Origin of the sequence: Pseudomonas sp. 32_A (assembly GCF_017490905.1) — a bacterium.
In the GTDB taxonomy this organism is placed as follows: Bacteria; Pseudomonadota; Gammaproteobacteria; order Pseudomonadales; family Pseudomonadaceae; genus Aquipseudomonas; species Aquipseudomonas inefficax.
Genome location: NZ_JAFGYI010000036.1, coordinates 1 through 56,896, shown reverse-complemented (window position 1 = coordinate 56,896; position 56,896 = coordinate 1). Strand labels below are relative to the sequence as shown.

Here is a 56,896-nt window from a genome sequence, read left to right as displayed (position 1 = left end):
CCATTCGCCTGACCAAGACCGACAAGGGCTACACCTTCAATCGCGAAATCAGCAAGCCGGTAGTGCGTACCGCCTACGCCCACGGCGTGATCAAAAGCTCGCTGTCAGCTTCGGCCCAGCGCGCCGGCCTGTCCCACAGCATGACCATGGACATGGCACGCGTGCTGGGTTACGACATCGATTTCGCCCAGGACATTCGTCCGGGCGATGAATTCGATGTGGTCTACGAGCAGAAGGTGATGGACGGCAAGGTCGTCGGCACAGGCAACATCCTGTCCGCGCGCTTCACCAACCGCGGCAAGACCTACACCGCCGTGCGCTATACCAACAAGCAGGGCAACACCAGCTACTACACCGCCGATGGCAACAGCCTGCGCAAGGCCTTCATCCGCACCCCGGTCGACTTCGCCCGCATCAGCTCGCGCTTTTCCGCCGGCCGCAAGCACCCGATCCTGAACAAGATCCGCGCCCACAAAGGCGTCGACTATGCCGCCCCACGCGGCACTCCGATCAAGGCAGCCGGTGACGGCCGCATCGAGCTGGCCGGGCGTCGCGGTGGTTACGGCAACACCGTGATCATCCAGCATGGCAACCGCTACAAGACGCTGTACGGCCACATGCAGGGCTTTGCCAAGGGCATCAAGACCGGCAGCTCGGTCAAGCAGGGCCAGATCATCGGCTACATCGGCACCACCGGCCTGTCCACCGGCCCGCACCTGCACTACGAGTTCCAGGTCAACGGTGTGCACGTCGACCCGCTAAGCCAGAAAGTGCCGATGGCCGACCCGATAGCCAGGAACGAGCGCCAGCGTTTCCTGCAGCAGAGCCAGCCCCTGATCGCCCGCATGGATCAGGAAAAGGCCACCCTGCTCGCAGCGAACAAGCGTTAATCCAATGGCGCTCTACCTGGGAGTGATGTCCGGCACCAGCCTCGATGGCGTGGACATTGCCTTGATCAAGCAAGGCGAGCAGCTAGAACTGCTCGCCACCCACTACCTGCCGATGCCCGGCGACCTGCGCCAGGAGCTGCTGAGCCTTTGCAGCAGCGGCCCTGACGAGATCGCCCGCGCCGCACTGGCAGAAAACCGCTGGGCCAGCCTGGCAGGCGAAGGTATCCGCCAACTGCTGGTCAGGCAGGGGCTGCAGGCCGAAGCCATCCGCGCCATCGGCAGCCACGGCCAGACCATCCGCCACGAGCCTGCACGCGGTTTTACCGTGCAGATCGGCAACCCGGCGCTGCTGGCCGAGCTTACCGGTATCAGCGTGGTCGCCGACTTCCGCCGTCGCGATGTGGCCGCCGGTGGGCAAGGTGCACCCCTGGTGCCGGCCTTCCATGAAACCCTGTTCAGCCACTTGGGCCAACGCCTGGCCATTCTCAATGTGGGTGGTTTCAGCAACCTCAGCCTGATCGAACACGACAAGCCGGTCCATGGCTTCGACTGCGGTCCGGGCAACGTGCTGCTGGATGCCTGGGTCGAACGCAAGCGCGGCCAGGCCTACGATGCGGATGGGGCTTGGGCTGCCTCGGGCGTGGTGCAGGCCGACTTGCTCGACGCATTGCTGGCCGACCCGTTCTTCGCCGGCAGCGGCCCGAAGAGCACCGGCCGCGAAGTGTTCAACCTCCCCTGGCTGGATGGTCACCTGGCCCGCCTGCCCGCTTACCGCGACGAGGACGTACAGGCTACCTTGCTGGAACTGACCGCACGCAGCATCATCGACTCGTTGAGCAACGCCCAGCAAGGCACCGAAGCGCTGCTGGTTTGCGGTGGCGGTGCGCGCAACGGCGCCCTGATGACGCGCCTCAGCCAGTTGCTGCCCGACACCCGTGTCGCCAGCACCGGCGCCCATGGCGTGGACCCGGACTGGGTCGAAGCCATGGCTTTCGCCTGGCTGGCCCACTGCTGCCTGGAGGGCATAGCCGCCAACCGCCCAAGCGTGACAGCGGCCAAGGGCCTGCGCGTACTCGGCGCAATCTACCCGGCCTGAACTAAGCCAGAAAGCAAAACGCCGCGCAATTGCACGGCGTTTTCGTATGGCCAGGCCTCAGATCGAGAACGAGGAACCGCAGCCACAGGTAGTAGCAGCGTTCGGGTTCTTGATCACGAAGCGCGAGCCTTCCAGGCCTTCCTGGTAATCCACTTCGGCACCGGCCAGGTACTGGAAGCTCATCGGGTCGACCACAAGGGAAACACCCTCGCGCTCGACGATGGTGTCGTCTTCAGCCACGTCTTCATCGAAGGTGAAGCCATACTGGAAGCCCGAGCAACCGCCACCGGTGACGAACACGCGCAGTTTCAGACGATCGTTGCCTTCTTCGGAAACCAGGTTCTTCACCTTTTGCGCAGCGCCGTGGGTGAATTCCAAAGCGGTAGGGGTGAAGGTTTCGACGCTCATGTTGATTCTCCCGGCGTGGTAGCCGCCATAAAACTCGATGACGCGCATTATCCGCTTTCCCGAGAAAATCGGTCAAGAATTGTGCGGCTTTAGTCGCGACATACAAAAAGGCCCGCACGACGCGGGCCTTTTCGAACGCTGGCTGCTTACGGCAGCAGGCCCGCGTGGGAGAGGCCCATGCGCTCGTCCAGGCCAAACAGGATGTTGAGGTTCTGCACCGCCTGGCCAGACGCGCCCTTGACCAGGTTGTCGATCACCGACAGCACCACCACCAAGTCGCCACCCTGCGGGCGATGAACGGCAATACGGCAGACGTTGGCACCGCGCACGCTGCGGGTTTCCGGATGGCTGCCAGCTGGCATCACATCGACGAACGGTTCAGCGGCATAGCGTTTCTCGAACAGCGCCTGCAGGTCGATCGAAGTGTCGGCAACGGTAGCGTACAGGGTGGCGTGGATGCCACGGATCATTGGCGTCAGGTGCGGCACGAAAGTCAGGCCGATATCCTTGCCAGCGGCCAGGCGCAAGCCCTGGCTGATTTCCGGCAGGTGGCGATGGCCCTTCACTGCGTACGCTTTCATGCTTTCGCCGGCTTCGCAGAACAGCGAGCCCACCGCCGCACCACGGCCAGCACCGCTGACACCCGACTTGCAGTCGGCGATCAGGCGCGACGGGTCGGCCAGGCCAGCTTCCAGCAGCGGCAGGAAGCCCAGTTGGGTGGCGGTCGGGTAGCAACCTGGAACAGCAATCAGGCGCGCCTGGCGAATCTTCTCGCGGTTGACTTCAGGCAGGCCGTATACCGCGTCCTTGAGCAGCTCTGGCGCACCGTGCGGCTGGCCGTACCACTTGCCCCACTCGGCGGCGTCCTGCAAGCGGAAGTCGGCAGACAGGTCGATCACCTTGGTACCCGCCGCCAGCAGCTCGCCGGCCAGGGCGTGGGCAACACCGTGCGGGGTGGCGAAGAACACCACATCGCAGGCGGCCAAGGTCTTGCTATCTGGCACGCTGAACGCCAGCCCGTCATAGTGGCCGCGCAGGTTCGGGTACATGTCCGCCACCGCAACGCCCGCCTCGGAGCGCGAAGTGATGACCGCCACTTCGGCCTGTGGATGCTGTGCCAGCAGACGCAACAGTTCGACGCCGGTGTAACCCGTGCCGCCGACGATACCGACCTTGATCATAACGCTTGCCCCTTATCAACGAGCCGTCTGGAAAGCGCACGATAATAGGGGCGCAAGGCGCCTGTAACAACTCTTCGGGTGACCCTTCGGGCGCTTGACCACTACTATCTGACGACCGTGAATCCCTGAAGGAACTCCCCCCATGCTTTACCTATGGATCAAAGCGCTGCATATCGTCAGCGTGGTCTGCTGGTTCGCCGGCCTGTTCTACCTGCCGCGGTTGTTCGTCTACCACGCCCAGAGCCAGGACAGCATCAGCCAGGACCGCTTCGTGACCATGGAACGCAAGCTGTACCGCGGCATCATGAACCCGGCAATGATCGCCACCTACGTGTTCGGCGCCTGGATGCTCTATCTCAACCCGGGCTGGCTGAGTCAGGGCTGGCTGCATGCCAAGCTGACCCTGGTCATCCTGCTGACCGGCTACCATCACGTGTGCGGCGCCCAGCGCAAGCGCTTCGCCAGCGGTAGCAACACCCGCAGCCACGTCTACTATCGCTGGTTCAACGAAGTGCCCGTGCTGTTCCTGCTGGGTATCGTAATTCTGGTGGTGGTCAAACCGTTCTGACATAGCCACCCGCTCAAGGAGCCTTGCCATGTCGTTACCTGCCTCCCTCGAACAACGCCTGCGCCTGCCCGTGGTTGCCGCACCGATGTTCCTGATCTCCAACCCCAGGCTGGTTCTGGCTTGCTGCTCCAGCGGCGTGGTCGGCAGCTTCCCGGCCCTCAACCAGCGCGACAGCGCCGGCTTCAAGGCCTGGTTAGAGGAAATCGAGGCGGGCCTGGCGCAACTGCAGGCGCCAGCGCCCTATGCCGTCAACCTGATCGTCCACCCGACCAACCCGCGCCTGCAGGCCGACCTGGCGTTGTGCGTGGAGCACCGCGTACCAATCGTCATCACCAGCCTCGGCGCGGTGAAGGAAGTGGTCGATGCCGTGCATGGCTACGGCGGCCTGGTGTTCCATGATGTCACCACCCGCCGCCATGCCGAGAAAGCCGCCGAAGCCGGTGTCGACGGCCTGATCGCCGTCGCCGCAGGAGCAGGCGGCCATGCCGGCACCTGGAGCCCGTTCGCCCTGGCCGCGGAAATTCGTCAGTTCTTCGACAAGACCTTGCTGCTGGCCGGCTGCCTCAACCACGGCCACGAGATCCTCGCCGCGCAAATGCTGGGGGCGGATCTTGCGTACATGGGCACCCGCTTCATCGCCACCGCAGAAAGCCAGGCTACGGGCGCCTACAAGCAGATGCTGCTCGATTCCCATGCCGCCGACATCATTCACACCCCGGCGGTGTCCGGCGTCCCTGCCAGCTTCCTGCGCCCGAGCCTGGAGCAGGCTGGCTACGACATGGAAGCCCTGAAGGGAGGCCACGAGCAAGGCAAACTCAAGCCGATCGACGACGAAGCCAAGGCCTGGAAGACCGTGTGGTCGGCGGGCCAGGGCGTCGGCGGTATCGACGACCTGCCCAGCGCCAGCGCGCTGATCGAGCGGCTGCATCACGAGTACCGGGACGCCCTGGAACGCTGTCAGGCCCTGCGCACCCGTACCCCGTAGCAAAAGGCAACACCTTGCCTGGCCAAGCTGTACACTAGGCGCCCTCTTCAGCCCCCAGGAGCCTTGCATGACCCGTTACGCCATGATCACTGGTGCTTCCAGCGGCCTGGGCCTGGCCCTGGCGGAAGCCCTGGCGCGGCGCGGGCGCAACCTGATCCTGGTGGCACGCCAGCGTGAAACGCTGGAGCCGGTGGCCATCGAATTGACCCAACGTTTCGGGGTGGAGGTGCTGTTCCGTGCCTGCGACCTCAGCCAACCGTTGCGCCTGTCGGGCTTCGTGCTGGAACTGGAAGAAGGCGAGCGGCGCATCGACCTGCTGGTCAATTGTGCCGGCCTGCGCACCTACGGGCCATTCCTGGCCCATGAGTGGGCCGACGAGCAGGACCTGCTGGAAGTCAACGTGCTGGCCCTGAGCCGCCTGTGCCACGCCATCGGCAACCTGATGGCCGTGCAGGGCGGCGGGCAAATCCTCAATGTCGCCGGCCTGGCCGGGGTGGCGCCTGGCCCGTGGATGGCCGCCTATTCCGCCAGCAAGGCCTATGTGCTGAGCTTCTCCCAGGCCTTGCGCGAAGAACTCAAACGCACCGGCATCAAGGTCTCGGTACTGTGCCCCGGCCCGGTGCGTTCCTCGCGCCGGCGCATTCCACGGCTGGATGGCAAGCCGCGCTGCCTCAGCCCTGAGGAGGTGGCCCTGTATACCGTGCGCGCGCTGGACAAGAACCGCGCACTTATCCTGCCCGGCCGGCGCAACCGTTGGCTGGCGTTCGCCCCACGCCTGCTGCCGCGTTGGCTGGTGCGCAAGCTGGCCGGGGCCATCCACCGCCGCTATTGCCCGGTCGGCATGGAATAGCTACTGGGCGAGCGGCGCCCGGCTGAGTACACTCGGCCCGACCCTCACCATGGAGCAAGTGCTGTGGACGATTTATTCATCAAGATCATCAACCGGGAAATCCCGGCGAAGATCATCTACGAAGACGACCAGGTCCTGGCGTTCCACGATATCGCCCCCCAGGCGCCCGTGCATTTTCTGGTCATCCCGAAAAAGCACATCCGCACCCTCAATGACTTGACCGAAGAAGACAAAGGCCTGGCTGGCCACATCTTGTTCACCGCCCAGCGCCTGGCCAAGGAACTTGGCTGCGAGGACGGCTTCCGCGTGGTCATGAACTGTAACGAGCAAGGCGGCCAGACCGTCTACCACATCCACATGCACGTGCTTGGCCAGCGCCAGATGCACTGGCCGCCGGGCTGATCCACGGCAAGCGACCCTGCCACTATTGCGGTAAACTGTCGGGCACATTCTTGCGGAGGTGCCCGATGGCTACCGAACGTCACTACTCGCCGCTTGACCGCTTGTTGCTGCAGGCCGATACGGCCATGCGTACCTTGCTGCCCTTCAGCGGCCAACCCGCCCGCCCATCGCCGGCCATCGTCCAGCCGGACGTCGACCTGGACGAACAACAGGCCCGCCATGTTGCCGGGCTGATGCGTATCAACCACACCGGTGAAGTCTGCGCCCAGGCGCTGTACCAAGGCCAGGCCCTGACCGCCAAGCTGCCCGAAGTGCGCAAGGCCATGGAGCACGCCGCCGAGGAAGAAGTGGACCACCTGGCCTGGTGCGAACAGCGTATTCGCCAGCTGAACAGCCACCCCAGCGTGCTCAACCCATTGTTCTACGGCATGTCGTTCGGCATCGGCGCACTCGCCGGGCTGGTCAGCGACAAGGTCAGCCTGGGCTTCGTCGCCGCTACCGAGCACCAGGTGTGCAAGCACCTCGACGAACACCTGGAGCAGATCCCGCAGGAAGACGAAAAGTCCCGGGCCATCCTCGAACAGATGCGCGTCGATGAGGAGCAACACGCCGAGTCCGCACTGGAAGCCGGCGGCTATCGTTTCCCTGCCCCTGTCCGCTTTGGCATGAGCCTGTTGGCCAAGGTCATGACCAAGAGCACCTACCGTATCTGAAGGCATCGCCATGACGGACCGTTTCGACGCCAAGGACCTGGCGCGCGCCGTGCAAGCCGGCATTCTCCAGCCGGGCCAGGACCAGGCCCTGCTGGCCTTCCTGCGCCAGCAACCAGCACAACGTGGTAGCTTCCAGCTGGCCCATGTCGCCTTTTACTTTGGCGCCATGCTGATCATGGCTGCAATGGGCTGGTTGCTCACCGAAGCCTGGATGCGCATCGGCGACTGGGCGCTGCTGGTCATCGCCAGCCTCTATTTCCTTTTGCTCACGCTGTTCGCCGTTAACCTGCAACGGCGCGCACAACCCGTCGCGGCCGGGGTACTGGCGGCGGTCGCGGTCAGCATCGTGCCGCTGGTGGTATTCGCCATCGAACGGCTGGCCGGCTGGTGGCCGATGGATGATGCGCAGGCCGACTACCACCAGTACTACACCTACGTGCAGGGCGGCTGGCTGGCAATGGAAGCGGCCACGGTGCTCGCCGGGTTGCTGATGCTGAGGTTGATTCCCTACCCGTTCATCGTCATGCCGATTGCCGTGGCTTTGTGGTTCATGTCGATGGACCTGAGCGAATGGTTCTTCGGTTCGCCATTCAGCTGGGAGCAACGCCGCGAGGTTTCGTTGTGGTTCGGGCTGGGGTTGCTTGTAGTATTCCTGGTGGTGGACGGGCGCACTCGCGACGATTACGCCCGCTGGGGTTACCTGGCCGGGTTGGCGGCATTCTGGGGTGGGCTGACGCTGATGGACAGCGGCAGTGAGCTGGGCAAGGCCCTGTACTGCCTGATCAACATTGCCCTGATGGGCATGGCGGTGCTGCTGCGCCGGCCGGTGTTCATGGTGTTCGGGGCGTTGGGCGTGGCGGCTTACCTGGGGTACCTGTCGTACGAGGTATTTGCCGAGTCGCTGCTGTTCCCAGTGGTGGTAACCCTGATCGGACTGGGGGTTATCGGGTTAGGGCTGGTTTACCAGAAGCGGCGAGAGCGGTTGAGCCGGGTGATGCGTGGATACTTGCCAGGATGGGTGAGGGCCGCACTGCCGGCGCTTCGCAGCTGAAATTGCCAGGGCCGTATGTGGGAGCGGGTTTACCCGCGAACACCGGCGCAGCCGGTGCCACCCACCGCGTCGCCTGCTTCGCGGGTAAACCCGCTCCCACATGGGCTGCGCAGCAGCCCAACAATCATGGCTTTAACCCAGTTCTACGATTTCATGGCCGTGGGTAATCTCAACCCCGGCACGCTCGAGCATGATCGAAGCCGAGCAATATTTCTCCGCCGACAGCTCTACCGCACGCTTGACTTGGGCCTCCTTCAGCCCACGCCCCTTCACCACGAAGTTCATGTGGATCTTGGTAAACACCTTCGGGTCTTCGCTGGCACGCTCGGCCTCCAGGAACGCCTCGCAGCTTTCCACCGCCTGGCGGGACTTCTTCAGAATGCTGACCACATCAAAGCTGCTGCAGCCCCCCAGGCCCAGCAACAGCATTTCCATCGGGCGCACGCCCAGGTTGCGGCCGCCGGCCTCGGGCGGGCCGTCCATCACGACGACATGGCCGCTCCCCGATTCGCCGAGGAACATCGCCTCACCGGCCCACTGGATACGTGCCTTCATCTACCCGGACTCCTGATTTATGGAAAAGGGTGTCAGCTTAGACCTTGTGCGGCTGTGGGAAAAGTACGAGTCGTGTCGGTTTAGTACCGAAACATCCTGTAGTGTCTGATAAGCTGGCGCCAAATGACTGGCGCGCACCGCCAGCCAACCTTTATAAAAAAGCCTATGCGTCATATCGAACAGGATTTCGTGATGGTTGCTTCTGCCCTACCCGCCAAGATCAAGAACATCGACAAGCTGCTGGTGCACTGCCAGCGCCGTCGCTATACCGCCAAAAGCAATATCATCTGCGCCGGCGACCGGGCCGAGACACTGTCGTTCATCATCAAGGGCTCGGTCACCATTCTCATCGAGGACGACAACGGCCATGAAATGATCATCGCCTACCTGAACAGTGGCGACTTCTTCGGCGAGCTGGGCCTGTTCGAACCGGCCGAAGGCGATCAGCAACGCAGTGCCTGGGTGCGCGCCAAGACCGAATGCGAAGTAGCCGAAATCAGTTATGAGAAGTTTCGCGAACTGGCGCGCCAGGACCCGGAAATCCTCTACGCCCTGGGCAGCCAGATGGCCCAGCGCCTGCGCAACACCACGCGCAAGGTCGGCGACCTGGCGTTCTTCGACGTTACCGGGCGTGTCGCCCGTTGCCTGCTGGAGCTGTGCAAGCAACCCGACGCCATGACCCACCCCGATGGCATGCAGATCAAGATCACTCGTCAGGAAATCGGCCGCATCGTCGGTTGCTCGCGGGAAATGGTCGGCCGCGTCCTCAAGGACCTTGAAGAACGCAGCCTGGTGCAGGTCAAAGGCAAGACCATGGTGGTCTACGGTACCCGCTAGTCCTTGGGCAGGTCAGCCAGCACCGTGGCATAGGCCTGCGACAGCCGCTCGAACCATGGGGCCGCGGGCGCTACCTCATGCAGGGCGATGTGCGCATCGGCGCGGCAGCGCTGTTCCAGGTCGCAGCACTCGTTGAAACGGTTGACCGCCGCCACCATCGATTCACGCTCGTTGTCCAGCAGCAGCGCACCGTGCACCAGCACCACCGGGCGCTTGCCGCCCAGCCCTTGGCGCCAGCGTTGGGCAGTGCCCACCAGCTTGCGGCCATTAAGGTTGACGTTATAGCGACCATCGCAGAAAGCGCCGTCGATTTCGCCCACCGACGCCACCCCACCCCACTCGCGCAGCACATCGCACAGCGGCAGGCACAAGCGCTCGTAGGCATTTTCGATACGGCCGTGATCGCCTTCGCTGCGGGGGGCTACATAGACCAGGGCGACGTTCACCGTGGCGTGTGACTGCGGCACCGGTTCGCCGCCGGTTTCACGCAGCAGCACCGGCCAGCCGGCAATTGCCAGCTCCGCGCAGGCGGCTTCGAAATTGTCCAGGCGGCTCATGCGCCGGGGCATGACCAGTGCGTGGTCGGTCGGGCGCCAGAACAGCACGCCACTGTCGCGTTCGCCGCGGCAGACAGCGGCCAGCAGTTCCTGTTCTGCGTGCAGGCCTTGTTCGACGGTCAGGGCCAGGGGGTGATCGGTCATTGATCCACCTTTGATATTGTTTTCGAGGGCCTCTTCGCGGGTGAACCCGCTCCCACAGGATAACCACGGTGTTCAAGACCTGTGGAGTACCCGCGAATGGGACCATGGCAGGAGTACAAAAAAGCCGGCAATAACGCCGGCTTCATTTGATCAGTCCAGTTGCTGAACAGTCTTCTTCACCTGTTCCGGGAAGAACAACCGCTGCAGTTCCAGCCCTGGCTGCTCGGCGCGCATGAACGCCTCACCCACCAGGAACGAATAGACTTCGTTGATCGTCATGAGCTCCACATCGGCCCGGTTCAAGATGCCGCTCTCGGTAATCGCCAGGCGATCACGCGGAATACGTGGCAGCAGGTCGAGGGTGGTTTCCAGGCTGACCTCGAAGGTGTGCAGGTTGCGGTTGTTCACCCCCACCAGCGGGGTATCCAGGGTTTTCAACGCGCGCTCCAGTTCATCGCCGTCGTGCACTTCCACCAGCACGTCGAGGCCGACATCCTTGGCCGTAGCCGCCAGTTCGGCCATTTTCACATCATCCAGCGCCGACACGATCAGCAACACACAGTCCGCGCCCAGGGCCCGGGCCTCGACGATCTGGTACGGGTCAACCATGAAGTCCTTGCGGATCACCGGCAGCGACACCGCCGCACGGGCCTGCTGCAGGTACTCGTCGGCGCCCTGGAAGTAATCCACATCGGTCAGCACCGACAGGCAAGTTGCCCCGCCCTTCTCGTAGCTGACGGCGATTTCCGCCGGCACGAAATGGTCGCGAATCACGCCCTTGCTCGGCGACGCCTTCTTGATTTCGGCAATTACCGCCGGCTGCTTGCGCGCAGCTTGCTCGATCAGGGCCTTGGCAAAGCCACGCGGAGCGTCGGCAGCCTTGGCCAGGCCCTCCAGTTCGGCGAGGCTGACGCGCGCGCTGCGCTCGGCCACTTCCTGAAACTTGCGGGCAATGATCCTTTCCAGCACCGTCGGCACACTCATGCTTCGTTCTCCACCTTGAATACTGCAGTAAAGGCACCCAGCTCCTGCAGCTTCTCCCAGGCCAGCCCGGTGTGCAGTACGTCGTGGGCCAGTTCCACACCGGCTTTCAGGCTCATGGCATGGTCAGCGGCATACAGCGCCGCGCTCGCATTGAGCACGATCATCTCGGCAGCCTTCTGGCCGTTTTCGGTCTTGCGCCGGCCCAACGCATCGCGGATCAGCTCCAGCGACGCCTGCGGGTTCTCGACGGCCAGGCCGTGCAAGCTCTGGCTCTTCATGCCGAGGTCTTCCGGCTCTACCCAGTATTCGGTGATCTCGCCATTCTTCAATTCGGCGACAAAGGTAGGCGCAGCCAGGCTGAACTCGTCCAGGCCGTCCTTCGAGTGCACCACCAATACATGCTTGCTGCCCAGGCGCTGCAGCACCTCGGCCAGCGGGCGGCACAGGGCCTGGGCGAACACGCCGACCACCTGGTGCTTCACCCCGGCCGGATTCGTAAGCGGGCCGAGCATGTTGAACAGGGTACGCAGCCCCAGGTCGCGACGCGGGCCGGCAGCGTGCTTCATGGCCGAATGATGGCTTTGCGCGAACATGAAGCCGATGCCCAGGCTATCGATGCAGCGGGCCACCTGGGTTGGCGTCAGGTTAAGGTAAATGCCGGCGGCTTCCAGCAGGTCGGCACTGCCGCTCTTGCCCGACACCGCGCGGTTGCCATGCTTGGCAACGGTGCAACCCGCCGCCGCCAGGACGAACGACGAGGCGGTGGACACGTTGAAGATGTTGGCGCCATCACCGCCGGTACCGACGATATCGACCACGCCATCGAGGCTTTGCAGTTCGACCTTTTCGGCCAGCTCGCGCATTACCGACACCGCACCAACGATCTCGTCGATGCTTTCGCTCTTCATGCGCATGCCCATCAGGAAGGCGCCGATCTGCGCTTCGCTGCACTGGCCGGTCATGATCTGGCGCATGACGTCGCGCATTTCTTCGGTTGAAAGGTCCAGTTGGCCGACGATACGGCTCAACGCGCTCTTGATATCCATGTTCGATCCTTAGCGGCGGCCGCCGGTCTGCTTGAGGAAGTTGGCGAACAGTTCGTGGCCCTGTTCGGTCAGGATCGACTCGGGATGGAATTGCACCCCTTCGATATTCAGCGTCTTGTGGCGCAGGCCCATGATCTCGTCGACCGAACCGTCAGCATGGGCGGTCCAGGCGGTCACTTCCAGGCACTCTGGCAAGGTTTCGCGCTTTACCACCAAGGAGTGGTAACGGGTCACGGTCAAAGGGTTGTTGAGGCCAGCGAACACGCCCAGGTCACGATGATGTACCGGGCTGGTCTTGCCGTGCATCACCTGGCGGGCACGAACCACATCACCGCCAAAGGCCTGGCCGATGGACTGATGGCCCAGGCATACACCGAGAATCGGCAGCTTGCCGGCAAAGTGCAGGATGGCCTCGATGGATACGCCCGCCTCGCTCGGCGTGCATGGGCCAGGGGACACGACGATGCGCTCGGGGGCGAGGGCTTCGATCTGGGCGATGGTCATTTCGTCATTGCGAATGACCTTTACCTCGGCACCCAGCTCGCCAAGGTACTGAACGACGTTGTAAGTGAATGAGTCGTAATTGTCGATCATCAGTAACATCGGGTTAAACCTCTTGAATCTACTGACTTCAGAATTCGAACCTTTCTGCACCAGCCAACAGGCGCGGCTTTGCCACAAGGGGCGGTAGACAGGAAGGCAAACGGGGGCGGGCCGGACGGGCCGGCAGGGGATAAAGTCAGGCGCGCCAACGCCAACGGGCGTGGGCCTTGATTACGCGCATCAAGAGTTTGCTGACGATCAACACAGGATAGGTCTCGCTCATACGTCCCGGCACAGTAGCCTACCGGCGCGGCGGGCGCAATATGCCCGTAAACACGGGGAAACGAATGGACTTGGGAGGGATGCACCGCGATTTGCTAAGGTCGATCGGGCAATCCTTCATAAATACAAGGAAAAGGATGTTCACCGATGCGAAAAGCACCATTCCTGCGCTTTACCCTCGCCTCACTGGCGCTGGCCTGCAGCCAGGCGTTCGCGGCACCGTCGCCCTACTCCAGCATGATCGTGTTCGGCGACAGCCTCAGCGACTCGGGGCAGTTTGGCGGCATACGTTTCACCAACCGCGATGCCAATGGCAATTATGCGCCCGTGTCACCCATGATCCTGGGCGGACGACTGGGCGTGAACCCGGCTGAACTTGGCCCCTCCACCTCGCCGATCAACCCCATCCTTGGGGTGCCTGATGGCAACAACTGGGCAGTTGGCGGTTACACCACCCAGCAGATTCTGGATTCGATCACCACCACCTCCGAAACCATCATCCCACCAGGGCGCCCCGGGGCCGGGCTGGTACTGCGTGACAGACCGGGCTACCTGGCCAACGGCCTGCGTGCCGACCCCAACGCACTGTACTACCTGACCGGCGGCGGCAACGACTTCCTGCAAGGCCTGGTCAACAGCCCGGCCGACGCCGTGGCCGCCGGTTCCCGCCTGGCCGCCAGCGCGCAGGCCCTGCAGCAAGGCGGCGCCCGCTACATCATGGTCTGGCTGCTGCCCGACCTCGGGCAAACACCGAACTTCAGCGGTACACCGCAACAAGACCCGCTATCGCTGCTATCCGGCGCGTTCAACCAGTCGCTGCTCAGCCAGCTGGGGCAGATCGATGCCGAAATCATTCCGCTTAATATCCCCGTGCTGCTGAGCGAGGCATTGGCCAGCCCCGAGCAGTTCGGCCTGGCCAGCGGCCAGAACCTGGTCGGCACCTGCTACAGCGGTGAGGGATGCGTGGAAAACCCGGAGTATGGTGCCAACGGCGCCACGCCGGACCCGACCAAGCTGCTGTTCAACGACTCGGTGCACCCGACCATCGCCGGCCAGCAATTGATCGCCGATTACGCCTACTCGATCCTTTCCGCCCCATGGGAACTGACGCTGCTGCCCGAAATGGCCCACGCCAGCGTACGCGCCCACCAGGACGAACTGCGCAACCAGTGGCAGACACCCTGGCAGGCGGTGGGCCAGTGGCAAGCCTTTGTCGCCAGCGGCGCCCAAGACCTGGATTACGACGGCCAACGCAGCGCGGCCAGCGGTGACGGCCGGGGCTACAACCTGACCCTGGGCGGCAGCTACCGCCTGAATGACGCCTGGCGCCTGGGCCTGGCCGGCGGCGTGTACCGGCAGAAGCTGGAAGCCGGCGAGCAGGACTCGGACTACAAGCTGGACAGCTACCTTGCCAGCGTCTTCGCCCAATACCGCCAGGACCGCTGGTGGGCCGACGCGGCGCTGACCGCCGGGCACCTGGACTACAGCGACCTCAAGCGCACCTTCGCCCTTGGCGTGAACGACCGCAGCGAAAAGGGTGATACCGATGGCGAAGCCTGGGCGATGTCGGGGCGGCTGGGCTACAACCTGGCGGCCGAGAGCAGCAGCTGGCAGCTGGCGCCGTTCATCAGCGCCGACTATGCGCGGGTGAAGGTGGATGGCTATGACGAGAAAAGCGGGCGCTCGACGGCGCTGGGCTTCGATGATCAGGAACGTACATCACGCCGTTTGGGCGTGGGATTGCTGGGCAGTGTGCAGGTGCTGCCGAGTACCCGACTGTTCGCCGAAGTGGCGCAGGAGCATGAGTTCGAGGATGACCAGCAGGATGTGACGATGCACCTGACCAGCCTGCCGGCGAATGACTTCACCCTGACTGGGTATACGCCGCACAGCGACCTGACCCGGGCGAGCCTGGGGGTCAACCATGAAGTGGTGGCGGGGGTGCATTTGCGCGGTAACTACAACTGGCGCAAGAGTGATGAGTTGACGCAGCAGGGGGTGAGTTTGGGGGTTAGTGTGGACTTCTGAATCTTGGGGCCGCTTTGCGGCCCATCGCGACACAAGGCCGCTCCTACAGGGGAATGCGATTGCCGAAAAAAAAGCGATCCCCTGTAGGAGCGGCCTTGTGTCGCGATGGGCTGCACAGCAGCCCCAATCAATTTATTTGGCGGAAGTCTGCTCAGCCAGCGCCACCGCGCGGAACATCGCCCGGCGCTTGTTGATGGTCTCTTCCCACTCCAGCGCCGGCACCGAGTCGGCGACGATGCCGCCCCCGGCCTGCACATGCAGTTCACCGTCCTTGATCACCGCAGTACGGATGGCAATCGCGGTATCCATGTTGCCGTTCCACGCGAAGTAACCGACGGCACCGCCGTAAACCCCACGCTTGACCGGCTCCAGCTCGTCGATGATCTCCATCGCACGAATCTTCGGCGCACCCGACAAGGTACCGGCCGGCAGGATCGCCCGCAGTGCGTCCATCGCCGTCAGCCCTTCGCGCAGCTGGCCGGTGACGTTGGACACAATGTGCATCACGTTGGAGTAACGCTCGATTACCATCTTCTCGGTCAGGCGCACGCTGCCGGTCGAGGACACGCGCCCGACGTCGTTACGGCCCAGGTCGATCAGCATCAGGTGCTCGGCAATTTCCTTGTCATCCGACAGCAGGTCGTCTTCCAGCGCGCGGTCGGCCTCTTCGGTAGCACCACGCGGGCGGGTGCCGGCAATCGGGCGAACGGTGACCAGGTTGTCCTCGACGCGCACCAGCACCTCGGGCGAGCTGCCGACCACATGAAAATCGCCAAAATTGAAGAAGTACATGTACGGCGTCGGGTTGAAGCAGCGCAGCGCGCGGTACAGGTCGATTGGCGCAGCCTTGAAGTCGATCGACATGCGCTGCGACGGCACCACCTGCATGCAGTCACCGGCCAGGATGTATTCCTTGATACGGCCGACAGCGTTCTCGTAATCCTCGCGGGTATAGCTGGAGCGGAATTCCGGCTCGGCAGCCTGCGGGCCACTCAGGTCCAGGCCACGGCGTGGGGTGATCGGCTGACGCAGGGTTTCCAACAGGCCTTGCAGGCGTGCCTGGCCCTGTTCGAAAGCCTGCTCTTCAGCTGGGTCGACCAACACGATCGCGTGCATCTTGCCCGCCAGGTTGTCGAACACCACCACTGCATCGGACACCATCAACAGGATATCCGGCACACCCAGCGGGTCCGGGTTGGGGCTGGCGCCCAGGCGTTTTTCCACATAGCGCACGCAGTCGTAGCCGAAGTAGCCGACCAGGCCGCCGTTGAAGCGCGGCAGGCCAGGGATATCGGCGACCTTGTAACGGTCCTTGAAGGTTTCGACGAAGGCCAGCGGGTCTTCGACGTCGTGGCTTTCCACCTCAACGCCATCCTGCAGGATGCTGACGTGGTAACCGTGCACACGCATCACGGTACGCGACGGCAGGCCGATCATCGAGTAACGGCCCCACTTCTCGCCGCCCTGCACCGATTCGAGCAGATACGAGTTGGGCTGGTCGGCCAGTTTCAGGTAGATCGACAGCGGCGTGTCGAAGTCGGCCAGGGTTTCGCAGGCCAGGGGAATGCGGTTGTAGCCGGCAGCGGCCAGGCGCAGGAATTCTTCGCGGGTCATGGGTAGCCTCGTGGCAAGCAGCAATAGGTCAGGCAAACGGACGGGCCGGCACGCGCCGGCAGGCGGAAGTCAGGCGCGCCAACGCCAACGGGCCAGGGCCTTGATGACTTTCATCCAGAATTTGCCGGTAACCGCCACGGTGGACTCTCTGTCTTGTGAGGCTTGAAGGTCCGCCAACGTTATCCCAGTGGCCGGGTCTGCGCAACCGGGCAACAGTGCGCGCAGGTCGTCGATCACCAGGCTGGGGGATTCGTCGTGGATCGGCCGGCCGTGGTTGTAGCCGTAGGTCAGGCCCACGCACTGCACGCCAGCCGCCTTGGCCGCCAGCACGTCGCTGCGTGAATCGCCAACGAACAGCGATTGCTGCGGGGTAACACCGGCCATCTGCATGACAAACAGCAGCGCCGCAGGGTCTGGCTTTTTCTGCGGCAGGGTGTCGCCACCAATGATCCAGCGGAAGTAGTTGCCGATCTTCATCTGGTCCAGCAGCGGGCCAACGAAGCGCTCGGGCTTGTTGGTGATCAGGGCCATTTCCACGCCCTGCTTGCGCAGCCAGCGCAGGGTATCCTGCACACCGGGGTAGACCACGGTCAGTTCGTGGCTTTCGGCATAGGCGTCCATGAACAGCGCCAGTGCCTGGTCGGCCAGCGCATCGTCCACACCAGCGTGGTCGATGCCACCGGCCAGTGCCCGGCGCACAAGCACCTGGGCACCGTTGCCCACCCAGTGGCGCACCGCCGCAAGGCCCGCAGGCGGGCGCCCCAGTTCGAGCAGCATCCGGTCCACGGCAGCGGCCAGGTCTGGCACGGAATCGATCAAGGTACCGTCCAGATCGAACATCACCAGCCTGGGCAGCGTCCCGGGGAACAGCTGCTCGAAGCCACTCATGGGCGGGCCTGGGCCAGTTCGGCGCGCATCTTGGCGATGACTTCCTGATAGTCCGGGGCATTGAAGATCGCCGAGCCGGCAACGAACGTATCGGCGCCAGCGGCAGCGATCTCGCGGATGTTGTTGACGTTGACGCCACCGTCGATTTCCAGACGGATATCACGGCCGCTGGCGTCGATCAGCGCACGCGCTTCGCGCAGCTTGTCGAGGGTGCCAGGGATGAACTTCTGCCCGCCAAAGCCCGGGTTGACGCTCATCAGCAGTACCATGTCGACCTTGTCCATCACGTACTTCAGGGCGTCCAGGCTGGTGGCCGGGTTGAACACCAGGCCGGCCTTGCAACCACCATCCTTGATCAGCTGCAGCGAACGGTCGATGTGCTGCGAGGCTTCCGGGTGGAAGGTGATGTAGGTGGCGCCAGCTTCGATGAAGTCGCCGATGATGCGGTCGACCGGGCTGACCATCAGGTGCACGTCGATCGGGGCGGTGACACCGTACTTGCGCAGGGCGGTGCAGACCATCGGGCCGATGGTCAGGTTGGGGACGTAATGGTTGTCCATGACATCGAAGTGGACGATGTCGGCACCCGCAGCCAATACCTTGTCGACGTCCTCGCCCAGGCGGGCGAAATCGGCGGAGAGAATGGAGGGGGCAATAGCGTAGGGCTGCATGGCGCACCTGTTGGCAGAATCACGGTGGCGCGCATTGTAACCCAGGGAAGCGGATGAAGGCTGATTAGCATCAACCTGTGCCGGCCTCTTCGCGGCTAAAGCCGCTCCCACAGGGACCGCGCAGGCCTCGAAAGCCGCACAAATCCTGTGGGAGCGGCTTTAGCCGCGAAGAGGCCGGTACAGGCAACACCCCTTCAACCAGGCTGCTGGGTCCTCAGCTTCTCGCTACGCCCACGCAACCACTCCAGGGTCAGCAGCAACACCACCGAGAAGGCAATCAGCAAGGTCGCCGCCGCGGCAATGGTCGGGCTCAGGTTCTCGCGAATACCGCTGAACATCTGCCGCGGCAGGGTCGCCTGCTCCGGCCCGGCCAGGAACAGTGTCACCACGACTTCGTCAAACGACGTGGCAAAGGCGAACAACGCACCCGAAATTACCCCCGGCGCGATCAGCGGCAGGGTCACCCGGCGGAACGTCAGCAGTGGCGAGGCGCCCAGGCTGGCCGCGGCGCGCACCAGGTTGTAGTTGAAGCCCTGCAAGGTCGCCGACACGGTAATGATGACGAACGGCACGCCCAGTACCGCATGCACCAGGATCAGCGAGGTGAAGCTGTTGCCCATGCCCAGGGGGGCAAAGAACAGGTAGCTGGCCACGCCGATGATCACCACCGGCACCACCATCGGCGAAATCACCAGCGCCATCACCAGCGACTTGCCCGGGAAGTCGCCACGGGTCAGGCCGATTGCCGCCAGGGTGCCGAACACCATGGCCAGCACCGTGGCTGCCGGGGCGACGATGATGCTGTTCTTCAGGGCCCGCATCCACTCGGCCGAGCCGAAGAAGTCCTGGTACCACTGCAGCGAGAAGCCCTGCAGCGGGTACACCAGGAAACTGCCACTGTTGAACGACAGCGGCACGATCACCAGCACCGGCAGTATGAGGAACAGCAGGATCAAACCGCAAAGAATGCGCAGGCTGTAGAACCACACCCGCTCCACGGGCGACATGTAAGGGCTCAGCATGACAAGGCTCCTCAGCTCAGGCGCAGGCGGCTGGCGCCGACCAGCCAGCTATAGATCAAGTACAACAGCACGGTCGCCAGCAGCAACAGCCCGCCCAGCGCGGTGGCCATGCCCCAATTGATGCTGGTGTTGGTATAGAAGGCCACGAAGTAGCTGACCATCTGGTCATTCGGGCTGCCCAGCAATGCCGGGGTAATGTAGTAGCCGATGGCCAGGATGAACACCAGCAGGCAGCCAGCGCCAACCCCGGCGTAGGTCTGCGGGAAGTACACCCGCCAGAAGCTGGCGAACGGGTGGCAGCCCAGCGAGATCGCCGCACGCATGTAGCTGGGCGAAATACCCTTCATCACGCTGTAGAGCGGCAGGATCATGAACGGCAACAGGATGTGCACCATCGAGATGTACACGCCGGTGCGGTTGAACACCAGTTCCAGCGGCTGGTCGATGATGCCCATGGCCATCAGCGCGCTGTTGATCAGGCCACCCGACTGCAGCAGCACGATCCACGCTGCTACCCGCACCAGGATCGAGGTCCAGAATGGCAGCAGCACCAGGATCATCAGCAGGTTGCTCTGCCGGGTCGGCAGGTTGGCCAGCAGGTAGGCCAGCGGGTAGGCCAGTACCAGGCAGATGGCGGTAATCACCACACCCATCCACAGGGTGCGGGCGAAGATGTCCAGGTAGATGGCCTGGTCCGGGGTGGCCTTGGCCAGTTCGCCAAGGTCATCGATACGGTGGTCGAGCGAAGCCAGCAGGTAGAACGAGGTGACCGTGCTGGTGTTGCGGCGGATCGCCTGCCAGTAGGCCGGGTCGCCCCAACGCTCGTCGAGGGCCTGCAAGGCATCTTTATAGGAAGCGGGTTCGCTCTTGAACGGCAGCGCCCGCGCGGTCTTGGCCAACAGGCTGCGGTAACCGGCCAGCTCCATGTTCAGGCGCTTGGAAAGGTCGCCCAGGGTCTGGTTCTTGCGCGATTCGGCCAGGTCCTGGCTCAACGCCTTGTACACGTCTTCGCCCGGCAGGCTCTTGCCGTCCCACTGGGTGATGACGCCCACGGTGCGCGGCAGGCCGCCGACCACTTCCGGGTTGCCGACGCTCTTGTACAGCAGCGCCGCGATCGGCACCAGGAACACCAGCAAAAGGAACAGCGCCAGCGGCGCGATCAACGCCTGCGCCTTCCAGCGGTTGACCCGCTCGGCGTGCTTGAGGCGCTGCTTGAGGCTTGGACCTGCGCCTTCTTTGAGGGGCACTGCAATGGCCATGGCGAACTCCGCGATACAAACTGAAAGATGGGGCTGCTGCGCAGCCCCCTACGCTGGTCCTTTACTTCTTCGCCGCCCAGGCATTGAAGCGTTGCTCCAGCTGCTCGCTGTTGTCAGCCCAGAAGGCCACGTCGATCTGCACCTGGTTGGCAATGTTTTCAGGCGTGGTCGGCATGTCCTTCTTCACATCATCCGACAACAGGCTCACGGCCTTGGAATTGGCCGGGCCGTACGCGATGTTCTCGGAGTAGATCTTCTGCTGCTCAGGCTGCACGCTGAAGGCGATGAATTTCTTCGCTTCCTCGACATCCTTGGCACCTTTCGGGATGGCCCAGGCGTCGAAGTCATAGATGCCGCCATTCCACACAACCTTCAGGTTGCTCTCTTTCTGCACTGCAGCAATGCGACCGTTGTAGGCCGAGCTCATGACCACGTCACCCGAGGCCAGGTACTGTGGCGGCTGGGCGCCGGCTTCCCACCACTGGATGCTTGGCTTGAGTTCGTCGAGCTTCTTGAAGGCGCGGTCCACGCCCTCTTTGGTGCCCAGCACCTGGTACACATCCTTCGGCGCCACACCATCGGCCATCAGGGCGAATTCCAGGGTGTACTTGGCACCCTTGCGCAGGCCGCGTTTGCCCGGGAATTTCTTGGTGTCCCAGAAGTCGGCCCAGCTGGTCGGTGCAGTCTTCAGCTTGTCGGCGTTGTAGGCCAGCACCGTGGACCATACGAAGAAGCCCACGCCGCATGGCTGGATGGCACCCGGCACATAGTCGGCCTCATTGCCGAACAGGGCCGGGTCGAGTTCTTCGAACATGCCCTCGTCACAGCCGCGGGCCAGTTCTGGCGACTCCACTTCCACCAGATTCCACGACACGCTCTTGGTGTCGACCATGGCTTTGACCTTGGCCATTTCGCCGTTGTACTCACCCGCGACGATCTTGCCCTTGCCGGCCTTTTCCCACGGCTCGTAGAACGCCTTGACCTGGGCCGCCTTGTTGGCGCCACCGAACGAGACCACGGTAAGGTCTGCGGCCATGGTTTGGCCGGCGGCGAACAGCCCCAGGGCCAGGGCGGTCAGTTTCAACTGCTTGCGCATTATTATTCTCTCCACAGTACAGGGTTGGTGAAGCAATCCATCAATGGGCTTCGGCAATCGGATCGAGCGCGCGGGCGTGCTCCACCTCCCAGCCCAGCGGTACCACATCGCCCACGGCCAGGGCCGGGTCGAGTTCGGCAATCGGCTGTTTCACGAAGAAGTCGCCCTTGCCGCAAACTTCCAGGCGCACCCGCACGTGGTCACCCAGGTAAATGAATTCGGCCACCCGGCCCGAGAAGCGGTTCACGCAGCTTTCGCTATGGCCGTTCAGGCGCACGCGCTCCGGGCGGATCGACAGGGTCACCGGCTCGCCGGCCTGGCCGACATTCACCGCCAGCGCCTCGACCCGCTCGCCGCGCGGCAACTGCACCTGGCAGCGCTTGCCGTCACTGGCGAGCAAGGTGCCGTTGATGCGGTTGTTCTCGCCGATGAAGTTGGCGACAAAGGTGTTGCAGGGTTCTTCATACAGCGTGCGCGGGTCGGCGATCTGCTGGATTTCGCCCTGGTGGAACACGGCCACCCGGTCGGACATGGTCAGCGCTTCGCCCTGGTCATGGGTCACGTACACCACGGTCACGCCCAGGCGCTGGTGGATGTGCTTGATCTCCATCTGCATGTGCTCGCGCAGCTGCTTGTCCAGCGCGCCCAGCGGTTCGTCCATCAGCACCAGCTGCGGCTCGAACACCAGTGCCCGGGCCAGGGCCACACGCTGCTGCTGGCCGCCTGACAGCTGGCCGGGGTAACGCTTGGCGAAGGCGTCGAGCTGGACCATGTTCAGCACCCGCTTGACCCGCTCACTGATGTCGGTCTTGCTCAGGTTGCGCACGGTCAGCGGAAAGGCCAGGTTCTCGGCCACGGTCATGTGCGGGAACAGCGCGTAGTTCTGGAACACCATGCCGATGTCGCGCTTGTGCGGCGGCACGTTGTTGATAGAACGCCCGGCCAACTGGATTTCACCGGCGGTGGGGGTTTCGAAGCCGGCCAGCATCATCAGGCTGGTGGTCTTGCCCGAGCCGGACGGGCCAAGCAGGGTAAGGAACTCGCCCTTGCGAATATCCAGGTTGAGGTTTTTGACGATCAGCGACTCGCCGTCGTAGCTCTTCTGCACACCACGGAAGCTGACCAGCGTTTCGCTGGTTGCAGCGTTCGACTTCGCCTCGCTCATGCCTGCACCTTCTTGTTGGATGACTGCGTAGACAAAGACTAGACAAGCGGCAAGCGCCGGAAAATCGGGGGTGCTGAGAGAATGCCATCATCCGGATGGAAGATTTGTTGTAGGGATTCCCCTACAAAGATGGCGGGTTTGGAATGCTCCCCTCAGGCCTGCGGCGCCCCCTGTGGGAGCGGGTTCACCCGCGAAGAGGCCGGCCCAGGCACCGCGCATGGCAGGTCGGGCCCTTTCGCGGGTAAACCCGCTCCCACAGGGGACACGTTGCAGGCGCAGGAAGTGCATGTCGCAATCAGACCAGCTTGTGCTCCATGGCGTACTTCACCAGCTCCGCCAGCGAGTTCACTTTCAGCTTCTGCATCAGGCGCGCCTTGTGGGTGCTGATGGTCTTGCTCGACAGCGCCAGCTGCTGGGCGATGTCGTTGACGTTGGCGCCCTGGGCCAGGCGTTCGAACACCGAAAACTCCCGCTCCGACAGCAGCGTGTGCAACGGCCTCGACTCGGTAAGGCCCACCTCGAAGACCATACGGTCGGCCAACGCCGGGTCGATATAGCGCCCGCCAGCGGCAACCCGGCGAATCGCGGTCAGCAACAGCGCCGGGTCGCTGTCCTTGGTGGCATAGCCCGCCGCCCCGGCCTTCAGCGCCCGCGCCGCCATCTGCGCTTCATCGTGCATCGACAGCATCAGGATCGCCGGGGCGTCGTGCAGCGCGCGAATCCGTGGGATAGCCTCCAGGCCATTCACACCCGGCATCGAGATATCCAGCAGTACCACCTCGCACGGCGTATGGCGCAAGGTTTCCAGCAACTGCTCGCCGTTACCGGCCTCCCCCGCCACCTGCATGTCCTTGGCCAGGCCAATCAACTGCTTGATGCCCTCACGGACAATGGTGTGGTCTTCGGCCACCAACACTCGAATCACGATCGCTCTCCTACTCCAACGGTATGGCTACGCTCAGGCTGGTGCCTTCGCCCGGTTCACTGTCCAGCGCCATGCTGCCGCCCAGCATCAGCACCCGCTCACGCACCCCTACCAGGCCGAACGAGGTGGGCCGGGGCTGGTCGCGGCAAAAGCCCTGGCCATCGTCGCTGACAGTCATGCGCAATTGCCCGTGCTCACGCACCAGTTCGATTTCCACGCTGTGCGCCTGGGCATGGCGCATCACGTTGGTCAGCGCCTCCTGGAGAATACGGAACAGCCCGGTGGCCTTGGCGTCGCTCAATGCTGGCAGATTATCCGGTACTTGCACCAGGCAGGGGATTTGCGTGCGTGTTTCAAAACGCCGCGCCTGCCATTCGATGGCCGAGGCGATGCCGGCATCGAGAATCGGCGGTCGCAAGGCGGTGGCCACGTCGCGTACCAACTGGAACAGCTGGGCGATCAGGCGCTTCATGCTGGCCAGCCGCTCGTTCAAGCCCGGGTCCAGCTCGGCGAAGGCCAGCTCGCACATCGACACCTCCAGCTTGAGCACAGTCAGCATCTGCCCCAGTTCATCGTGCACTTCCCGGGCGATGCGGGCCTTTTCCTCTTCACGCACGCTCTCCAGGTGGGCCGACAGTTCGCGCAACTGCTCCTGGGACCTGGCCAGCGCCAGCTCGGCCCGCTTGCCCTGGGTGATGTCCCACACCACGCCGTCCCACACTACCTGGCCATTGCCCAGGCGCCGGGTACTGGCCTTGATGTCGGCCCAGCGCTGCTCACCCTGGCGGGTGAGGATGCGCCCTTGCCAGGACCAGTCCTGGTCGCTGGCCAGGGCCAGGTCCTGTACCCGGTGGTAATCGGCGCGGTCCTCGGGATGTACCAGATTGCGCAGGCCCATCTGCGGGTGCTGGATCTCGCTGGGCGAATAGCCCACCAAGGCCTCGCTGCCCTCGCTGATGTAAGGGAATTCCAGGTCGCCCTCAGCCGGGTCGCGCTCCAGGCGGAACACCAGCCCCGGCACGTTGCCGGCAATGCCCTTGAGCCGCGCCTCGCTTTCGCGCAGGGCCGCCAGGGCGCGGTGGCGCTCGGTGACATCGGCGAGGTACACCACCAGGTATTCGGAGTCACGAAAGCGCAGAAAACTCAGCGACAGCTCGACCGGCAGCAGGCTGTGGTCAGCCCGCCGGCACTGCGTTTCGAACTGGCCGACACCGCCCGCACCGGTGCGCGCGCCCTTCCACAGCTCCAGCCAGCGGTCCATAGTCAGGCTGGGTTCAAAGTCGCTCAGCGGCCGCTCCAGCAGCGCGCCTTCGCCGTAGCCCAGCATGCGTTCGGCGGCATGGTTGGCGTAGCGTACGTGGCTGTCCCAGTTGACCCAGAGGATACCCACAGTGCTCTGGTCGATGGCGAATTGGCTCAGGCGCAATGCTTCTTCACGCACTTGCCGCTCCACCAGGCTTTCGCGCGTCGCCAGCAGGCTGCGCTCCAGCTGGCGCTGCTGCCGACGTTGCCACACCAGGGTGGCCAGCGCGCACAACAGCAGCATGGCGGACAGCAAGGCCAGGTTCTGCCAGAAACCCGTCGACTCACTCAGACGCGGGTACTTTGGCTGCAGCCAACGCTGGTGCAGTTGCTCCAGCTCCTTGGCCGGCAGCGCCTGCAGGCCACGCTCGAGCACATCGGCCAGCAGCGGCCAGTCGCGCCTCGAACCGATACGCAACAGTTGCGGCAGGCCGATATCGCCGACCACAGCCAGCTCGCCGAACTCGCTTTCGCGCGACAGGCGGCTGAGCTGGGCTTCATCAAGCACCGCGAAACTGGCCTGGCCGCCCACCACCAGTTGCAGGGCCTCGCGCTCGTTGGGCACCCCTTGCAGGTTGAGGTTGCCGTAGTTGCCGCGCAGGTAGTCCGCCAGTTGGCTGGGCATGCGCACCGCCACCCGCTGCTCGGTCTCGAGCGTTTCCAGTTCCACGGCCATGTTCCCGGTGCGCGGCCCCACCACCAGTTGCGGCACGCGCATGTACGGGTCGCTGAACAGCCACAGACGCAGGCTGGCGGGAGTCTGGGTAAGCCCCGGGGCAAAGTCGATTTCACCGGCCTGCAGGGCATGCTCAAGGCTGGCCTGGTCAGCGAAGTTGCGCCAGGTAAGGTCCAGTCGCAGCGCCTGCGCCAGGCTGCTCACCAGTTCCACGTTGGCCCCGTACAGCTGCTGCAGGCGCCGGTCGAACTGAGCGTAGGGCGCCTGCAACACCAGGCCGACACGCAGGCTGCGGTGTGTATCCAGCCATTGCTGCTGGGCAGGTTCCAGGGCAACCGTGGGCACGGCCTCGGGCCTGGCTAATGCAATCAAGGGCAGCCACAAGCAGCCGATAACCAACAGGCGACGCACTCGCTTCATCTACACGCTCGTCTTGGCAAAGCGGCCATGCAGCATGGCCGTCACGGGCAAATACTATTAGGCTGCCGGTATCATTCTGGCCCTGGGTTGACTCATGTCCACACTTTATCGCACGACGCTGGCAATGTGCTGCCTGGCCTCGATCCTTCCAATCGGCGCCCTGGCCGCCGATGCCGAAAAACCATCCACCAGCACCGAGGCACCCGCTGTCCAAGCCCCTCGCCCACCATTGCTGGAGCGTAGCCAGGAGGATGCCCAGGCGCTCGAGCGGCTGGTGCCCAAGGCCGAACAGCAGACGCTGCAAGCCGGCGCCGACAACTTCCTGGCCCTGTGGAAGCCGGCCAACGACAGCGATCCACAGGGGGCGGTCATCATCGTCCCAGGGGCTGGCGAAACGGCTGACTGGCCAAACGCGGTCGGCCCGCTGCGGCAGAAGTTCCCCGATGTCGGCTGGCACAGCCTGAGCATCAGCCTGCCCGACCTGCTGGCCGACAGCCCGCAGGCGCGGGTCGAGGCCAAGCCGGCTGCCGAGCCGGAGCCAGACAAGGGCGAAAGCGCCCCGGCCAAGGATGTGCCGGCCGATGCCAATGCCAACGTCGCCCAGGCTACGGCAGCCGATGCAGACACCGCAGAGAGCACTGACGCCAAACAGGCCAGCGAGCAAACCGACCCGGCCGATGCCGAGCGCGTTTTTGCCCGACTGGATGCTGCGGTGGCCTTTGCCCAGCAGCACAACGCCCGCAGCATCGTGCTGATTGGCCATGGCAGCGGCGCATATTGGGCGGCCCGCTACCTGAGCGAGAAACAGCCACCGCAGGTGCAGAAACTGGTGATGGTCGCCGCGCAGACGCCAGCGCGGGTGGAGCATGACCTGGAAAGCCTGGCGCCGACCTTGAAAGTGCCGACTGCCGACATCTACTACGCCACCCGCAGCGCGGACCGCAATGCAGCCGCGCAGCGCCTGCAGGCCAGCAAGCGGCAGAAGGACAGCCAGTACCGGCAGTTGTCGCTGATTGCCATGCCGGGGAACAAGGCGGCCGAGCAAGAGCAACTGTTCCGCCGGGTGCGGGGGTGGATGAGCCTGTAGGAGCGGCCTTGTGTCGCGATGGGCCGCAAAGCGGCCCCAGCGGTATCTGTTGGGAAGCTGACTACTTGGGGCCGCTACGCGCCCCATCGCGACACAAGGCCGCTCCTACAGCTACCGCGCAGGCCATCAAAGCCCCCGCCGCTTGCGGATCATGGCATAAGCCTGATGCAGCTCACGGGTCCGCTCGGTCGCTTCACGCACCTGCGCCTCGCTGGCACCAGTGCCCGCCAGCTTGTCCGGGTGGTGCCGGCTGACCAGCCGACGATACGCCTGCTTGACCTTGTCGCCATCGGTATCCGCCTCTACCGCCAGCAAGCGCAAGGCCGCCGCATAGGTCATGGCGACCCCTTCCGGAACCGCCGCCTTGCGTGGCTCGTACTCCAGCGACATGGACTGTACCTGCCGCCGGCTCAGGCCCAGTTTCTGCCCCCAGTCCAGCAGCAGTTCTCGCTCCTTGTTGCCCATCTTGCCGTCGGCCCAGACCATGCGCCAACAGGCACGCAGGGTGCCCTCGGCCGCATGCGGCTGCTGGCGAATGCGCCGTAGGTGCCCACCCAGCCGGTCCTTGCCCGCCTTGCCACGGTTGAACGCGGCAATCGCGCGCAGCCGGGCCGCTTCGGCCAGGTCCAGGCGCACCATCTCCTGACGCGCCTGCTGGATATGCTGCTCGCCCACCCGGCCATCGCACTTGGCCAGGCGGCCGAGCATCACGAACAGCAACTCGTCATCCTGCAAGGCCGGGCGCCCGCCCAGGCGTTCACGCATGTCCTCCCAGCCCTGCAAACGCAGGCGGCGGTCCATGGCCTGCCCAAGCAACGCGCCGAGCAAGGCCCCGGGAATGCTGGCAACCGCAAAGCCGGCACCGGCACCAATCACCGTGCTTGGCCACCACATGTCAGGCGCGCTCGCCGATCAGGCGCTCGGCCTCGGCCAGGCGTTCGAGCGTACCGACATCCACCCAGTGCCCACGGTAGTGCTCACCACTGACCTGCCCCGCAGCCATGGCCTGGCGCAGCAACGGCGCCAGCTTGAAGGCGCCAGGCTGGCAGCCTTCGAACAGCGCCGGGTGCAGCACCGAAAGGCCGCTGAAGGTCAGCGTGCCAGGCGCATCGTCACCATCGACCACCCGCTCGCCCACCAGGCGGAAGTCGCCACGGCCGTGATGGCCAGGGTTATCGACCAGCACCAGGTGGGCCAGGCCTTGCAGTGGGGCCAGCAGTCGCGTGAAGTCGTAGTCGGTCCAGACATCGCCGTTCACCAGCAGAAACGGCGCATCACCCAGCAATGGCAGGGCCTTGAAGATGCCACCGCCGGTTTCCAGCGGCTCGCCTTCGGGCGAATAGCGGATGCTCAAGCCGAAACGGCTGCCGTCACCCAGGTGGTCCTCGATCTGCTGGCCGAGCCAGGCGTGGTTGATCACCACCTCGGTCACGCCTGCCGCAGCCAGGGCCCGCAGATGGTACTCGATCAGTGGCTGACCGGCGACCGGGACCAGCGGTTTAGGGGTGTGCAGAGTCAGCGGGCGCATGCGCTCGCCTTTGCCCGCAGCCAAAATCATTGCCTTCATGCACGCGCTCCGGCCTGCAACTCGGCAATCAGCTCACCCAGCTCCGCCAATTCGGGCCGGCGGCTGATCACTTCTTCTATATAGGCGAAGAAGCGCGGCACGTCGCCCAGGTAACGGGGTTTGCCGTCGCGGTGGCAGATACGGGCGAAAATACCGATCACCTTCAGGTGGCGCTGCACACCCATCAGGTCACTGGCACGCTGGAACGCCTCGAAGTCGGCCTGCACCGGGATGCCGGCAGCCTGTGCCTTCTGCCAGTAGTCGCGCAGCCAGCCTTCGACCCGCGCCTGCGGCCAGCTGAGGAAGGCGTCCTTGAACAGGCAGGTGATGTCGTAGGTGACAGGGCCATATACGGCATCCTGGAAGTCCAGCACGCCTGGGTTGGGTGTGCTCTGCATCAGGTTGCGCGGCATGTAGTCGCGGTGCACCAGCACCTTGGGCTGGGCCAGCGCGCTGTCGATCAGCAGCTGGCTGACTCGTTGCCAGGTGGCTTTCTGGGCATCACTGAAGGCCAGGCCAAGCTCACGGCCCACGTACCACTCGGGGAACAGTTCGACCTCACGGCGCAGCAGCGCATCGTCGTAGCTGGGCAACGGTGCGTCCATCGGCAGGCGCTGGAACGCCAGCAGCGCGTCGATGGCATCGGCGAACAGGCCGTCGGCGTTGTCTGCATCAATGATATCAAGGTATGTCTGGTGGCCCAGGTCACCCAGCAGCAGGAAGCCACGCTCAAGGTCCTGGGCGTGGATCAGCGGCACGTGCACATCGGCGCTGGCAAGCAGGTGGTCGATGGCGACGAACGGTCGGCAGTTTTCCTGCGGCGGTGGCGCATCCATGATCACGAAGCTGTGGCCGGCGCCCTGCCAGCGGAAATAACGACGGAAGCTGGCATCGCTGCTGGCCGCGGTCAGGCTGCCTGCGGGGACATCGCCCCAGGCGTTTTTCCGGAAAAGATCATTGAGCTGCTCATCGAGCCAGACCGTCAGTTGTTGCAGGCGTACATCGTGTTCAGGCATTACAAGGGTCTCCGACGGCCCTAGCCGTCAAGCGGGTCATGCTTTATTATCCAGCATCTTTTTCAGACCATCGAGAGGCGTGCGGCCCCACACGCGGGCAGATGGCACGCAGGAAGCCCGGACTAATAAGATGGCATTGAAATCCCCCGCGTTTCGTAGAAAGTTTCCGTTGCTGGTAACCGGCGGTCTGCTGGCCCTGCAACCTCTGGCCACGTCTTACGTGGTGGCAGCCGAACAGTTTGACTGCCAAGTGTCCGCCTCCGGTGGTTGGGACTGCAAGCCCAAGACCCCAGCCAACAACCTGCCGCCGCGCCCGGTGCACGAGGGTGCTGCTGTCAGCACCGGCACCGAAGCCGCAAGCGAAGGCGAAACCGCGGACCGGCCTATGCTGGTCACCGAGGCCAAAGGCCGTGGCCTGAAGTCGCGTAGCGAAGACTACAGCCACCTGGACTGGGTTCCGCGTGAAAAGCTCACCGCCGCACAGCTGGCCGAAACCGGCCCGTACTGCGGTGGCGCGTACATCGAGCCAACCCGCCCAGGCATGGCCGACACCACGCCGAAGGACGAGTCGCCGACCTACATCAACGCCAAGGTATCCAAGTACCAGCAGGAGCAGCAGATCGCTACCCTCGCCGGTGATGTGGTGATGCGCCAAGGCAGCATGCAGGCCGAGGCCGACGAGGCCAACCTCTACCAGACCGAAAACCGTGGCGAGCTCAAGGGCAACGTCAAGATCCGTGACAACGGTTCGCTGGTGGTCGGTGACGAGGCACAGATCCAGCTCGACACGGGCGAAGCCCAGGTCGACAACGCCGAATACGTGATGCACAAGTCGCACATCCGCGGCAGTGCCCTGTACGCCAAGCGTGGCGAGAACGCCATCATCCGCCTCAAGGACGGTACGTACACCACCTGCGAACCGGGCAGCAACGCCTGGCAGCTGAAGGGCAACAACATCACCCTGAACCCGGCCACCGGTTTCGGTACCGCGACCAACGTCACGCTGCGGGTCAAGGATTTCCCGGTGTTCTACACACCGTACATCTACTTCCCGATCGACGACCGTCGCCAGTCCGGCTTCCTGCCGCCATCGTTCAGCAGCACCAGCGATACCGGCTTCATGCTGGTCACGCCGTACTACTTCAACCTGGCACCGAACTACGATGCCACGTTGTACCCGCGCTACATGACCAAGCGCGGCCTGCTGATGGAAGGCGAGTTCCGCTACCTGACGCCTTCCAGCGAAGGCCAGTTCGGTGCTGCGTACCTCAACGACAAGAACGACGACCGCAAAGACCAGACTGACTACAAAGAGCAGCGCTGGATGGTCAACTGGCAGCACAAGGGCGGGCTGGACGAGCGCCTGATGGCTGAAGTGGACTACACCGACATCAGCGATCCGTTCTACTTCCAGGATCTGGAGTCCGATCAGATTGGGGTTGAGTCCAAAGACCTGCTCAACCAGCAGGGCGCACTGACCTACCGTGGTGACAGCTACACGGCGCGCCTTAATGTGCATGCCTACGAGATGGCGACCATCTCGAAGATCACCCCGTATGATCGCCTGCCGCAGGTTACCTTCAATGGTATGTTGCCGTACCATCCGGGAGGCTTCGACTTCGGTTACAAGACCGAAGCCGTGCGCTTTGATCGCGACTTGAAAACAGGTCCAGTCTTCAACGAAAACGGCGACCTGGACACCACTGCCGGAGCCAACGGTCAGCGTCTTGACGAGAACATCTTTGGCCTCGCGAGGGCGAACGGCACCCGTCTGAACTTCGCGCCGTCAATCAGCCTGCCGATGGATGCCAGCTACGGCTACGTCACGCCCAAGCTGACCTACATGTACACCCATTACGATCTGGACTTGGACAGCGAAGGCAAGGGCGACCTAGCCCGTGCTACGCAAGCCACCCGTGATCTGCGCGGCGACTTCTCGAGCACCCAGAACCGCGATATCCCGATCTTCAGCGTCGACAGCGGCCTGTACTTCGACCGCAACACTTCTCTGTTCGGCACGAACTACAAGCAGACCCTCGAACCGCGCCTGTTCTATCTCTACGTCCCGTACAAGGACCAGATGGACATCCCGCTTTTCGACACGGGGGAAACGCTGTTCAGCTATGACTCTCTGTTCCGCGAAAATCGTTTCAGCGGCACCGACCGTGTTGGCGACGAAAACAAGCTGTCGTTGGGCGTGACCACGCGCTGGATCGAAGAAAACGGCTTCGAGCGCCAGAACTTCAGCATCGGCCAGGCGTACTACTTCAAGGACCGTAAAGTCCAACTGCCGGGTATCGACTATCGCACCCGCACCGACTCGCAGTCCGACGTATCGCCGTACGCGTTGCTGTACAACTACTACTTCAACCGCGACTGGCGCTTCAACTCAACCTACAACTGGGACCCGGACACCCGCAGCCCGCGCTCGGGCAGCGCGATGTTCCACTACCAGCCTGAAGACAACCCGAACAAGGTGGTCAACCTCGGTTATCGCTACCGTAACGACACCATCGCCTACGACTCCACGACCGGTACCTGGAAAGTGGGCGGCGGCGACTATGGCACCCCGGGCAGCCCTAACTACGTGAAGGACTACTACAAGATCCAGCAGCATGACTTCTCGGTCATCTGGCCGATCGTTCCGCAGTGGAGCGTGATCGCTCGCTGGCAGCATGACTACAACCGCAACCGCACCCTGGAAGCCATGGGCGGTTTCGAGTACGACAACTGCTGCTGGAAGCTGCGCCTGATCAACCGTTACTGGATCGACTACGACGACTTCAGCCAGGCTCTTCCGCAGAACGAAAAAGGCGACCACGGCATCTTCCTTCAGATCGTCCTGAAAGGCCTCGGTGGTGTAGTCGGCAACAAGGTCGAATCTTTCCTCGACCAAGGCATTCAAGGTTACCGTGAACGTGAAGACCAAGCTTATTGATCGACTGCGCCCGGCGTTGCTGGGCGTTGCATTGCTGAGTGGCGCGGTGCATGCCGCGGTGCAACCTCTTGATCGCGTGGTGGCCATCGTCGACAACGACGTGGTCATGCAAAGCCAGCTGGACCAGCGTGTCCGCGAGGTTCAGCAAACCATCGCCAAGCGCGGCGGCGGCATGCCGCCTGCCGGTGCGCTGGACCAGCAGGTGCTGGAACGCCTGATCGTCGAGAACCTGCAGCTGCAGATCGGCGAGCGCTCCGGCATCCGCATCACCGACGAAGAACTGAACCAGGCCATGGGCACCATTGCCCAGCGCAATGGCATGTCGCTGGACCAGTTCCGCGCCGCCCTGGCCCGTGACGGCATGTCGTTCGATGACGCCCGCGAACAGGTCAAGCGCGAGATGATCATCAGCCGCGTGCGTCAACGCCGCGTGGCCGAGCGTATCCAGGTGTCCGAGCAGGAAGTGAAGAACTTCCTCAATTCCGACCTGGGCAAGATGCAGATGTCGGAAGAGTACCGCCTGGCCAACATCCTGATCCCGACCCCGGAGGCGGCCAACTCGGAAGCAATCCAGGCCGCTGCGCGCCAGGTTGGCGAGGTGTACCAGCAGCTCAAGCAGGGCGCGGACTTCGGCCAGATGGCCATTGCCCGCTCCGCCAGCGAAAACGCCCTGGAAGGCGGCGAGATGGGCTGGCGTAAAGCCGGCCAGCTGCCACCGGACTTCGCCAAGATGCTCAGCAGCATGCCGGTAGGTGAAATCACCCAGCCGATCCGCATCCCCAACGGGTTCATCATCCTCAAGCTCGAGGAGAAGCGCGGTGGCAGCGAGAACGTGCTGCGTGACGAAGTGCACGTGCGCCACATCCTGATCAAGCCGAGCGAAATCCGCAGCGAGGCGGCCACCGAGCAACTGGCTGAGCGCCTGTACGAGCGCATCAAGAACGGCGAAGACTTCGGCGAGTTGGCCAAGAGCTTCTCGGAAGACCCGGGTTCGGCGCTCAACGGCGGTGACCTCAACTGGGTTGACCCGAACAGCCTGGTACCGGAGTTCCGCGAGCAGATGGCCAACGCCGCCCAAGGCGAAGTCACCCGTCCGTTCAAGACCCAGTACGGCTGGCATGTCCTGGAAGTGCTGGGCCGTCGCGCCACCGACAGCACCGAGCAGGCGCGTGAGCAACAGGCCATGAACGTACTGCGCAACCGCAAGTACGACGAAGAGCTGCAGACCTGGCTGCGCCAGATCCGCGACGAAGCCTACGTTGAAATCAAGCTGCCTGGCGCTGACCAGGCCGCCCAGTGAAGCCCCTGCGCTTCGCCGTCACCCCCGGCGAGCCGGCCGGCATAGGCCCCGACCTGTGCCTGCTGCTCGCCGCAGACGCCCAGCCCCACCCCCTGATCGCCATCACCAGCCGTGACCTGCTCGCCGAGCGGGCCACGCAGCTGGGGCTGGCCGTCAACCTGCTGCCGGTAGCGCCGGGCCAATGGCCCGAGCAGCCGGCACCAGCGGGTAGCCTGTACGTCTGGGATACCGCTCTGGCGGCCCCGGTAGTGCCAGGCCAGCTCGACAAGGCCAATGCGTCGTTCGTGCTGGAAACCCTGACCCGTGCCGGGCAAGGTTGCCTGGACGGGCATTTCGCCGGGATGATCACCGCCCCGGTACACAAGGGCGTGATCAACGAAAGCGGTATCGCCTTCTCCGGGCATACCGAATTCCTTGCCGAACTGACCCACACCGCGCAAGTGGTGATGATGCTGGCTACCCGGGGCCTGCGCGTGGCCCTGGTGACCACGCACCTGCCGCTGCGCGACATTGCCGACGCCATCACTGCCGAGCGCGTCGAGCGTGTAACCCGTATCCTGCATGCCGACATGCGCGACAAGTTCGGCATTGCCAACCCGCGCATCCTGGTGTGCGGCCTCAACCCGCACGCGGGCGAGGGTGGCCATCTGGGCCGCGAAGAAATCGACATCATCGAGCCGACACTGGCCCGCCTGCGCACCGAAGGCATGGACCTGCGCGGGCCGCTGCCGGCCGATACCCTGTTTACCCCCAAATATCTGGAGCACTGCGATGCGGTGCTGGCGATGTACCACGACCAGGGCCTGCCCGTACTCAAGTACAAAGGCTTCGGCGCTGCGGTCAACGTTACCCTGGGCCTGCCGATCATCCGCACGTCGGTAGACCACGGCACCGCCCTGGACCTGGCCGGCACCGGCAAGGTCGACACCGGCAGCCTGCGCGTCGCGCTGGAAACCGCCTACCAGATGGCCGAGAACCGACCATGAACGAGCAATACCAACACCGGGCGCGCAAGCGCTTCGGCCAGAACTTCCTGCACGACGCCGGCATCATCGACCGCATCCTGCGTGCCATCAATGCCAAGGCCGGCGAACATCTGCTGGAAATCGGCCCCGGCCAGGGCGCCCTGACAGAAGGCCTGCTGGGCAGCGGGGCACAGCTGGACGTGGTGGAACTGGACAAGGACCTGGTGCCGATCCTGCAGCACAAGTTCGCCGACCGCAGCAATTTCCGCCTGCACCAGGGCGACGCCCTGAAGTTCGACTTCAACCAGCTGGGCGTGCCACCGCGCAGCCTCAAGGTGGTGGGCAACCTGCCCTACAACATCTCCACCCCACTGATCTTCCACCTGCTCAGCCATGCCGGGCTGATCCGCGACATGCACTTCATGTTGCAGAAGGAAGTGGTCGAGCGCATGGCCGCCGGCCCGGGTGGTGGTGACTGGGGGCGTTTGTCGATCATGGTGCAGTACCACTGCCGGGTCGAGCACCTGTTCAACGTTGGCCCCGGCGCCTTCAACCCGCCGCCGAAAGTGGACTCGGCCATCGTCCGCCTGGTGCCGCACGAAGTGCTGCCACACCCGGCCAAGGATGCAAAACTGCTGGAGCAGGTGGTACGCGAAGCCTTCAACCAGCGCCGCAAGACCCTGCGCAACACCATGAAAGGCCTGCTCGACAGCGCGGCCATCGAAGCTGCCGGCGTGGACGGCAGCCTGCGCCCTGAACAGCTGGACCTGGCCGCATTCGTGCGCCTGGCTGACCAGTTGGCCGATCAGCAAGCCTGATTCGCCTGTACCGGCCTCTTCGCGGGTAAACCCGCTCCCACAGGAATTGCACAATCCTTGAAATCTGTGTGGCCCCTTGTAGGAGCGGCCTTGTATCGCGAAAGGGCCGCACAGCGGCCCCAGACTTTCAGCCTCGCTGCAGATATCGCCGGGGCCGCTCAGCGGCCCTTTCGCGACACAAGGCCGCTCCTACAACTGACCGCGCCAGCCGATCAGGATGGCGCTGGCCCTCCCCCCTCCCAATGGCCTAGACTGCATCATTGCGTCAGTTCGCCCAAGGCCCTTGCATGTCCGACCCCCGCTATCAGATCGACGTCAGCGTCGTGACCCGCTACCTCAAAGAACAATCCGACCCCGAAAACAGTCGTTTCGCTTTCGCCTACACCATCACCGTGCAGAACAATGGCTCGCTCAAGGCCAAGCTGCTGTCGCGCCACTGGCTGATCACCAACGGTGACGGTGAGGTCGAGGAGGTGCGTGGCGCCGGCGTGGTCGGCCAGCAGCCCAATATCGACCCAGGCCAGAGCCATACCTATAGCAGCGGCGCGGTCATCAGCACCCGCGTGGGCACCATGCAGGGCAGCTACCAGATGTTCGCCGAAGACGGCAAACGCTTCGATGCCGAGATCGCCCCCTTCCGCCTGGCGGTGCCCGGGGCGCTGCACTGATGGCTACCTACGCCGTCGGTGACCTGCAGGGCTGCCTGCAACCACTCAAGTGCCTGCTCGAACGGGTCAAATTCAACCCCGCCGTCGATCGTCTATGGCTGGTCGGTGACCTGGTCAACCGCGGCCCCGAGTCGCTGGAAACCCTGCGCTTCCTTTATTCGATCCGCCAGTCGCTGGTGTGCGTGCTGGGCAACCATGACCTGCACCTGCTGGCCGCCTGGCACAATGTCGAACGCCTGAAGAAAAGCGACACACTGCGCGAAATCATCGAAGCGCCGGACGCCGACCAGCTGTTCCACTGGCTGCGCCAGCAAAAACTGCTGCATTACGACGAACCTCGTGGCATTGCCCTGGTTCACGCCGGCATTCCACCGCAATGGACCTTGGGCAAAGCCCTGGAGCTGGCCGCCGAGGTCGAGGAAGTGCTGCGCGACGACGAGCGCCTGAAACTGTACCTGGACGGCATGTACGGCAACGAGCCGAACAAGTGGAGCAAGAACCTCAGCGGTATCGAGCGCCTGCGGGTCATCACCAACTACCTCACGCGCATGCGCTTCTGCACCGCCGAGGGCAAGCTCGACCTCAAGAGCAAGGAAGGCCTGGATACCGCCCCCAAAGGCTACAAGCCGTGGTATGCACACAAGGGTCGCCGCTCACGCCACGTGAAAATCATCTTTGGCCACTGGGCCGCCCTGCAAGGGCAGGTCGACGAGCCTGGCATCATTGCCCTGGACACCGGTTGCGTGTGGGGCGGTGCCATGACCCTGTACAACGTCGACAGCGGCGAATACCACCGCTGTGACTGCAGCGACGACGGCAACTTACGCCTCCCCAGCCAAACGCCTACACTGAACGATCAAAACTGAAGGAAGCCGTACCCATGAGCGAATTCAAGCGCATCCCTCCCGATCAGGCCCTGGCCCTGCGCGCGCAAGGTGCGGTAGTCGTCGACATTCGCGACCCGCAGGCCTTTGCCGCCGGCCACATCACCGGTGCCAAGCATCTGGATAACCATTCGGTCGCCGAGTTCATCCGCAATGCCGACCTTGATGCCCCGACCCTGGTGGTGTGCTATCACGGCAATTCCAGCCAGAGCGCCGCGGCCTATCTGGTGAACCAGGGCTTCTCGGACGTATACAGCGTCGACGGCGGCTTTGAGCTGTGGCGCGCCACTTACCCGGCCGAGACTGCCCAAGGCACTGCCGAATAATTTTTTCATTTTTACTGCAGCCCGCGCCCCGTGCGGGCTTGCGGCTTATCTGACGAACGGTCGTTCGCAACTTCTCCGCCCCTCGCCCTTGACCTTGCGGATAACCAACTATTCTTAAGCGCAGGCCATCCAGAAAAAGGGGAGAGCCGGTACACCGGCGTGCGGGTCATCGGTAGCGTTACAGGGTGTTCTGGGGGGTATACAGCAGCCGGCAAACCCGGTTGCATGCCAGCATCAGCTGACTGATCCGGCGTCGTCTCCACGTATCGAGCGAGGTGACGTCATGAGTATTTTTAGCCACTTCCAACAACGTTTCGAGTCTACGCGCCAGGAAGAACTCTCGCTGCAGGAGTACCTCGAGCTGTGCAAAGAGGATCGCAGTGCCTACGCATCGGCGGCCGAACGGCTGTTGCTGGCCATCGGTGAGCCGGAGCTGATCGACACCTCAACCAACTCCAGACTGTCGCGAATCTTCTCCAACAAGGTTATCCGCCGCTATCCGGCCTTTGCCGACTTCCATGGCATGGAAGAGTGCATCGACCAGATCGTGTCCTACTTCCGCCACGCCGCTCAAGGCCTGGAGGAAAAGAAACAGATCCTCTACCTGCTGGGCCCGGTGGGCGGCGGCAAGTCGTCGCTGGCCGAAAAACTCAAGCAGCTGATGGAAAAGGTACCGTTTTACGCCATCAAGGGCTCGCCGGTATTCGAGTCGCCCCTGGGGCTGTTCAACGCCACCGAAGACGGGGCCATCCTCGAAGAAGAGTACGGCATCTCGCGGCGCTACCTGAACACCATCATGTCGCCCTGGGCCACCAAACGCCTGCAGGAGTTCGGCGGCGACATCAGCAAGTTCAAGGTGGTGAAACTGTACCCGTCGATTCTCAACCAGATCGCCATCGCCAAGACCGAACCCGGCGACGAGAACAACCAGGACATTTCGGCCCTGGTCGGCAAGGTCGATATCCGCAAGCTCGAAGAATTCCCGCAGAACGACGCCGACGCCTATGCCTATTCGGGTGCGCTGTGCCGGGCCAACCAAGGCCTGATGGAATTCGTCGAGATGTTCAAGGCCCCGATCAAGGTCCTGCACCCGCTGCTCACTGCCACCCAGGAAGGCAACTACAACAGTACCGAAGGCCTCGGCGCCATCCCCTACTCCGGGATCTTGCTGGCCCACTCCAACGAATCGGAGTGGCACACCTTCCGCAACAACAAGAACAACGAGGCGTTCATCGACCGGATCTACATCGTCAAGGTGCCGTACTGCCTGCGCGTCAGCGACGAAATCAAGATCTACGACAAGCTACTGATCAACAGCTCGCTGGCCAAGGCCCACTGCGCGCCAGACACGCTGAAGATGCTCGCCCAGTTCACCGTGCTGTCGCGCCTGAAAGAGCCGGAAAACTCCAACATCTATTCGAAGATGCGGGTGTACGACGGGGAAAACCTCAAGGACACCGATCCGAAGGCCAAGTCGATCCAGGAGTACCGCGATTCCGCCGGCGTCGACGAAGGCATGAACGGCCTGTCGACCCGCTTTGCGTTCAAGATCCTGTCCAAGGTGTTCAACTTCGACCCGCATGAAGTGGCCGCCAACCCGGTGCACCTGCTGTATGTGCTGGAGCAGCAGATCGAGCAGGAACAGTTCCCGGCCGAAGTGCGCGAACGCTACCTGCGCTACCTGAAGGAGTACCTGGCCCCACGCTACATCGAGTTCATCGGCAAGGAAATCCAGACCGCCTACCTGGAGTCCTACAGCGAATACGGCCAGAACATTTTCGACCGCTACGTGCTGTATGCCGATTTCTGGATCCAGGACCAGGAATACCGCGATCCGGAAACCGGCGAAATTCTCAACCGTATCGCCCTCAACGAAGAACTGGAGAAGATCGAGAAGCCGGCCGGCATCAGCAACCCGAAAGATTTCCGCAACGAAATCGTCAACTTCGTGCTGCGTGCCCGTGCCAACAACAACGGCAAGAATCCGAGCTGGCTGAGCTACGAAAAGCTGCGGGTGGTGATCGAGAAGAAAATGTTCTCCAACACCGAGGACCTGCTGCCGGTCATCAGCTTCAACGCCAAGGCAAGCAAGGAGGACCAACAGAAACACAACGACTTCGTCACGCGCATGGTGGAGCGTGGCTACACCGACAAACAGGTTCGTCTGCTGTCGGAATGGTACCTGCGGGTCAGGAAATCGCAATAAGGCGACAAGCTACCCACCGCGCGCCCAGGGCTGCTATGCCAGCCCTGGGCGGCGGCAGCTGCTTTGCTGCCATTGCTTGCAGCAGCTCGTAGCTTGAAGCGTGCAGCTGTTCCCAGCTACCGGAGGGACCATGAGCTACGTTATAGATCGACGCCTGAACGGCAAGAACAAGAGCACGGTGAACCGCCAGCGCTTCCTGCGGCGGTACCGCGAACATATCAAGAAAGCCGTCGAAGAGGCGGTAAGCCGCCGTTCCATCATGGACATGGAACATGGCGAGCAGATCAGCATCCCGGGGCGCGACATCGACGAACCGGTGCTGCACCATGGTCGCGGGGGCAAGCAGACCATCGTGCACCCAGGCAACAAGGAATTCACCGCCGGTGAACACATCCCCAGGCCACAGGGTGGCGGCGGTGGCGGCGGCCGTGGCAAGGCCGGCAATTCCGGCGAGGGCATGGACGACTTCGTCTTCCAGATCACCCAGGAAGAATTCCTCGAGTTCATGTTCGAGGACCTCGAGCTGCCCAACCTGGTCAAACGTCACCTGACCGGGGCCGACACCTTCAAGACCGTGCGCGCCGGTATCGCCAACGAAGGCAACCCGTCACGCATCAACATCGTGCGCACCCTGCGTTCGGCCCATGCCCGGCGCATCGCCCTGACCGGCAGCAGCCGCGCACTGCTGCGCGAAGCGCAGAAGGAACTCGCCCGCCTGAAGGTTGAGGAACCGGATAATTTCACCGATATCCAGGAAGTCGAACACGAGATCGAACGCCTGAAGGCACGTATCAATCGCCTGCCCTTCCTCGACACTTTCGACCTCAAGTACAACCTGCTGGTCAAGCAACCCAACCCCAGCTCCAAGGCGGTGATGTTCTGCCTGATGGACGTGTCCGGCTCGATGACCCAGGCCACCAAGGACATCGCCAAGCGCTTTTTCATCCTGCTGTACCTGTTCCTCAAGCGAAACTACGACCGCATCGAAGTGGTATTCATCCGCCACCACACCAGCGCCCGTGAAGTCGACGAGGAAGAATTCTTCTATTCGCGGGAAACCGGCGGCACCATCGTTTCCAGCGCGCTGAAGCTGATGCAGGAGGTCATGGCCGAACGCTACCCGGCCAGCGACTGGAACATCTACGCCGCCCAGGCTTCCGACGGCGACAATTGGAACGACGACTCGCCGATCTGCCGCGACATCCTGGCCAAGCAGATCATGCCGCATGTGCAGTACTACACTTACGTTGAAATCACTCCTCGTGAACACCAGGCGCTGTGGTACGAATACGAGCGCATAGGCGAAGCCTTCCCCGACACGTTCGCCCAGCAGCAGTTGGTATCGGCCGGCGATATCTACCCGGTCTTCCGTGAACTCTTCCAGCGCAGGTTAGCCACATGACCGCCAGAGCACAGAGACGCCAACCTATTTCCACCGGGTCCGAGTGGACGTTCGAACTGATCCAGACCTACGACCGGGAAATCAGCCGCCTGGCCGAGCGTTACGCCCTGGACACCTACCCCAACCAGATCGAGGTGATTACCGCCGAGCAGATGATGGACGCCTATGCCTCGGTCGGCATGCCGCTGGGTTATCACCATTGGTCCTACGGCAAGCAGTTCCTCAGCACGGAGAAGTCCTACAGCCGTGGCCAGATGGGCCTGGCCTACGAGATCGTGATCAACTCCGACCCGTGCATCGCCTACCTGATGGAAGAAAACACCATGTGCATGCAGGCACTGGTGATCGCCCATGCCTGCTACGGCCATAACAGTTTCTTCAAGGGCAACTACCTGTTCCGCACCTGGACCGACGCCAGCTCGATCATTGACTACCTGGTGTTCGCCAAGCAGTACATCGCCCAGTGCGAAGAGCGCCATGGCATCGATGCCGTGGAAGACCTGATCGACTCCTGTCATGCCCTGATGAACTACGGTGTCGACCGTTACAAGCGGCCTTATCCGATTTCCGCCGAAGAGGAGCGGCGGCGGCAGAAGGAGCGCGAGGAACACCTGCAGCGGCAGATCAATGACCTGTGGCGAACCATTCCGAAGAGCGCCGACAAGGGTAACGATCGAGATGATGCGCGCTTCCCCGCCGAACCGCAGGAAAACATCCTCTATTTCATCGAGAAGAACGCCCCGCTGCTGGAGCCCTGGCAGCGTGAAGTGGTGCGCATCGTGCGCAAGATCGCCCAGTATTTCTACCCGCAGCGCCAGACCCAGGTGATGAACGAAGGCTGGGCGACATTCTGGCACTACACGCTGATGAACGACCTGTATGACGAGGGGCTTATCACCGAAGGCTTCATGATGGAGTTCCTGCAGTCGCACACCAGCGTAGTGTTCCAGCCCGGCTTCGACAGCCCCTACTACAACGGCATCAACCCCTACGCACTGGGCTTTGCGATGTACACCGACATCCGCCGCATGTGCGAAAACCCGACCGAAGAAGATCGCCGCTGGTTCCCCGACATTGCCGGCAGTGACTGGCTTTCTACCATCAAGTTCGCCATGAGCAGCTTCAAGGACGAGAGCTTCATCCTGCAGTACCTGTCGCCAAAGGTCATGCGCGATCTCAAGCTGTTCAGCATCCTCGATGACGACCAGCGCGACGACCTGTATGTACCTGCCATCCACGACGAGGCCGGCTACCGGACCATTCGCGAACTACTGGCGGCGCAGTACAACCTGGGCAACCGCGAGCCAAACGTACAGATCTGGAGCGTCGACCGCCGCGGTGACCGCTCGCTGACCTTGCGTCACCAGCAACACAACCGCAAACCGCTGGGCGACTCGACCGAGGAAGTGCTCAAGCACCTGCACCGCCTGTGGGGCTTCGACATCCATCTGGAGACCGTCCAGGGCGAGCAGGTGATGAAGACGCACCATATGCCACCACGCGGCGAGCACGGCGAAAACGCCGATTACGGGCGCATGGACCTGGCGGTCATCCACCACCTCTGATGCTACCCCATGGCTGCCGACGGGTTATCCTGTCGGCAGTTATGGAGAGTTGCACATGCACATCTACAAAGTCGGCGGCGCGGTACGCGACCGCCTGCTCGGCCGCCCTGTCAGCGATATCGACTGGCTGGTGGTCGGCGCTAGCGTCGAAGAAATGCTTGCCAAAGGTTATCGCCCGGTCGGGGCTGATTTCCCGGTGTTCCTGCACCCGAAAACTGGCGAGGAATACGCCCTGGCGCGTACCGAACGCAAGAGCGGCCGCGGCTACGGCGGGTTCACGTTTCACGCCAGCCCAGATGTGACCTTGGAAGAAGACCTGATCCGCCGCGACCTCACGATCAATGCAATGGCCGAGGATGAAGCCGGCACGGTTTATGACCCGTACAACGGTCAGCAAGATCTCGATCAGCGCCTTTTGCGGCATGTTTCCCCGGCATTCGCCGAAGATCCATTGCGCGTGCTGCGTGTCGCGCGCTTTGCTGCCCGCTATGCACCGCTGGGTTTCAGGGTTGCCGACCAGACCCTGGAGTTGATGCGCCTGATCAGTGCCTCGGGCGAGTTGCAGGCACTGACCGCCGAGCGCAGCTGGAAAGAAATCGAGCGCGCGCTGATGGAGGCGCAGCCGCAGGTGTTCTTCCAGGTGCTGCGCGTTTGCGGGGCCTTGCCAGAGCTGCTGCCTGAGCTTGATGACGATACCCAGGGCCTGGCAGCGCTGGAGCAGGCCGCGCTGCACGAACAGGCTCTGCACGTGCGCTGGGCCTGCCTGTTGCACACGCTGCCCCCCGCCTCGATCAAGGCGGTTAACCAGCGCCTCAAGGCGCCGCGGGAATGCCAGGAACTGGCGTTGCTGACCGGTGAGTGCCTGGCGAAAGCTGGCCAGGCGCCGGAGTTGCCTGCCACGGCAGTGCTGGAGTTGTTGCACCAGTTCGATGTGTATCGACGGCCGCAGCGATTCGAGGACTTCCTGATCGTTTGCGAGATGACAGCACTGGGCGAGGGCAAATCGGTTTATCCACAGGCCGACTATCTGCGAGGGGCAGCAGCGGCGGCGCGGGCAGTGGATGTGAAGCCGTTGGTGCAGGCAGGGCTGACTGGCCAGGGCTTGGGTGAAGCGCTCAAAAGTGAGCGGCTGAAAGCGCTCGAGGCTTACAAGCTCGGTTGAACATACCGGCCCTTTCGCGGCTAAAGCCGCTCCCACAGGAACCGCGCATTTTCTGAACCTCGCACCTAAACCTGTGGGAGCGGCTTTAGCCGCGAAAGGGCCAGTACAGGCTCATGCTGGAGTCAGCTGCAGCCCCCGCCACTCGAAGGCAACCGGAGCCAACACCTGATCAATCCGCGCCTCCTGCCACAACTGCGCCATTGTCTTGCCTACCCCCGGATGCAACAACTCGGGCGCCAGCAGCGACAGCGGCCACAGCACAAAGGCGTTCTTCAGGATCTCGGCACGAGGCAACACCAGCCCATCGAAGGTGCCGTTCAAGTCGTCATACATCAGCACATCGATATCCAGCGGCAGCCCCTTGCGGTCCGGCGCATAGCGGCCATTGTCGGCCTCGATGAACTTCAACCGGCGGTCCAGTTCGATCAACGGCAACGCGGTCTGCCCGGTCACCACGAAGTTGATGAACGGCCCGCTCTTGATCCCCACCGCCTGGCTTTCGAACGCCGGCGAACAGCGCATGTCGGTCAGGATGCCCGCCAACGCATCGAGCCCGGCGCACAAGTGCACCTCGCGGTCGACATTGCTGCCAAGGCCCAGGTAAACCGTGCTCAGAGACATCCGCGCTCGATCTCCACGCCAACACCACCACGGGCCGCCGGCACCGCACCTGGCTTGGTCAGCTTCAACCGCACCCATGGGATGTGGAACTCCTCCATCAACGTCGCCACCAGGCGCTCGGCGAAGGTTTCCACCAGCTCGAAACGGGCCTGTTCGGCAAACGCCTGGATGCGCGCCGATACACTGGCATAGTCCAGCGCCAGGTTCAGGTCGTCACCGGCCGCAGCCGGGCGGTTGTCCCAGGCAAAGCTCAGGTCCAGGCGCAAGCACTGGCGAATATCCCGCTCCCAGTCATAGGCACCGATAACGGTATCGACTTCCAGGCCTTCGATGAACACTCTGTCCAAGCACTTCTCTCCACAGCACGACAAGGGCGACTGGCGCCGTTAGAATCAGGGCGTCCTCGCCCGGAATAGTTAGCATGTTTTGGTTACTGGCGTTGCTCGCCTACCTGCTCGGCTCGCTGTCCTTCGCCATCGTCCTCAGCCGCCTTACAGGCAGCCCGGACCCGCGTTCCAGCGGTTCAGGCAATGCCGGCGCCACCAACATGCTACGCCTGGCAGGCCGTAAACTGGCGATCCTGACCCTGCTTGGCGACCTGTGCAAGGGCCTGTTGCCGGTATTGCTCGCCCGCGGTACCGGGCTGGACCTGCACGCGCAGGCCTGGGTTGGCGTGTGCGCAGTGCTGGGCCACCTGTTCCCGCTGTACTTCCGCTTCCAGGGCGGCAAGGGCGTGGCAACAGCCGCCGGCATGCTCATGGCCCTGTACTTCCCGGCCGCGCTGCTGGCCATTGGCGCCTGGCTGCTGACCTTCTACCTCACCCGCACCAGTTCGCTGGCGGCGCTGATCGCCACACCCCTGACCCTGCCATTGCTGGCCTGGCGCGAGCCAGAGGCCCTGCTACCGATAACCGTGCTGACGGCGATGATCGTATGGCGCCACCGCAGCAACCTGCGCGACCTGTTCGCGGGCCGTGAACGGCACTTCTAACGCTCAAACCGGCGGCAGCTGCTCCATTGGCCAGCGTGCCTGCACGCTGATTGCCAAGTCCTGCTGCTGCCCGGCCAACAACCGCTGGCAGCCGGCATAGGCAATCATTGCGCCGTTGTCGGTGCAGAACTGCGGACGCGCGTAGTACACGTTGCCCTTGATGCTGCCGAGCATGTCCTCGAGGGACGCACGCAGGGCCTTGTTGGCGCTGACGCCACCGGCAATGACCAGGCGCTTGAGGCCGGTCTGCTTCAACGCCCGCTTGCACTTGATGGTCAAAGTCTCCACCACCGCCTGCTGGAATGCCAGGGACAGGTCGCAACGGGTTTGCTCACTGTCGTCGCCGGCATCGCGGCACTGCTGCCAGGTATTCAGGGCAAAGGTTTTCAGGCCGCTGAAGCTGAACTCCAGGCCCGGGCGGTCGGTCATCGGCCGCGGGAACACGAAGCGGCCGGGCACGCCGCGCTCGGCCAGGCGGGCGATTTCCGGGCCACCGGGGTAGTTCAGGCCGATCAGCTTGGCGGTCTTGTCGAACGCTTCGCCGGCAGCGTCGTCCAGGCTCTCGCCCAGCAGCTCGTAGTGACCGATGCCATCGACCCGCACCAGCTGGGTGTGGCCACCGGAAACCAACAAAGCGACGAACGGAAACTCCGGAGGGTTTTCTTCCAGCATGGGTGCCAGCAGGTGGCCTTCCATGTGGTGTACGCCAATAGCCGGAATGTCCCAGGCAAAGGCCAGCGCCTGGGCGCAGGAGGCCCCCACCAGCAGGGCACCGACCAGGCCAGGGCCCGCGGTGTAGGCGATGGCGTCGATCTCGGTGGCGACGCAGCCGGCCTCGTCCAGCACCTGGCGGATGAGCGGCAGCATGCGCTTGACGTGGTCACGCGAGGCAAGCTCCGGCACCACACCGCCGAACACGCGGTGCAGGTCGATCTGGCTGAACAGCGCGTCGGCCAACAAACCGCGCTCGCTGTCGTATAATGCGACGCCAGTTTCGTCGCAGGATGTTTCCAATCCCAGTACTAGCATGGGTTCGTCCCTTGTGGGGGCTGAATTCGAAGCCGCGCATGATAGTCCCCGTGTTGGATGCCGACCAGCGGTTTTCGATCAGAGGCTTTGCATTCCGGCTTGCTAAGGGTTAACATCCGCAACCCTTGAAAACCGACGTTCTCCAGCACACCTTTGTTTTGCCAGGAGCACGTCTACCCCGGTAATGAATTAAGGTAGCCCTGGATGCCAGCCGTCAAAGTTAAAGAGAACGAACCCTTCGACGTAGCTCTGCGTCGTTTCAAGCGCTCCTGCGAAAAAGCCGGTGTACTGGCTGAAGTTCGTAGCCGCGAGTTTTACGAGAAGCCGACCGCCGAGCGTAAGCGCAAAGCAGCTGCTGCTGTTAAGCGTCACGCCAAGAAAGTTCAGCGCGAACAGCGCCGCGCCGTTCGTCTGTACTAATACAGACGTTCTACGCAAAGCTTCTGCCCTGCCCGGCTAACCGCCGGGCGATGGCAGTGGCAGTTTCAAACTTGAGCAGCTAGCTCAAGGCCCTGCACGAGCGTCATGCGAACTGCACATGGGCAACCTGCCTGAAACGTCAGAGCTGGTCCTCCTTGTTGTATGACCAGACGTGCACGTCCGACTGACGGGCCCTCAGGGGCTGGCGACGAGCACACATTCCCTCGCACTTCCCCAAACGGCACTCGCCCCATTCGGCGCGTGAGCGATTAGACTTGCCAGTTGCCAGATGACGAGACTGCCATGGCCGGGCTGATTCCCCAGAGTTTCATTGACGACCTTATCAACCGCCTCGACATCGTCGATGTGGTGAGTTCGCGCGTCCAGCTGAAAAAAACCGGCAAGAACTACTCCGCATGCTGCCCGTTCCACAAGGAAAAGACCCCTTCCTTCACGGTCAGCCCCGACAAGCAGTTCTACTACTGCTTCGGTTGCGGCGCCGGCGGCAACGCCCTGGGTTTCGTCATGGACCACGACAACCTGGACTTCCCCCAGGCCGTCGAGGAACTGGCTCGCGCCGCCGGCATGGAAGTACCCCGCGAGCAAGGCCGCCGCGACCACAAGCCGCGCCAGCCAACTGATTCGCCGCTGTACCCGCTGCTGGACGCCGCCTCGGAGTTCTACCGCCAGGCCCTGCGCAGCCACCCGACCCGCAAGGCGGCGGTGGATTACCTCAAGGGCCGCGGCCTGTCCGGGGAGATCGCCCGTGACTTCGGCCTGGGTTTCGCCCCGCCAGGCTGGGACAACCTGCTCAAGCACCTGGGTGCCGACACCCTGCAGCAGAAGGTGATGATCGATGCCGGCTTGCTGATCGAGAACGCCGAAAGCGGCAAGCGCTACGACCGCTTCCGCGACCGGGTGATGTTCCCGATCCGCGACAGCCGCGGGCGCATCATCGCCTTCGGTGGCCGGGTGCTTGGCGACGACAAGCCCAAGTACCTGAACTCCCCGGAAACCCCGGTGTTCCACAAGGGCCAGGAACTGTATGGCCTGTACGAGGCGCGCAAGCACAACCGCAACCTTGACGAAATCATCGTCGTCGAAGGCTACATGGACGTCATCGCCCTGGCCCAGCAGGGCCTGCGCAACGCCGTGGCCACCCTCGGCACCGCCACCAGCGAAGAGCACCTCAAGCGCCTGTTCCGCGTGGTACCCAGCGTGCTGTTCTGCTTCGACGGCGACCAGGCCGGGCGCAAGGCCGCATGGCGCGCCCTGGAGTCGACCCTGTCGAACCTGCAGGACGGCCGCCGCGCGCGCTTCCTGTTCCTGCCCGAAGGCGAAGACCCGGACAGCCTGGTGCGCGCCGAAGGCACCGATGCCTTCATGGCCCGCATCAACCAGCACGCCCAGCCGCTGGCCGATTACTTCTTCGAGCAACTAGGCGTCGAAGCCGACCCGCGCTCGCTGGAAGGCAAGGCGCACATGGCGACCCTGGCCGCACCGCTGATCGAAAAGATCCCCGGTGCCAACCTGCGCCAGCTGATGCGCAACCGCCTGAAGGAAATCACCGGCCTCGACCCACAGCAGGTCGAACAACTGGCACAACACGCTCCGGCCACCAGCAGCGTGCCGGACTACGACCCTGGCTACGACTACGATGCCATGGCCAGTTACACCCCCGATTACGGCGACATGCCGCAGCACGACTTCGCCCCCGTTCATCAGGAACAGGAATGGAAGCCGAGCAAGGGCGCCGGCAAGAAGCAGTGGAGCGACAAACCCTGGGACAAGAACCGCAAGGGCGGCAAGCCATGGCAGCAACGCGACGAAGCGCCGCCGCGCGTGCCGGCCCCGGTCGAGCCGCCTACCCTGGCCGCCCTGCGCACCCTGCTGCACCACCCGCTGCTGGCCGGCAAGGTGGAGGATGCCAGCCACTTCGCCGACGAAGAACACCTCTACAGCCAGCTGTTGGTGGCACTGATCGAAGCCGCGCAGAAAAATCCTGGGCTAAGCTCAATGCAGCTGATCGCACGATGGCACGGCACCGAACAGGGGCGCCTGCTGCGGGCCCTGGCGGAAAAGGAATGGCTGATCGTTGCCGACAACCTTGAACAACAGTTTTTCGACACTATAACTAGCTTGTCCGCCCGCCAACGCGAGCGCAGCCTGGAACAACTGCTCAGGAAATCACGTCAAAGCGAATTGACCAGCGAGGAAAAAACCCAGCTCCTCGCCCTGCTGAGCCGGAATGTTCCCGCACAAACGCCGACCTCATCTGGCGCGTGAGGCCCATGCTCGGGTATAATCCTCGGCTTGTTTTTTGCCCGCCAAGACCTTCAGTGGATAGGGTGTTATGTCCGGAAAAGCGCAACAGCAGTCTCGTATCAAAGAGTTGATCACCCGCGGTCGTGAGCAGGGCTACCTGACTTACGCGGAGGTCAACGACCACCTGCCTGAGGATATTTCAGATCCTGAACAGGTGGAAGACATCATCCGCATGATCAACGACATGGGGATCAACGTATTCGAGAGTGCTCCGGATGCGGATGCCCTTCTGTTGGCGGAAGCCGACACCGACGAAGCCGCGGCCGAAGAAGCCGCTGCTGCGTTGGCGGCAGTTGAAACCGATATCGGCCGCACGACCGACCCGGTGCGCATGTACATGCGCGAAATGGGTACCGTCGAGCTGCTGACCCGCGAAGGCGAAATCGAAATCGCCAAGCGTATCGAGGAAGGCATTCGTGAAGTCATGGGCGCCATCGCCCACTTCCCGGGCACTGTCGACTACATTCTCGGCGAATATGACCGTGTCACCACCGAAGGTGGCCGTCTGTCCGACGTTCTCAGCGGTTACATCGACCCTGACGACAATATCGCCGCGCCGACCGAAGAAGTGCCGATCCCGGGCACCAAGGCCGCCGCCGCGAAGGAAGAGTCCGACGACGAAGAGGAAGAATCCGAAAGCGGTGACGACGAGGAAGAGGCCGAGAGCGGCCCGGACCCGGAAGTCGCGCGCCAGCGTTTCGGTGCGGTCAACGACCAGCTGCAGGCCACCAACAAGGTTCTGAAGAAAAACGGTCGTGCCCACAAGGAAAGCGTCGAGGCCCTGCAGGCCCTGGCTGACCTGTTCATGCCGATCAAGCTGGTACCGAAGCAGTTCGAGGTACTGGTAGAGCGTGTTCGTGACGCCTTGAACCGTCTGCGTCAGCAGGAACGCGCCATCATGCAGCTGTGCGTGCGTGACGCCCGCATGCCGCGTGCCGACTTCCTGCGCATGTTCCCGAGCAACGAAACCGACCAGACCTGGAGCGGTGACCTGGCCAAGCGCAACACCAAGTGGGCTGCCGCCCTGGGTGAAAAGGACGCTGCCATCGTCGCTTGCCAACAGAAGCTGATCGACCTTGAGACCGAAACCGGCCTGACCGTTGCCGAGATCAAGGAAATCAACCGTCGCATGTCGATCGGTGAAGCCAAGGCCCGCCGCGCCAAGAAAGAAATGGTCGAGGCGAACCTGCGTCTGGTTATCTCCATCGCCAAGAAGTACACCAACCGTGGCCTGCAGTTCCTCGACCTGATCCAGGAAGGCAACATCGGCTTGATGAAAGCGGTGGACAAGTTCGAATACCGTCGCGGCTACAAGTTCTCGACCTACGCCACCTGGTGGATTCGCCAGGCGATCACCCGTTCGATCGCCGACCAGGCACGCACCATCCGTATTCCGGTGCACATGATCGAGACGATCAACAAGCTCAACCGTATTTCCCGCCAGATGCTGCAAGAAATGGGTCGCGAACCGACCCCGGAAGAGCTGGGCGAGCGCATGGAAATGCCTGAGGACAAGATCCGTAAGGTACTGAAGATCGCCAAAGAGCCGATCTCCATGGAAACCCCGATCGGTGATGACGAAGATTCGCACCTGGGCGACTTCATCGAGGACTCGACCATGCAGTCCCCGATCGATGTGGCCACGGTCGAAAGCCTCAAGGAAGCCACCCGTGACGTGCTCTCGGGCCTGACCGCACGCGAAGCCAAGGTGCTGCGCATGCGTTTCGGTATCGACATGAACACCGACCACACCCTCGAAGAAGTAGGCAAGCAGTTCGATGTGACCCGCGAGCGGATCCGTCAGATCGAAGCGAAGGCGTTGCGCAAACTGCGCCACCCGACTCGCAGCGAGCATCTGCGCTCCTTCCTCGACGAGTGATGACAAAACCCCGGCCCAGGCCGGGGTTTTTCTTTCCACCTTGCACTGCCTGTTCTGGCGATGGGCTGCGCAGCAGCCCCTTTTACCCCTTCCGACAGCCAGAACACAAAGCCCGCCCTTCCACTGCACAGCTGCAGCAATGCCGGTCTACACTCGACTTCATACCATTTGAATGCGAGGCCGCTATGCACCCGATGCCGGCCATCCTGTTGCTGCTCCTGATTTTGTGGAACACAACGGCCGGCGCCCTGACCCTGACAGACGAGGAGAAAGCCTGGTTGGCTGCCCATCCGCAGCTGAGCCTGGGCGTAGACGCCTCTTGGCCACCGTTCGAGTTTCGCGACCAGGAGGGCCGGTACCAGGGATTGGCCGCCGATTACATCGCCACGATCCAGCAACGCCTGGGTGTGACGCTCAAACCGGTCGAACCCAGCAGCTGGACCGAGGTACTGGCGCAAGCCCGCGAAAGCCGCATCGACCTGCTGCCCGGCATCATGTCCACCCCCGAACGCCAAGGCTACCTGGCCTTCACCCGACCGTACCTCGACTTCCCCATCGTCATCCTCGCCCACAAAGGCGGCGCACAGCCGCGCAACCTGGACGACCTTTACGGCCTGAAGATTGCCGTGGTCGAAAACTATGCTCCGCACGAACTGCTGCGCACCCACCACCCAGACCTCAACCTGGTGGCCCTGCCCAACGTCAGTTCTACCCTGCAGGCCTTGGCCACCGATGAAGTGGATGCGGTGGTCGGCGACCTCGCTTCAAGCATCTGGAGCCTGCGCCAGCTCAAGCTCGACGGCCTCTACGTCAGCGGCGAAACGCCCTATCGCTACCAGCTGGCCATGGCCACCCCCCGCGACAAGAAGGAACTGGTCGGCATTCTCGACAAAGTGATAGCCGACATGAGCAGCGCCGAGGTCAGCCAGATCCAGCAACGCTGGGTGGGCAATGTGGTCGACCAACGCATGTTCTGGTCGGACCTGCTGGTATATGGCCTGCCCGCAGTGCTGGTATTGATGGCAGTGCTGGCAGTGGTCATCCGCATCAACCGCCGGCTCAGTTCGGAAATTTCCCGGCGGATCGCCCTGGAACAGGAACTGCGCAGCAGCGAGTACCACTATCGCAGCCTGGTAGAGAGCCTGTCCGCCATCGCCTGGGAGGCCGACGCCAACGACTTCACCTACAGCTACGTCTCGCCCCATGCCGAAGGCCTGCTCGGCTACCCACTGGCTGACTGGCTCAAACCCGGCTTCTGGCGCAGCATCCTGCACCCGGATGATGCGCTCTGGGCCCAGGCCTACTGCGACAGCGAAACGGCTGCCGGGCGCGACCACAGCCTCGACTACCGCGTGATCAGGGCCGATGGCCAGCCACTGTGGGTACGCAACATCGTCAGCATGATCGAGCATGGCCACCGGCCAGTGATGCGTGGCCTGATGATCGATATCAGCGAAACCAAGCGCACCGAGGACGCTCTGCGCCTGTCCGAGCAGAAGTTCGCCTCGGTGTTCCAGCAGTGCCCCGACATTCTGCTGATCGCCCGCCACAGCGACGGCTGCCTGCTGGAAGTGAACGAAGCCTTCGAAGAGCAGATTGGCCTCACCCCTGGCCAGGTAATCGGCCGCACCGCCACCGAGCTCAACCTGTGGGGCGTCGAAGGCACCGGCCCGCGGCTGCTCGAACGCCTGCACCAGGGCGGTATCCGCAACCTGGAAATGAGCTTCCGTCGCAGCAACGGCCAACTGTTCACCGGCCTGACCTCAGCCGAAACCTTCGAACTCGACGGCAACCTCGCGCTGGTGGTGGCTGTACGTGACATCAGCCAGCTCAAGGAAACCCAGGAGCAGTTGCAGACCTCCGAAGAAAAGTTCGCCAAGGCCTTCCACGCCTCGCCCGACGGCCTGCTGCTGTCGCGCCAGAGCGACGGCTTGCTGCTCGAAGTCAATGAAGGCTTCTGCCGCCTCACCGGCTATGACCTTAGCCCGACCCTCGACCAGACCTCGCTGGACCTGGGCATCTGGGTCGACCTCAACGAGCGCAAGCGCCTGGTCGAACAGCTCAACCGCGACGGTTTCGTTCGCGACTTCACCTGCCACCTGCGCCGCAGCGATGGGCAGATTCGCCTCTGCGAGCTCTCTGCACGGCCGCTGCCGATTGCTGGCGACGACTGCATGCTGACCATCGCCCGCGACATCACCGAGCGCCACTTGATGCAGGAAAAGCTGCAGCTGGCCGCCACAGTGTTCGAGAACACCGCCGAAGGTGTGCTGATCACCGACATCGACCAGCGCATCAGTGCCGTCAACCGCGCCTTCAGCGAAATCACCGGTTACAGCGAGATCGAAGCCCTCGGCCAGACCCCGCGCCTGCTCGCTTCCGGCCAGCACGACAGCGCGTTCTATGTCGCCATGTGGCACCAGCTGACCGATGAGGGCCACTGGCAAGGCGAGATCTACAACAAACGCAAGAACGGCGAGCTGTACCCCGGCTGGCTGACCATCAGCGCCGTGCGCAACAGAGAGCGCGAAATCACCCATTTCGTCGCCGTGTTCGCCGACATTTCCAGCCTCAAGCACGCCCAGGCCAAGCTCGACTACCAAGCCCACCACGACCCGCTGACCGGCCTGCCCAACCGCGCCCTGTTCGAGAACCGCCTGCAGGCCGCACTCACCTGCTCGCAGCTGTCCAACCGCAAGGGCGCGGTGCTGTTCCTTGACCTGGACCGTTTCAAGCACATCAATGACAGCCTCGGTCACCCGGTCGGCGACCTGCTGCTCAAAGGCATCGCCCAACGCCTGAAGGAGCAGGTGCGTGATGTCGACACCGTGGCCCGCCTGGGTGGCGACGAGTTCATCATCCTGCTGCCCGGCCTGCACAAACCCAGCGACGCCAGCGCCATTGCCAACAAGCTGCTGACCTGCTTCAACGCGCCGTTCCAGGCCGGCGAGCACGAGTTCTTCACCAGCGCCAGCATCGGCATCAGCCTTTATCCACAGGACGGCACCGACGTTGCCACACTGATTCGCAACGCCGACGCCGCCATGTACCGCTCCAAGGCCAAGGGCCGCAACCGCGTCGAAACCTACACCCTCGACCTCACCGCCCAAGCCAGCGAACGCATCGCCCTGGAGCACGAACTGCGCCGCGCCATCGAACGCAACGAACTGAGCCTGTGCTTCCAGCCCAAGCTCAGCCTCAAGACCCAAAGCCTGGTCGGCGCCGAAGCACTGATCCGCTGGAGCCACCCGAGCTTTGGTGAAGTGCCGCCAGAGCACTTCATCCACCTGGCTGAAGAGAACGGCACCATCCTCCAGATCGGCGACTGGGTACTGGAACAGGCCTGCCGGCAGATGCAGGCCTGGAAGCTGCACTACGAACCGTTCGGCCCATTGTCGATCAACCTCGCCGGCGCCCAGCTGCGCCAACCTCACCTCGCCCGGCGCATCGAACAGTTGCTGAAGCACTACCAGCTCAAGGCCGGCGACCTGCAGCTGGAAATCACCGAAAACTTCATCATGAGCCAGGCAGAGGAAGCCCTGGCCGTGCTGTACCAGCTGAAGAAACTGGGCGTGCAACTGGCCATCGACGACTTCGGCACCGGTTATTCATCGCTGAGCTACCTCAAGCGCCTGCCGCTGGACATCCTCAAGATCGACAAGTCGTTCATCCGCGGCCTGCCCGACGACCCCCACGACGCCGCCATCGCCCGAGCGATCATCGCCCTGGGCCGCAGCATGCAGTTGACCATCATTGCCGAGGGTGTGGAAAACCAGGCCCAGCAACGGTTCCTGGCGGCTGAAGGCTGTGAGCAGATCCAGGGCTACATCGTCAGCCTGCCCCTGCCGCCGGAGGAGTTCCCGGCGACGTTTCTTCGCATAGCACTATCGGATCTTTCAGATGGCACTGGTGCGAAACCCTCGTTATAATCCGGCGACTTACTGAGGGCCTATAGCTCAGTTGGTTAGAGCAGAGGACTCATAATCCTTTGGTCCACGGTTCGAGTCCGTGTGGGCCCACCAGAAAACTCAAAGGCCTACGTTGCAGAACGTAGGCCTTTTTCTTTTCGGCAGTTCTGCCGGATGAAAAAGCTACGGCTGATGTTTACATCCTGGGCCAGGCCGCCGCGGTAGCTGTAGGAGCGGCCTTGTGTCGCGAAAGGGCCGCAAAGCGGCCCCAGCAATATCTGCATCGACGCTGAAATCCTGAGGCCGCTTTGCGGCCCTTTCGCGACACAAGGCCGCTCCTACAAAGGGACCGCGGTAGCGCGGCCAGCTGTGACTGCCCTTGCTCTGGCCTGCACTGGCTGGCTAGGCTAGCAGGCCAACCGTAGAGACTCGCCATGTCGGACTCCCGCTCCATCACGCTGGATGAAATCGATCGCCAGCTGATCGCCCTGCTGCAGATCAACGCCCGCGAAAGCGTCGCCACCCTCGCCCGCCAGTTGGGCATCGCCCGCACCACCGTGAACTCGCGCCTTGAACGGCTGGAGAAGAACAAGGTCATCTCCGGCTATGGCGTGCGCCTGGGCCAGCGGGTGCTGGGCGGTGGGCTGCAGGCGTATGTGGGGATCAAGGTGCAGCCGCGCTCGGGCAAGGAGGTGGTGCGGCGCCTGAGTGCGATGGGCCAGGTGCAGCAGTTGTGCGCCGTGAGCGGTGAGTTCGACTATGTGGCCTGGCTGCGTACGGATTCGCCCGAGCAACTGGACCAGTTGCTCGATCAGATCGGCAGTGTCGACGGGGTGGAGAAGACCACCACATCGATCATTCTCAGCAGCAAGGTGGACCGCGGGCAGCCGCTCTGAACCTGGCTGGCGGTCAGGCTTCCTGGCCGTCGAGCAGGCTTTCCAGAATCGCCGAAAGGCTTTCGGCGGAATGCTGCATCGACCAGACGATGTCGCGGCTGCGTTCGGGGGCGTGATGCTGGGCGTAGTCGGTGGCGATCTGATCGAGGCCACGGGCCAGCAGGCAGGCGTGGACCAAGGCGTCTGCGGCGTCGATGCCGGGGCGGACGGCGAATAATGGCGGGTGGCTGGATTCGCAGTTGCAGAAGGTTTTTTCTGCGGTGGGTTTAAGCTTTTCGGGTTGGTTGGAATCAGTCTTCTTCATGATGCAATTTCCAAATTGAGTCTTGAGGAAACCGCTCACCAACTCCTTCTCACGGGAAATGGGTGGCAGCCATGCACGGGGTGAGAACCGGCCAACTTGGAAATCCGGCCAGGCGAAAGCCTGCCCGCGACGGCTGCCATGACATAAGCCTTGGTACGAAGTTGGAGATGGGTTCTCACACCCAGTCGCCCGAACAGCGGCGACCCAGTGAAGTTAACAATGAGGCTTTTCCCACGCAGCCAGACCGAGGCTATAGCGGGCGTAGGGTAATTCTTTAATTCCCGCCATGGGTGTAGGAATTTGCTGATCATCCACGATCCCAAGCACAACACAGCCTGCGGATTCCACGCGCATTTGGACACCCATTCCACGAACACTTGGACAGCGATTCCACGCTGACTTGGACACTCATTCCACGAGCACTTGGACAGTGATTTCTCACTGATCCGACCCTCACTCAG

General features: G+C 63.0%; 51 protein-coding genes and 1 tRNA gene (1 of these 52 cut by a window edge). 29 read left to right on the top strand and 23 right to left on the bottom strand.

The window, feature by feature from the left end; all coding sequences use genetic code 11:
* A protein-coding gene (locus J5M58_RS20010) for a peptidoglycan DD-metalloendopeptidase family protein (RefSeq protein ID WP_112251595.1) crosses the window boundary here: on the top strand, positions 1-890 show its 3' portion. Its footprint begins 532 nt before the window's first position; only the last 890 of its 1,422 coding nucleotides appear in the window; its start codon lies beyond the left edge, outside the window; it ends in the stop codon at positions 888-890.
* A gap of 4 nt (positions 891-894) precedes the next feature.
* Entirely contained in the window at positions 895-1,986 is a 1,092-nt protein-coding gene (locus J5M58_RS20005) for an anhydro-N-acetylmuramic acid kinase (RefSeq protein ID WP_112251593.1), read from the top strand.
* Between the two features lie 57 nt (positions 1,987-2,043).
* Here J5M58_RS20005 and erpA read toward each other — a convergent pair whose 3' ends face one another.
* Together erpA and argC are read right to left on the bottom strand one after the other, a co-directional pair.
* The gene (gene erpA, locus J5M58_RS20000) at positions 2,044-2,394 is read right to left on the bottom strand and encodes an iron-sulfur cluster insertion protein ErpA (RefSeq protein ID WP_015268740.1); all 351 of its coding nucleotides are present in this window, start codon (positions 2,392-2,394) and stop codon (positions 2,044-2,046) included.
* Positions 2,395-2,540: 146 nt separating this feature from the next.
* Positions 2,541-3,575, bottom strand: coding sequence for an N-acetyl-gamma-glutamyl-phosphate reductase (gene argC / locus J5M58_RS19995; protein ID WP_112251591.1), 1,035 nt, complete (start codon positions 3,573-3,575; stop codon positions 2,541-2,543).
* 142 nt (positions 3,576-3,717) lie between these two features.
* On the opposite strand from argC, the gene hemJ reads away from it, so the two are divergent.
* From hemJ to J5M58_RS19965, 6 genes are all read left to right on the top strand, one after another.
* Positions 3,718-4,143, top strand: a complete 426-nt coding sequence (hemJ, locus tag J5M58_RS19990) for a protoporphyrinogen oxidase HemJ (protein WP_112251589.1) — start codon at positions 3,718-3,720, stop codon at positions 4,141-4,143.
* 28 nt (positions 4,144-4,171) lie between these two features.
* Positions 4,172-5,128: a nitronate monooxygenase family protein gene (locus J5M58_RS19985; RefSeq protein ID WP_207879302.1), complete on the top strand. Its 957-nt coding sequence runs from the start codon at positions 4,172-4,174 to the stop codon at positions 5,126-5,128.
* 67 nt (positions 5,129-5,195) lie between these two features.
* Positions 5,196-5,978 (top strand): SDR family oxidoreductase, encoded by a 783-nt coding sequence (locus J5M58_RS19980; protein ID WP_112251585.1) that lies wholly within the window; start codon positions 5,196-5,198, stop codon positions 5,976-5,978.
* A gap of 63 nt (positions 5,979-6,041) precedes the next feature.
* Positions 6,042-6,380, top strand: coding sequence for a histidine triad nucleotide-binding protein (locus J5M58_RS19975; protein WP_012316537.1), 339 nt, complete (start codon positions 6,042-6,044; stop codon positions 6,378-6,380).
* Positions 6,381-6,445: 65 nt separating this feature from the next.
* Positions 6,446-7,093, top strand: coding sequence for a 2-polyprenyl-3-methyl-6-methoxy-1,4-benzoquinone monooxygenase (coq7, locus tag J5M58_RS19970; protein ID WP_003258825.1), 648 nt, complete (start codon positions 6,446-6,448; stop codon positions 7,091-7,093).
* Positions 7,094-7,103: 10 nt separating this feature from the next.
* Entirely contained in the window at positions 7,104-8,144 is a 1,041-nt protein-coding gene (locus tag J5M58_RS19965; protein WP_207879300.1) for a DUF2157 domain-containing protein, read from the top strand.
* Between the two features lie 132 nt (positions 8,145-8,276).
* On the opposite strand, the gene J5M58_RS19960 is transcribed toward J5M58_RS19965, so the two are convergent.
* On the bottom strand, positions 8,277-8,699 hold the full coding sequence (locus tag J5M58_RS19960) for an OsmC family protein (RefSeq protein ID WP_112251581.1): 423 nt from the start codon (positions 8,697-8,699) through the stop codon (positions 8,277-8,279).
* A 192-nt stretch (positions 8,700-8,891) separates the two neighbouring features.
* On the opposite strand from J5M58_RS19960, the gene crp reads away from it, so the two are divergent.
* The gene (gene crp / locus J5M58_RS19955; RefSeq protein WP_112251579.1) at positions 8,892-9,536 is read left to right on the top strand and encodes a cAMP-activated global transcriptional regulator CRP; all 645 of its coding nucleotides are present in this window, start codon (positions 8,892-8,894) and stop codon (positions 9,534-9,536) included.
* Here crp and J5M58_RS19950 read toward each other — a convergent pair.
* The 4 genes from J5M58_RS19950 to J5M58_RS19935 all read right to left on the bottom strand — a co-directional run bounded on the left by J5M58_RS19950 (position 9,533) and on the right by J5M58_RS19935 (position 12,870).
* On the bottom strand, positions 9,533-10,237 hold the full coding sequence (locus tag J5M58_RS19950; protein ID WP_207879298.1) for a lipoate--protein ligase family protein: 705 nt from the start codon (positions 10,235-10,237) through the stop codon (positions 9,533-9,535). The genes crp and J5M58_RS19950 overlap by 4 nt on opposite strands.
* A gap of 150 nt (positions 10,238-10,387) precedes the next feature.
* Positions 10,388-11,221, bottom strand: coding sequence for an indole-3-glycerol phosphate synthase TrpC (trpC, locus tag J5M58_RS19945; protein WP_133970108.1), 834 nt, complete (start codon positions 11,219-11,221; stop codon positions 10,388-10,390).
* The gene (trpD, locus tag J5M58_RS19940) at positions 11,218-12,267 is read right to left on the bottom strand and encodes an anthranilate phosphoribosyltransferase (protein WP_207879296.1); all 1,050 of its coding nucleotides are present in this window, start codon (positions 12,265-12,267) and stop codon (positions 11,218-11,220) included. Before trpD ends, trpC begins: the two co-directional genes overlap by 4 nt.
* 9 nt (positions 12,268-12,276) lie before the next feature.
* Positions 12,277-12,870: an aminodeoxychorismate/anthranilate synthase component II gene (locus J5M58_RS19935; protein WP_112251573.1), complete on the bottom strand. Its 594-nt coding sequence runs from the start codon at positions 12,868-12,870 to the stop codon at positions 12,277-12,279.
* 369 nt (positions 12,871-13,239) lie between these two features.
* Here J5M58_RS19935 and estP point away from each other — a divergent pair, with 369 nt between their 5' ends.
* Positions 13,240-15,120 carry an esterase EstP gene (gene estP / locus J5M58_RS19930; protein WP_112251571.1) on the top strand — a complete coding sequence of 627 codons (1,881 nt, stop codon included), beginning with the start codon at positions 13,240-13,242 and terminating at the stop codon, positions 15,118-15,120.
* Positions 15,121-15,252: 132 nt separating this feature from the next.
* Here estP and trpE read toward each other — a convergent pair whose 3' ends face one another.
* From trpE to J5M58_RS19885, 9 genes are all read right to left on the bottom strand, one after another.
* Positions 15,253-16,734, bottom strand: a complete 1,482-nt coding sequence (gene trpE, locus J5M58_RS19925; RefSeq protein ID WP_013970606.1) for an anthranilate synthase component I — start codon at positions 16,732-16,734, stop codon at positions 15,253-15,255.
* Positions 16,735-16,803: 69 nt separating this feature from the next.
* Positions 16,804-17,622: a phosphoglycolate phosphatase gene (locus J5M58_RS19920; RefSeq protein WP_133970105.1), complete on the bottom strand. Its 819-nt coding sequence runs from the start codon at positions 17,620-17,622 to the stop codon at positions 16,804-16,806.
* Positions 17,619-18,293, bottom strand: coding sequence for a ribulose-phosphate 3-epimerase (gene rpe, locus J5M58_RS19915; protein WP_027917448.1), 675 nt, complete (start codon positions 18,291-18,293; stop codon positions 17,619-17,621). Before rpe ends, J5M58_RS19920 begins: the two co-directional genes overlap by 4 nt.
* A gap of 194 nt (positions 18,294-18,487) precedes the next feature.
* Positions 18,488-19,315, bottom strand: coding sequence for an ABC transporter permease (locus J5M58_RS19910; protein ID WP_013970603.1), 828 nt, complete (start codon positions 19,313-19,315; stop codon positions 18,488-18,490).
* Positions 19,316-19,326: 11 nt separating this feature from the next.
* Complete coding sequence (locus tag J5M58_RS19905; RefSeq protein ID WP_013970602.1) at positions 19,327-20,574, bottom strand: ABC transporter permease; 1,248 nt, start codon at positions 20,572-20,574, stop codon at positions 19,327-19,329.
* 61 nt (positions 20,575-20,635) lie between these two features.
* Positions 20,636-21,670: an ABC transporter substrate-binding protein gene (locus J5M58_RS19900; protein WP_112251567.1), complete on the bottom strand. Its 1,035-nt coding sequence runs from the start codon at positions 21,668-21,670 to the stop codon at positions 20,636-20,638.
* Positions 21,671-21,710: 40 nt separating this feature from the next.
* Positions 21,711-22,835: an ABC transporter ATP-binding protein gene (locus J5M58_RS19895; RefSeq protein ID WP_112251565.1), complete on the bottom strand. Its 1,125-nt coding sequence runs from the start codon at positions 22,833-22,835 to the stop codon at positions 21,711-21,713.
* 295 nt (positions 22,836-23,130) lie between these two features.
* Positions 23,131-23,763 (bottom strand): response regulator transcription factor, encoded by a 633-nt coding sequence (locus tag J5M58_RS19890; protein WP_170929296.1) that lies wholly within the window; start codon positions 23,761-23,763, stop codon positions 23,131-23,133.
* Between the two features lie 7 nt (positions 23,764-23,770).
* Positions 23,771-26,158: a transporter substrate-binding domain-containing protein gene (locus J5M58_RS19885; RefSeq protein WP_207879295.1), complete on the bottom strand. Its 2,388-nt coding sequence runs from the start codon at positions 26,156-26,158 to the stop codon at positions 23,771-23,773.
* A gap of 94 nt (positions 26,159-26,252) precedes the next feature.
* Here J5M58_RS19885 and J5M58_RS19880 point away from each other — a divergent pair, with 94 nt between their 5' ends.
* Positions 26,253-27,245: an alpha/beta hydrolase family protein gene (locus tag J5M58_RS19880; RefSeq protein ID WP_207879293.1), complete on the top strand. Its 993-nt coding sequence runs from the start codon at positions 26,253-26,255 to the stop codon at positions 27,243-27,245.
* Positions 27,246-27,371: 126 nt separating this feature from the next.
* Here J5M58_RS19880 and J5M58_RS19875 read toward each other — a convergent pair whose 3' ends face one another.
* From J5M58_RS19875 to J5M58_RS19865, 3 genes are read right to left on the bottom strand one after another with little or no spacing between them, the layout of a single operon-like run.
* The gene (locus J5M58_RS19875) at positions 27,372-28,139 is read right to left on the bottom strand and encodes a TerB family tellurite resistance protein (protein WP_207879291.1); all 768 of its coding nucleotides are present in this window, start codon (positions 28,137-28,139) and stop codon (positions 27,372-27,374) included.
* Between the two features lies 1 nt (position 28,140).
* On the bottom strand, positions 28,141-28,812 hold the full coding sequence (murU, locus tag J5M58_RS19870; RefSeq protein ID WP_207879288.1) for an N-acetylmuramate alpha-1-phosphate uridylyltransferase MurU: 672 nt from the start codon (positions 28,810-28,812) through the stop codon (positions 28,141-28,143).
* A complete protein-coding gene (locus J5M58_RS19865; RefSeq protein ID WP_112251554.1) occupies positions 28,809-29,828 on the bottom strand; it encodes an aminoglycoside phosphotransferase family protein in 1,020 nt (339 codons plus the stop codon). Before J5M58_RS19865 ends, murU begins: the two co-directional genes overlap by 4 nt.
* Positions 29,829-29,958: 130 nt before the next feature.
* Here J5M58_RS19865 and J5M58_RS19860 point away from each other — a divergent pair, with 130 nt between their 5' ends.
* From J5M58_RS19860 to J5M58_RS19810, 11 genes are all read left to right on the top strand, one after another.
* On the top strand, positions 29,959-32,766 hold the full coding sequence (locus J5M58_RS19860) for an LPS-assembly protein LptD (protein WP_207879286.1): 2,808 nt from the start codon (positions 29,959-29,961) through the stop codon (positions 32,764-32,766).
* Positions 32,747-34,066 (top strand): peptidylprolyl isomerase, encoded by a 1,320-nt coding sequence (locus J5M58_RS19855; protein WP_112251550.1) that lies wholly within the window; start codon positions 32,747-32,749, stop codon positions 34,064-34,066. The genes J5M58_RS19860 and J5M58_RS19855 overlap by 20 nt, the downstream gene beginning before the upstream one ends.
* On the top strand, positions 34,063-35,052 hold the full coding sequence (gene pdxA, locus J5M58_RS19850; RefSeq protein WP_112251548.1) for a 4-hydroxythreonine-4-phosphate dehydrogenase PdxA: 990 nt from the start codon (positions 34,063-34,065) through the stop codon (positions 35,050-35,052). The genes J5M58_RS19855 and pdxA overlap by 4 nt, the downstream gene beginning before the upstream one ends.
* Positions 35,049-35,849 (top strand): 16S rRNA (adenine(1518)-N(6)/adenine(1519)-N(6))-dimethyltransferase RsmA, encoded by an 801-nt coding sequence (rsmA, locus tag J5M58_RS19845; RefSeq protein ID WP_028699058.1) that lies wholly within the window; start codon positions 35,049-35,051, stop codon positions 35,847-35,849. The genes pdxA and rsmA overlap by 4 nt, the downstream gene beginning before the upstream one ends.
* A gap of 287 nt (positions 35,850-36,136) precedes the next feature.
* Positions 36,137-36,517 carry a Co2+/Mg2+ efflux protein ApaG gene (apaG, locus tag J5M58_RS19840; protein WP_012270198.1) on the top strand — a complete coding sequence of 127 codons (381 nt, stop codon included), beginning with the start codon at positions 36,137-36,139 and terminating at the stop codon, positions 36,515-36,517.
* Positions 36,517-37,383: a symmetrical bis(5'-nucleosyl)-tetraphosphatase gene (locus tag J5M58_RS19835; protein ID WP_207879284.1), complete on the top strand. Its 867-nt coding sequence runs from the start codon at positions 36,517-36,519 to the stop codon at positions 37,381-37,383. Before apaG ends, J5M58_RS19835 begins: the two co-directional genes overlap by 1 nt.
* Positions 37,384-37,397: 14 nt before the next feature.
* On the top strand, positions 37,398-37,727 hold the full coding sequence (glpE, locus tag J5M58_RS19830) for a thiosulfate sulfurtransferase GlpE (protein WP_112251542.1): 330 nt from the start codon (positions 37,398-37,400) through the stop codon (positions 37,725-37,727).
* Positions 37,728-38,010: 283 nt separating this feature from the next.
* Positions 38,011-39,933, top strand: coding sequence for a PrkA family serine protein kinase (locus J5M58_RS19825; protein WP_112251540.1), 1,923 nt, complete (start codon positions 38,011-38,013; stop codon positions 39,931-39,933).
* 130 nt (positions 39,934-40,063) lie between these two features.
* Positions 40,064-41,335: a YeaH/YhbH family protein gene (locus tag J5M58_RS19820; RefSeq protein WP_112251538.1), complete on the top strand. Its 1,272-nt coding sequence runs from the start codon at positions 40,064-40,066 to the stop codon at positions 41,333-41,335.
* The gene (locus tag J5M58_RS19815) at positions 41,332-42,900 is read left to right on the top strand and encodes a SpoVR family protein (RefSeq protein WP_112251536.1); all 1,569 of its coding nucleotides are present in this window, start codon (positions 41,332-41,334) and stop codon (positions 42,898-42,900) included. Before J5M58_RS19820 ends, J5M58_RS19815 begins: the two co-directional genes overlap by 4 nt.
* A 55-nt stretch (positions 42,901-42,955) precedes the next feature.
* Entirely contained in the window at positions 42,956-44,062 is a 1,107-nt protein-coding gene (locus J5M58_RS19810; protein WP_112251534.1) for a multifunctional CCA addition/repair protein, read from the top strand.
* A 111-nt stretch (positions 44,063-44,173) separates the two neighbouring features.
* Here J5M58_RS19810 and folK read toward each other — a convergent pair whose 3' ends face one another.
* Together folK and folB are read right to left on the bottom strand one after the other, a co-directional pair.
* Positions 44,174-44,683, bottom strand: coding sequence for a 2-amino-4-hydroxy-6-hydroxymethyldihydropteridine diphosphokinase (gene folK / locus J5M58_RS19805; protein WP_112251532.1), 510 nt, complete (start codon positions 44,681-44,683; stop codon positions 44,174-44,176).
* Positions 44,674-45,030, bottom strand: a complete 357-nt coding sequence (gene folB, locus J5M58_RS19800) for a dihydroneopterin aldolase (protein WP_004375185.1) — start codon at positions 45,028-45,030, stop codon at positions 44,674-44,676. Before folB ends, folK begins: the two co-directional genes overlap by 10 nt.
* Before the next feature lie 74 nt (positions 45,031-45,104).
* Here folB and plsY point away from each other — a divergent pair, with 74 nt between their 5' ends.
* Positions 45,105-45,674 carry a glycerol-3-phosphate 1-O-acyltransferase PlsY gene (gene plsY / locus J5M58_RS19795; RefSeq protein ID WP_112251528.1) on the top strand — a complete coding sequence of 190 codons (570 nt, stop codon included), beginning with the start codon at positions 45,105-45,107 and terminating at the stop codon, positions 45,672-45,674.
* Between the two features lie 3 nt (positions 45,675-45,677).
* Here plsY and tsaD read toward each other — a convergent pair whose 3' ends face one another.
* Positions 45,678-46,703: a tRNA (adenosine(37)-N6)-threonylcarbamoyltransferase complex transferase subunit TsaD gene (tsaD, locus tag J5M58_RS19790; RefSeq protein WP_112251526.1), complete on the bottom strand. Its 1,026-nt coding sequence runs from the start codon at positions 46,701-46,703 to the stop codon at positions 45,678-45,680.
* A 204-nt stretch (positions 46,704-46,907) separates the two neighbouring features.
* On the opposite strand from tsaD, the gene rpsU reads away from it, so the two are divergent.
* The 6 genes from rpsU to J5M58_RS19760 all read left to right on the top strand — a co-directional run bounded on the left by rpsU (position 46,908) and on the right by J5M58_RS19760 (position 56,131).
* Entirely contained in the window at positions 46,908-47,123 is a 216-nt protein-coding gene (gene rpsU / locus J5M58_RS19785; protein ID WP_003255575.1) for a 30S ribosomal protein S21, read from the top strand.
* Between the two features lie 303 nt (positions 47,124-47,426).
* A complete protein-coding gene (gene dnaG, locus J5M58_RS19780) occupies positions 47,427-49,409 on the top strand; it encodes a DNA primase (protein ID WP_207879282.1) in 1,983 nt (660 codons plus the stop codon).
* 67 nt (positions 49,410-49,476) lie between these two features.
* Entirely contained in the window at positions 49,477-51,327 is a 1,851-nt protein-coding gene (gene rpoD, locus J5M58_RS19775) for an RNA polymerase sigma factor RpoD (RefSeq protein ID WP_207879280.1), read from the top strand.
* Positions 51,328-51,512: 185 nt separating this feature from the next.
* On the top strand, positions 51,513-55,256 hold the full coding sequence (locus tag J5M58_RS19770) for a bifunctional diguanylate cyclase/phosphodiesterase (protein WP_207879277.1): 3,744 nt from the start codon (positions 51,513-51,515) through the stop codon (positions 55,254-55,256).
* Positions 55,257-55,272: 16 nt separating this feature from the next.
* A tRNA-Ile gene (locus tag J5M58_RS19765) sits at positions 55,273-55,349 on the top strand.
* Positions 55,350-55,669: 320 nt separating this feature from the next.
* The gene (locus J5M58_RS19760) at positions 55,670-56,131 is read left to right on the top strand and encodes an Lrp/AsnC family transcriptional regulator (RefSeq protein WP_112251518.1); all 462 of its coding nucleotides are present in this window, start codon (positions 55,670-55,672) and stop codon (positions 56,129-56,131) included.
* 13 nt (positions 56,132-56,144) lie between these two features.
* Here the strand turns inward: J5M58_RS19760 and J5M58_RS19755 are convergent, their stop codons facing one another.
* Positions 56,145-56,435 (bottom strand): hypothetical protein, encoded by a 291-nt coding sequence (locus J5M58_RS19755; RefSeq protein WP_207879274.1) that lies wholly within the window; start codon positions 56,433-56,435, stop codon positions 56,145-56,147.
* Positions 56,436-56,896: the final 461 nt, after the last annotated feature.

What these genes read in the sequence shown, in the direction of transcription:
- trpC (WP_133970108.1), bottom strand. Translation starts at nt 11,221, where the DNA reads ATGAGTGTGCCGACGGTGCTGGAAAGGATCATTGCCCGCAAGTTTCAG.
- argC (WP_112251591.1), bottom strand. Translation starts at nt 3,575, where the DNA reads ATGATCAAGGTCGGTATCGTCGGCGGCACGGGTTACACCGGCGTCGAA.
- J5M58_RS19950 (WP_207879298.1), bottom strand. Translation starts at nt 10,237, where the DNA reads ATGACCGATCACCCCCTGGCCCTGACCGTCGAACAAGGCCTGCACGCA.
- J5M58_RS20005 (WP_112251593.1), top strand. Translation starts at nt 895, where the DNA reads ATGGCGCTCTACCTGGGAGTGATGTCCGGCACCAGCCTCGATGGCGTG.
- folK (WP_112251532.1), bottom strand. Translation starts at nt 44,683, where the DNA reads ATGTCTCTGAGCACGGTTTACCTGGGCCTTGGCAGCAATGTCGACCGC.
- plsY (WP_112251528.1), top strand. Translation starts at nt 45,105, where the DNA reads ATGTTTTGGTTACTGGCGTTGCTCGCCTACCTGCTCGGCTCGCTGTCC.
- J5M58_RS19920 (WP_133970105.1), bottom strand. Translation starts at nt 17,622, where the DNA reads ATGAGTGGCTTCGAGCAGCTGTTCCCCGGGACGCTGCCCAGGCTGGTG.
- J5M58_RS19760 (WP_112251518.1), top strand. Translation starts at nt 55,670, where the DNA reads ATGTCGGACTCCCGCTCCATCACGCTGGATGAAATCGATCGCCAGCTG.
- J5M58_RS19985 (WP_207879302.1), top strand. Translation starts at nt 4,172, where the DNA reads ATGTCGTTACCTGCCTCCCTCGAACAACGCCTGCGCCTGCCCGTGGTT.
- apaG (WP_012270198.1), top strand. Translation starts at nt 36,137, where the DNA reads ATGTCCGACCCCCGCTATCAGATCGACGTCAGCGTCGTGACCCGCTAC.
- trpD (WP_207879296.1), bottom strand. Translation starts at nt 12,267, where the DNA reads ATGGATATCAAGAGCGCGTTGAGCCGTATCGTCGGCCAACTGGACCTT.
- J5M58_RS19935 (WP_112251573.1), bottom strand. Translation starts at nt 12,870, where the DNA reads ATGTTACTGATGATCGACAATTACGACTCATTCACTTACAACGTCGTT.
- rpsU (WP_003255575.1), top strand. Translation starts at nt 46,908, where the DNA reads ATGCCAGCCGTCAAAGTTAAAGAGAACGAACCCTTCGACGTAGCTCTG.
- J5M58_RS19880 (WP_207879293.1), top strand. Translation starts at nt 26,253, where the DNA reads ATGTCCACACTTTATCGCACGACGCTGGCAATGTGCTGCCTGGCCTCG.
- J5M58_RS19875 (WP_207879291.1), bottom strand. Translation starts at nt 28,139, where the DNA reads ATGTGGTGGCCAAGCACGGTGATTGGTGCCGGTGCCGGCTTTGCGGTT.
- rsmA (WP_028699058.1), top strand. Translation starts at nt 35,049, where the DNA reads ATGAACGAGCAATACCAACACCGGGCGCGCAAGCGCTTCGGCCAGAAC.
- erpA (WP_015268740.1), bottom strand. Translation starts at nt 2,394, where the DNA reads ATGAGCGTCGAAACCTTCACCCCTACCGCTTTGGAATTCACCCACGGC.
- rpe (WP_027917448.1), bottom strand. Translation starts at nt 18,293, where the DNA reads ATGCAGCCCTACGCTATTGCCCCCTCCATTCTCTCCGCCGATTTCGCC.
- J5M58_RS19865 (WP_112251554.1), bottom strand. Translation starts at nt 29,828, where the DNA reads ATGCCTGAACACGATGTACGCCTGCAACAACTGACGGTCTGGCTCGAT.
- tsaD (WP_112251526.1), bottom strand. Translation starts at nt 46,703, where the DNA reads ATGCTAGTACTGGGATTGGAAACATCCTGCGACGAAACTGGCGTCGCA.
- J5M58_RS19980 (WP_112251585.1), top strand. Translation starts at nt 5,196, where the DNA reads ATGACCCGTTACGCCATGATCACTGGTGCTTCCAGCGGCCTGGGCCTG.
- J5M58_RS19860 (WP_207879286.1), top strand. Translation starts at nt 29,959, where the DNA reads ATGGCATTGAAATCCCCCGCGTTTCGTAGAAAGTTTCCGTTGCTGGTA.
- J5M58_RS19905 (WP_013970602.1), bottom strand. Translation starts at nt 20,574, where the DNA reads ATGGCCATTGCAGTGCCCCTCAAAGAAGGCGCAGGTCCAAGCCTCAAG.
- J5M58_RS19755 (WP_207879274.1), bottom strand. Translation starts at nt 56,435, where the DNA reads ATGAAGAAGACTGATTCCAACCAACCCGAAAAGCTTAAACCCACCGCA.
- coq7 (WP_003258825.1), top strand. Translation starts at nt 6,446, where the DNA reads ATGGCTACCGAACGTCACTACTCGCCGCTTGACCGCTTGTTGCTGCAG.
- J5M58_RS19910 (WP_013970603.1), bottom strand. Translation starts at nt 19,315, where the DNA reads ATGCTGAGCCCTTACATGTCGCCCGTGGAGCGGGTGTGGTTCTACAGC.
- J5M58_RS19965 (WP_207879300.1), top strand. Translation starts at nt 7,104, where the DNA reads ATGACGGACCGTTTCGACGCCAAGGACCTGGCGCGCGCCGTGCAAGCC.
- J5M58_RS19815 (WP_112251536.1), top strand. Translation starts at nt 41,332, where the DNA reads ATGACCGCCAGAGCACAGAGACGCCAACCTATTTCCACCGGGTCCGAG.
- J5M58_RS19835 (WP_207879284.1), top strand. Translation starts at nt 36,517, where the DNA reads ATGGCTACCTACGCCGTCGGTGACCTGCAGGGCTGCCTGCAACCACTC.
- trpE (WP_013970606.1), bottom strand. Translation starts at nt 16,734, where the DNA reads ATGACCCGCGAAGAATTCCTGCGCCTGGCCGCTGCCGGCTACAACCGC.
- J5M58_RS19810 (WP_112251534.1), top strand. Translation starts at nt 42,956, where the DNA reads ATGCACATCTACAAAGTCGGCGGCGCGGTACGCGACCGCCTGCTCGGC.
- J5M58_RS19770 (WP_207879277.1), top strand. Translation starts at nt 51,513, where the DNA reads ATGCACCCGATGCCGGCCATCCTGTTGCTGCTCCTGATTTTGTGGAAC.
- J5M58_RS19960 (WP_112251581.1), bottom strand. Translation starts at nt 8,699, where the DNA reads ATGAAGGCACGTATCCAGTGGGCCGGTGAGGCGATGTTCCTCGGCGAA.
- murU (WP_207879288.1), bottom strand. Translation starts at nt 28,812, where the DNA reads ATGAAGGCAATGATTTTGGCTGCGGGCAAAGGCGAGCGCATGCGCCCG.
- J5M58_RS19900 (WP_112251567.1), bottom strand. Translation starts at nt 21,670, where the DNA reads ATGCGCAAGCAGTTGAAACTGACCGCCCTGGCCCTGGGGCTGTTCGCC.
- rpoD (WP_207879280.1), top strand. Translation starts at nt 49,477, where the DNA reads ATGTCCGGAAAAGCGCAACAGCAGTCTCGTATCAAAGAGTTGATCACC.
- estP (WP_112251571.1), top strand. Translation starts at nt 13,240, where the DNA reads ATGCGAAAAGCACCATTCCTGCGCTTTACCCTCGCCTCACTGGCGCTG.
- hemJ (WP_112251589.1), top strand. Translation starts at nt 3,718, where the DNA reads ATGCTTTACCTATGGATCAAAGCGCTGCATATCGTCAGCGTGGTCTGC.
- crp (WP_112251579.1), top strand. Translation starts at nt 8,892, where the DNA reads ATGGTTGCTTCTGCCCTACCCGCCAAGATCAAGAACATCGACAAGCTG.
- J5M58_RS19820 (WP_112251538.1), top strand. Translation starts at nt 40,064, where the DNA reads ATGAGCTACGTTATAGATCGACGCCTGAACGGCAAGAACAAGAGCACG.
- glpE (WP_112251542.1), top strand. Translation starts at nt 37,398, where the DNA reads ATGAGCGAATTCAAGCGCATCCCTCCCGATCAGGCCCTGGCCCTGCGC.
- J5M58_RS19885 (WP_207879295.1), bottom strand. Translation starts at nt 26,158, where the DNA reads ATGAAGCGAGTGCGTCGCCTGTTGGTTATCGGCTGCTTGTGGCTGCCC.
- J5M58_RS19825 (WP_112251540.1), top strand. Translation starts at nt 38,011, where the DNA reads ATGAGTATTTTTAGCCACTTCCAACAACGTTTCGAGTCTACGCGCCAG.
- J5M58_RS19895 (WP_112251565.1), bottom strand. Translation starts at nt 22,835, where the DNA reads ATGAGCGAGGCGAAGTCGAACGCTGCAACCAGCGAAACGCTGGTCAGC.
- dnaG (WP_207879282.1), top strand. Translation starts at nt 47,427, where the DNA reads ATGGCCGGGCTGATTCCCCAGAGTTTCATTGACGACCTTATCAACCGC.